Consider the following 42,560-nt stretch of genomic DNA (forward strand, 5'->3'; position numbering starts at 1 on the left):
CGCGTTCAACAATGCCGGCTTCGCGTTGTTCAGCGACAACATGATCGGGTTCGCCACCGATCCGTGGATCTGCATCCCACTGTTGATCGCGGTCGTTTTGGGCGGCATCGGATTTCCGGTTCTCTTCGAGATCGCCCGTCGAGTTCGGTCCCGAGCCAGGGGCGGTCGATCGCCCCACCGCTGGTCGCTGCACACACGACTGACGCTGACCGTCACCGGAGTTCTGTTGGTACTCGGACCGACAGTGGTGATGCTCTTCGAGTGGTCCAGAACGCTGGGAGGATTCGGCTTCTGGGACAAGATGCTCGTCGCGACGTTCCAGGGAATCATGCCCCGAACCGCAGGGTTCAACAGTGTCGATTACGCGGATGTCGACAACGCGACCCTGCTGGTCACCGACGTCCTGATGTTCATCGGTGGTGGCAGCGGCGGAACCGCAGGCGGCATCAAGGTCACCACGTTCGCACTGCTGCTGTTCGTCATCCTGGCCGAGATCCGAGGTGATCGCGAGGTGACGGTGTTCGATCGTCGGATCGACGCGCGCGTGCAACGTCAGGCGTTGACCGTGGCACTGATCGGCGTCGCGTTGGTCATGCTCCCGGTCGTCGCGTTGCTGGCGGGCACGGACTTCGACCTCGACGTCCTGCTGTTCGAGGTCGTTTCGGCCTTCGCCACCGTCGGTCTGTCGACCGGTATCACCGCACAGTTGCCCGGGTGGGGACAGATGATCCTGATCGTGCTGATGTACCTGGGCCGCATCGGTTCCATCACTCTGGTCAGCGCCCTCGCCGCCCGCGACCGCGGTCGGCGCTACACGCTCCCCACGGAAAGGCCGTTCATTGGCTAGGAAACCGTCCTCCGACGTCGTCGTCGTCCTCGGCCTCGGCCGCTTCGGCAAGTCGCTGGCGCTGGAATTGATGGGCCAGGGCGTCGAGGTCCTCGGCATCGACACCGACGAGGCTGTGGTGCAACGTGTCTCGGACCGGCTCACGCATGCGGCCGTGGCCGACACCACCGACGAGGAGTCGTTGCGCCAACTGTCGGTTCACGAGTACGACCGCGCAGTGGTGGGCATCGGATCCGATCTCGAGGCAAGTCTGTTGACCGCGTCCGCGCTGATCAACCTGTCGGTGTCCAACATCTGGGCCAAGGCGATCAGCAACGCGCACGCCAAGATTCTCACCCAGATCGGCGTGCACCATGTGGTGCGGCCCGAGCACGACATGGGCAAGCGCGTCGCCCACCTGGTGCGCGGTCGGATGATGGACTACATCGAATTCGACGACGGTTTCGCCATGATCAAGACCTCTCCGCCCGCCTCCATCATCGGAAAGAAGCTGGGGGAAAGCGGGATACGCACCAAACACCGTGTCACCGTCGTCGCGGTCAAGCGTCAGGGCGAAGGATTCACCTACGCCACGGCCGACACGGTGATCGGTGCAGGCGATACCGTCATCGTCTCCGGTCAGGTTCGAGACGCCGAACGTTTCAGTGAGTCGACCTGAGCGATTCCAGCGTCTCGCGTGCTCCCCGCTCCTGCAGAGACGACAGTTGTTTCGTGTATTCGGCCACGAACCGCTCGTTGTCGATCAGATCCCCGAACACTGCGCGGTTGGCGATGAACGCCGTGGGGTTCTCGCGCTGACTCTGCGCGATCGGCACCAGTGAATCCTTGAGTTGGTCGACGATCTCGATGGGCTCGCCGGACTCGTCCACGGCCTCGGCGTAGCGAGCCCAACTGGCCACCACCGCGGTGGAGCGGGTGATCTGACCGCCGGTCTCGAGGTTCTTGCGGATGACGGGCAAGAGCCACTTGGGAATTCGGTCCGAGGACTCGGCGCACAGGCGAGCGACGGTATCGCGGATCTCGGGGTTGGAGAACCGCTCGATCAACGTCTTCTTGTAGTCGGTCAGATCGATGCCGGGGACCGGCTGCAGCGTCGGGGTTGCCTCCTCGTCCATGTAGGCGAGCAGAAAATCGGCGAACAGCGAATCCTGGCACACCTCGTGGACGAGTCGATAGCCACTGAGGTAGCCGAAGTACGCGAGCGCCTGGTGGCTGGCATTGAGCAACCGCAGCTTCATCAGCTCGTAGGGGGTGACGTCCTCGACCACCTGCACGCCCACCTCTTCCAGCGGTGGACGGCCGAGGGTGAAGTTGTCCTCGAGCACCCACTGCGTGAACGGCTCGCCCGCAACGGGCCACTGATCGTCGATGGCGTACCGCAGCGAAAGTTGCTCGGTCACCTCCGGTGTCGTGACCGGCGTGATGCGATCGACCATCGAATTGGGGAACGCGCCTTCGGCTTGGATCCAGTCGGCCAACGCCGGATCCTTCAGGCGCGCGAACGTGGTGAACGTCGACTGCGCCATGTGTCCGTTGCCCTCGATGTTGTCGCAGGACATGATGGTGAACGGTGCCATGCCGCGGTCCTTGCGCCGAGCCAACGCTTCGATGACGAGCCCGAATGTCGTTGCAGGAACAGCGCCGTCGGCGAGGTCGGCGACGATGGCCGGATTGTCGGCGTCGAACTCGCCCGTCGTCGCGGAGAAGTTGTAGCCACCCTCGGTGATGGTGAGCGAGACGATCTTCGTCGTGTCTGCTGCCATCTTCTCGATCACGGCCTCGGCGTCGTCCGGTGCGAAGAGATACTCGACTATGGAACCGATGACGCGGGTGTCCCACGTACCGTCGGAATGCTTGAGCGCCAACGTGTACAGGCAGTCCTGTGCCTGCATGACGTCGTTCATTCGCCGGTCGCCGGGCAGTACGCCTACGCCGCAGATTCCCCAGTCCAGCGCCTGCCCCTGCTGCAACAGACGGTCGACGTACATCGCCTGGTGGGCGCGATGGAAGCCGCCGACACCGAAATGCACGATGCCGACCGTCACCTCGGATCGGTCGTACGTCGGAACCGCGACGTCCTCGATGAAGTCGGCGAGGTTCTGCGAGTTCAACTTCATGCGTCGTTCTCCTTCGAAAGTCCTGGAATCACTACGGCTTTGATGCTTCCGGGTTGCCTGTCCGCGTTCAATGCATCCTCGACGCCATCGAGCCCGAATCGCGCCGTCACCATCGCGTCGAGATCCACCATGCCCGACGCCACCAGCGCGCGTGCGATCGGCCATGTGTTGGCGTAGCGAAAGACGCCGGTGAGCAGCAATTCTCGGTTCTGGATCAGCGAGATCGGCAGCGGATAATCTGATCCACCCATGCCGACGAGGACGACCGTGCCTGCGGGCCGGACCGCGTGGATGCCGTCGATCACGGCTCGGGCCGCACCGGACGCGTCGATGAACGCATCGACCGTCAGGGAGCGCACGTCCTCGACGGCGGGGTCGAGCACGCGAGTCGCGCCGAACCTCTGCGCGTTGGCCCGGCGGGAAGCGTCGATGTCGGTGACGACCACCTCGGTGGCACCGAATGCGCGAGCGACCTGCGCGGTGACGAGCCCGACGGGCCCCGCTCCCGCGATGAGCACGCTCGAGCCCGCGGAGATCCGTGCTTTCTGGGCCGACGCGATGCCCACCGACAGCGGCTCGAAGAGCGCAGCAGCCTCGTCGGAGATGTCGTCGGGGACGTCGTGGGCGAAGGTCGATTGAATCAACACGTACTCCGCGAGCGCCCCGTCGATGGGCGGCGTCGCGAAGAACTCCATGGCCGGGCACAGGTTGTAGCGGCCTGCTCGGGACTGGGCGCTGGTGGGATCGGGGCGCTGCGGCTCGATGGACACGCGTTGCCCGACGCGGGCGTCGGAGACGTCGTTGCCCACGGCCACGATGACGCCCGCGGCCTCGTGTCCGAGGACCAGGGGGCCGTCGACCACGTACTCGCCGATGCGCCCCTCCCGGTAGTAGTGCGCGTCGGAACCGCACACCCCGACCGCCGTGACCTGTACGAGGACCTGATCGGGCGCGGGGGTGGGGACGGGCCGTTCTTCGAGTCGTATCTCCTGTGCTGCGGTGAGGACGCTGGCCTGCATGGACTGTGGCACGGGTCGCCCGCCGTCGGGGGGTGTTGTGTAGATCACACCTTAATGTTAGCTTAGTGAGCAGATGAACACGAGCTGAGCATCTGCTCATAACTTGGGAGGCGAAATGGATGGATCGTCATCCGGTCCAGCGGGGTCGAAGTCTCCGCGGTCCGGAGAGGATCTGCGCCTGGCTCTGCGCGCCGCAACCATGTACCACCTCGAAGGCGCGACGCAGGCCGAGATCGCCGTGAAGCTCGGTGTCTCACGCCCCACGGCAGGGCGGTTGGTTGCACGCGCTCGCACCCAGGGACTGGTGACCATCGAGATCAACGTTCCCGACGACCTGCAGGGCACCGTGCACGCCGACATCGAGCGTGAACTCGAAGCGCAGTTCGGGCTGACCGAGGTGCTCGTCGTCTCGGACTTCATCGACGGCACGGACGCCGGCTACGGTTCCCTCGGCCGGGCAGTGGCGACGCTGCTCTCTCGTCGGCTCCAGGACAAGGATGTGCTGGGCTTCACCTGGGGACCCGAGACGGTGGCGGTCGCCAGCTCGCTCAAGACCAGGTCCACCAAATGTGCTGCGGTGGTGCAACTCGACGGTTCCATCACCGCGGCCGACTACCAGACCGGCGTCGAGTACACACTCGGACGGTGCGCTGCGTACCTGCAGGCGACACCCATCAGGCTCAATGCGCCGCTGTACGCCGATCAGGCGACTGTCGTTGCGTTGGAGCAGGACTCCGTGATCTCTCGCGCACTCAAAGCCGGGACCGATGCCGATGTGATGATGTACGGCATCGGTCCCGTTTCCACGTCCACCACATTGTTCGAGGGCAGCTTCATCGACCTCGAGGTGCTCGACGAACTGCGCCGACTCGGTGCGGTCGGTGAGATCGGCGGACGGTTCTACGACGCCGACGGCAAGGACACCGGAGGATCACTCCCCGGCCGAACCGTGTCGGTGGGGCTCGACGCCATCAGGGCCTGCGATCGGGCGGTGCTCGTCACGGGCGGAAAACGAAAACACGAAGCGCTGCTCGGTGCACTGCGCGGTGGACTGGCATCGATCTTGGTCACCGACATCGAAAGTGCGCGTTGGCTTGTGGATCGATCCACATCAGCGTCGAATGGAAAGGTATCTCAGTGAAAGTTCTACCGAAGGTGGTTGTCGCGACCTCGCTCGCGACGACCTTGGTGGTGTCCGGATGTGCCGGTGCCGGCTCGTTCGGTGGTGATGGTGACGGTACGACGGTCACCGTCGCGATCGTCTCGAATTCGCAGATGTCCGATGCCATTTCGCTTGCTCCGGAGTTCGAGGCGGAGAACCCGGGTATCAACCTGAAGTTCGTGTCGCTCTCGGAGAACGAGGCCCGAGCCAAGATCACGGCCTCGGTCGCGACCGGCGGCGGTGAGTTCGACGTGGTGATGATCAGCAACTTCGAGACCCCGCAGTGGGCCGAGAACGGTTGGCTGACCAATCTTTCCGAGTACGCCGACGCCACGCCGGGCTACGACGAGGACGACTTCATTCCCACGCTGAAGGAGTCGCTGTCGTACGAGGGCAGCATGTACTCGGTGCCGTTCTACGGTGAATCGTCGTTCCTGATGTACCGCAAGGATCTGATGGACCAGGCCGGTATCGACATGCCTGCCGAGCCCACCTGGCAGCAGGTGGCCGACGCCGCAGCCGCTCTCGACAGCCCGGGCCTGTCCGGAATCTGCCTGCGCGGCAAGCCCGGCTGGGGTGAGGTGCTCGCACCGCTCAACACTGTCGTCAACGCGTTCGGCGGCCGCTGGTACGACGAGAACTGGAACGCCCAGCTGAACAGTCCCGAGGTACGCGAAGCCGTGCAGTTCTACGTCGACACCGTGCGCGAGCACGGTCAGGCCGGCGCGGCGACCAGTGGGTTCAGTGAGTGCGGAACGCAACTCTCCCAGGGCAACACCGCCATGTGGTACGACGCCACCTCGGCCGTCTCGGTCCTCGAGGACCCATCGTCGAGCAACGTCGTCGGGCAGATCGGTTACGCCAAGGCCCCGTCGGCGGCCAAGGGCGACAACGGTTGGCTGTACTCCTGGGCACTGGGCATCCCCAAGACCAGCGAGGCACCCGACGAGGCATGGAAGTTCGTCTCGTGGATGACCAGCAAGGAATACCTGAACAAGGTCGGTAACGAACTCGGTTGGGAGCGTGTGCCTCCCGGAAGTCGACTCTCGACCTACGAGATTCCCGAGTACGCGGAGGCGTCGGCGGCCTACGGTCAGCTGACCCTCGACTCCATCGACAGTGCCGACCCGAACGACCCCACCGTGGATCCGGTTCCGTACACCGGAGTCCAGTTCCTGACCATTCCGGAGTTCCAGGACCTCGGTACCCGGGTCAGCCAACAGATCAGTGCCGCGATCGCCGGACAGATCAGCGTCGACGACGCGCTCGACCAAGCGCAGCAATACGCCGAAGTGGTCGGCAGGACGTACCAGGAGGACCAGGGATGACCACCACCGAAGAACGGACGGCTCCGGCCGAACCGGAGAAGTTCGTACCGAGACCGAGAACGATCTCCAAGGCAGAGGGGTGGCGTCGACGCGGGCCACTGTTGCCGGCGTTGGTGTTCGCCATCATCGTCACCCAGATCCCGTTCCTGTTCACGCTGTACTACTCGACGCAGTCCTGGAACCTCGTTCGTCCGGGTTCGCGTGAGTTCAACGGTCTGAACAACTACATCGACGTGTTCCGCGACAGTCAGTTCCGCGAGGTCGCGATGAACACCGTGATCATGATCGTCGGAACCGTGATCATCTCGCTGGTGCTGGGTCTGGCCCTCGCTCTGCTGCTCGATCGAAAGTTCATCGGACGCAGCCTGATTCGCACGCTGCTGATCACCCCGTTTCTCGTCACCCCGGTCGCCGGTGCGCTGATCTGGAAGACGACGATGTTCGATCCCGTCTTCGGCCTGATCAACTTCGCGCTGAGTCCGTTCGGAGTCGGTGAGATCGACTGGGTGTCGCGGTTTCCGCTGGCCGCGGTCATGACGAACCTCGTGTGGCAGTGGACGCCGTTCATGATGCTGCTGATCCTCGCCGGCCTGCAGTCCATGCCGAAGGACATCGCCGAGGCTGCGCGTGTCGACGGGGCAGGCCCGTTCAAACTCTTCCGTGAGTTGACGTTGCCGCACCTGCGTCGCTTCATCGAACTCGGCACCGTCCTCGGTGCGATCTATCTGGTCAACACCTTCGATGCCGTCTACATGATGACCTCCGGTGGACCGGGAGTCGCGTCGGCGAACCTGCCGTTCTACATCTACCAGCGTGCCTTCCTCGGCTTCGACATCGGTCAGGCCGCGGCCATGGGTGTCGTCACCGTGGTGGCAACCATCGTTCTCAGCACTCTGGCGCTGAGACTGATCTTCAAGAGCTTCAGCGCAAACGAGGAGGCGGCGTGATGAGCACGGCAACCACGAGCAAGAAGAAGGCCGTCGCGCAGACCTCCGACGGGCAGGAGATCCGGAAGAAGAGCAAGTGGGGCCCGGGCACGATCTGGTCGTTCGTTGCCTGGGTGGCCGGTATCGCTTTCTTCTTCCCGGTTCTCTGGATGGTGATCACCGGCTTCAAGCAGGAGGCCGACGCCTACTCCAACCCGCCGAAGCTGATCTTCACCCCCACCCTCGATCAGTATCGAGGTGTCCTCGAGAGCGGCATCGGCACCACCCTGCTGAACTCGGCGTTCGCGACCATCGTCTCGACGATTCTCGTTCTGCTGCTGGGTGTTCCGGCAGCATTCGCGCTGTCGCTGCGGCCGGTGAAGAAAACCCAGGACGTGCTGTTCTTCTTCATCTCCACCAAGATGCTGCCCGTCGTGGCCGTCATCGTTCCGCTGTACGTCATCGTCGGTGACATCGGCATGCTCGACAACATCTGGGCACTGGTGATTCTCTACACCGCGATGAATCTGCCTATCGCCGTGTGGATGATGCGCTCGTTCTTCATGGAGGTGCCGTCGGAGCTGCTCGAGGCCGCCAGCATGGACGGTGCGTCGCTGTGGACCTCGGTCCGCGAGGTGATCCTGCCGCTCGTCTCTCCCGGTATCGCAGCGACGTCGTTGATCTGCGTGATCTTCTCGTGGAACGAGTTCTTCTTCGCCGTCAACCTCACTGCCGTTCAGGCCCAGACGATTCCGGTGTACCTCGTCGGATTCATCACCGGCCAGGGCCTGTACTGGGCCCAGCTTTCCGCCGCTGCGACGTTCGCAGCACTCCCCGTCGTCCTTGCCGGATGGTTCGCGCAGAACAAGCTCGTGCGCGGTCTGTCCTTCGGCGCCATCAAATAGGAGAAAGTCTCATGGCTGCAATCACGTACAAGAAGGCATCCTGCGTCTACGAAGGTGCCGATTCGCTCGCCGTCGATTCCCTCGACCTCGACATAAAGGACGGCGAGTTCGTCGTCCTGGTCGGACCGTCCGGCTCCGGCAAGTCCACCGCACTTCGGATGCTCGCCGGTCTGGAGGAGATCGACGGTGGCGCAATCGAAATCGGCGGCAAGAACATGGTGGGCGTCCCGTCCAAGGACCGCGACATCGCCATGGTCTTCCAGAACTACGCGCTCTACCCCAACAAGACCGTCGGCGAGAACATGGGCTTCGCACTCAAGATGCGCGGAGTGAGCCTCGAGAAGCGTCAGGCACGCGTGGCCGAAGCGGCCCGTCTGCTCGATCTCACCGCGTACCTCGATCGCAAGCCCGGCAAGCTCTCGGGTGGCCAGCGTCAGCGAGTTGCCATGGGCCGCGCCATCGTTCGTGAGCCACAGGTCTTCTGCATGGACGAGCCACTGTCCAATCTCGACGCGAAACTGCGAGTGCAGACGCGTACGCAGATCGCGGCATTGCAGCGCCGGCTCGGCACCACGACGGTCTACGTCACCCACGATCAGGTCGAGGCCATGACGATGGGCGATCGAGTCGCCGTCCTGCGCGGTGGCAAACTGCAGCAGTTCGCCTCTCCCACAGACCTGTACGACCATCCCGTCAACGCGTTCGTCGCAGGATTCATCGGCTCCCCGGCGATGAACCTGATGACGGTACCCATCGGCTCGGGCGGCGTGCAGATCGGTAAGTTCCTGCTCCCGCTCGAGCGCGACGAGCTGACCAAGCTCGCGAGCCTGGGGATCGACGAGGTCACCATCGGAATGCGGCCCGAGAACATCGGCATCGTCCACGGCGGCGGCGAGGGTTTCGAGGGCAAGGTCGATCTCATCGAGGAGCTCGGCAGCGAGTCGTACGTGTACGCGCACCTCGACGACCCGAAGGTGAAGGGACTCGACGGCGGACCCGTGTCGCTCGTCGCCCGCTCGGCAGTGCGTGCCCCGGCGAGGATCGGCGAGAGCATCGGACTGAAGCGCCTCGACGGTGCGATTCACCTCTTCCACCCGGAAACAGGTGAGCGCATCTAGCGCGGCTGGTACGGCGCTTTCCGAGAGAGGATCAGCGCCGTCAGAAGGGCGGCACCCCAGAGCAGGAAGATGCCGTCGAAGAACAGGTGGCCGTATTTGACGCTTCGGTTCTCGTCCGAGGCGATCAATCCGATCACCGCTCCGACGAACGATGCTCCGCCCCAGAGAATCAGCAGCACCGAGCCGGGCCAGGATATGCCGAGGACGATTGCCGGCAGCCTGGTCCGGTTCTGTGCTGCCAGGCGCGGCCGGTTCATGTAGGCGAGGGCGGGAAGAATTGCCGCTGCAAGTTTGACCAGCGTGAGCACCAGCAATGCCGTTCGCGCTGTCTGCGGTTCGGTCTCGACCCACTCCGTGGCGAATGATCCGACGGTGTTCAACATCCATCGGCCACCTGCGGCCCAGTAGCCGGAAAACGCGGCGTGAACTATCCCCAGTGCACCCGCGATCGCGAAGTATCCGATGGCCACGGTGACCGAGGCTAGCCGAGTTTTCACCCCCGTTCAGGGGTAGCGAGGGATTGTTCATCTCCCCTACCGTGGCGGTGATGAGCATCACAGGGTACGGAGGAAGCATGGCCGAATCGGCACATACGGCATTCAGGAACGCTCGCGACCTGCTGCTCGACTCCTACGGCGAGTACGACCGCGCCGTAGAGACTTTCGAGTGGCCGTCGTTCGGAGAGACGTTCAACTGGGCCATCGATTGGTTCGACGCGATCGCCCGTGGCAACGACGGCACTGCGTTGTGGATCGTCGAAGAGGACGGCAGCGAGGCCAAGTACAGCTTCGACGACATCGCGCGTCGTTCCGACCAGGTTGCCAGGTGGCTCGAGCAACAGGGCATCGGCCGCGGCGACTCGGTGATCCTGATGCTCGGAAATCAGGTGGAACTGTGGGAAGCGATGCTCGCGGTGATGAAACTGGGCGCGGTGTTGATGCCGACCACCACTGCCATCGGGCCCGCAGACCTGACCGACCGTGTGGTGCGCGGCAATGCGCGCGCAGTGATCGTGAACCCCTCGGACACCGGCAAATTCGACGACGTACCCGGGGACTACCTGCGCATCGCCACCTCCGCTCGAAATGGTTGGGTCGACTATGCCGAGGCTCGTTCTGTCGAGGCCGTACCGTTCGAGTCCGTGACGGCTCCCACCGACCGTCTTCTCATGTACTTCACCTCCGGCACCACCAGCAAGCCCAAGCTCGTCGAACACACTCAGATCTCCTATCCCGTCGGGCATCTGAGCACGATGTACTTCCTCGGTTTGCGGCCTGGCGACGTGCACCTGAACATCAGCTCTCCCGGGTGGGCCAAGCACGCGTGGAGTTGCTTCTTCGCGCCGTGGATCGCCGAGGCGACGATCTTCATCTACAACTACGGCAAATTCGAAGCGAAAGCGTTGCTCGAGCAGATCCGCCGGGCCGAGGTGACGACGTTCTGTGCTCCACCGACGGTGTGGCGCATGCTGATTCAAGCCGACCTCGCCGGTGGCGGTGGTTCGCTACGCGAGACCATCGGAGCAGGAGAGCCACTCAACCCCGAGGTGATCTCGCGGGTGCAGCAGGAGTGGGGCCTGAACATCCGCGACGGGTTCGGCCAGACGGAAACCACTGCGCTGGTTGCCAATACACCCGGCGCGGTACTCAAGTCCGGCTCGATGGGGAGGCCGCTGCCGGGCGTACCGGTGGTGATCGTCGACCCCACCACCGGCGAACTCGCCGACGAAGGTGAGATCTGCCTCGACCTGGCGCAGCAGCCGTTCAACCTGATGACCGGATACCTCGGCGACCCCGAACGCAACGCCGCTGTCATGGCCGACGGTTACTACCACACGGGCGACGTTGCATCGAGGGACTCCGAGGGCTACATCACCTACGTCGGCCGCACCGACGACGTGTTCAAGGCCTCGGACTACAAGATCTCCCCGTTCGAGCTCGAAAGCGTGCTCATCGAACACCCCGCCGTTGCCGAGGCCGCGGTGGTGCCCGCCCCCGACGAGACGCGACTGGCCGTCCCCAAGGCGTATGTGGCATTGGCGTCGGGCTGGGAACCCAACGAGGACACAGCGTTCGAGATCCTCAAGTACGCCCGCGAGCACCTTGCGCCGTTCCTGCGTGTGCGCCGAATCGAGTTCTTCGAGCTACCGAAAACCATCTCCGGCAAGATCCGCCGAGTGGAACTGCGCGCCCGCGAGGACGCGGCCGTCGGACCGCTGGAGACCGAGTGGCGTGACGACCAGTTCCCTGCACTGAAGAGGTGATGTGACACCGAGGTCACTCGTCCCAGAACCGTTCGAGGATCCCGAGCACTTCCGGGGTGGCGGCCATCGTCGTCGCGTGGTCGAATCCGCGGATGACATGCAATTCGGAGTTCGGTACCAGCGCTGCGGCAGCTCGGGTGTCGTCGAGCCTGGTGCCGTCCTGACTGCCGACGTAGAACAGCGACGGCTGGGTGAACTGCTGCAACGCGTCGTCGGGTAGGCCGGGATCGGCGTCGGACGCCCGAATGTACGCGGCCATGGCCTGGGCGTCGTTGGCGGAGAACACCGCTCGGGTGCCGTTGTCGATCGGGAACATGCGGTGGTTGTTCCATGCCTCGAGGAACCCGTCCATGCCGCCCTGCTCCAACACGTCTGCGCATCCGGGGAAGAACAGGCGATCGAACGCGCCGGCCTGAGCGCCGTGACTACCGCCGCCGACGGCCAGTGATCGCACTCGCTCGGGAGTCGCTGCCGTCAGCGCCAACCCGGCCCGAGCCCCGAACGAATACCCCAGATAGTCGACGGTCTCCGCGCCCACGGCGTCGAGCACCGCCGTCAGATCGCCGACGATCGTGCTCATCGCATACGCGTCGGGAGTGCGGGGTTTCTCGCTGCGGCCGTGCCCGCGACTGTCGATCAGAATCAACTGCCGAGCCCCGCGCAGCGCCTTCACGTAGCCGAACGTCCGCCAGATCGTGTGCGTCAGAAAACTGCCGTGCACCATCAACAACGGAGGCCCGGACCCCACCGCCGTGTACGCGATCCGTGTCCCATCGTCTGCATTCGAGGCGTACTCCACCCCGCAATCCTCGCCCCAGAAGTCCACTCAATGTGACATTGACCCCCAAACTGCGCCTGTGGGTCGTTTCGCAGGCTCCACTCCCGCGTCCACTGGATGTCACATTGACTCCCCACCGGCGGGCGCTTGTTCGGCGGACTCGGGAGTCTCGGCGGTCGGGGTGAGGTCGACGGTGCGGGTGGGTCCGATGGCGTCGAGGAACGGTCGATCGTGGCTGGCGATGATCAGTGCACCCTCGAATGTGTCGAGCGCGTCGATGAGGTGTTGTCGGCTGGTGATGTCGAGGTTGTTGGTCGGCTCGTCGAGTATCAGGAGCTTTGGAGCAGGCTCGGCCAGCAGTATTCGGGCCAGTGCGGCCCGCAGTCGTTCGCCGCCGGAGAGGGTGGCGACGACGGCGTCGGCGTCGGATCCGCGGAACAGGAAGCGGGCGAGTTGGCCGCGGATCTGTTCGGCCGTGGCCTGCGGAGCGACGTCGGCAACGTTCTCGGCGACGGTGCGGGATTCGTCGAAGATGTCGAGTCGCTGCGGCAGATACTTCCACGGCACCTCTGCCCCGGTGGCGTCCAGGGCCCGCAGCAGCGTGGTCTTGCCGCTGCCGTTCGGTCCGATCAGCGCAATGCGCTCAGGGCCCACGATGTGCACGGCCTCGTGCGTCAGAACCACCTGCCCGGGATGGACTTTCGTCGCCGGGAGGTCGACGCGTATCTCGCGGTCGTCGCGCAGGAGATCCTCGGCGGCCGACAGGGACGATCGGGCGTCGTCGACGCGGTCGCTGTGGGTTCCGTGGAGTTTGCCTGCCGATTCCTGGGCGGCCCGCTTGCGTCGGCCCGCAAGGATCGGCGGCACGCGCTTCTGTTCTTCCATCTTCTTGCCGAAGCGCAGACGTCGGTCGAGTTTGATTCGGGTGTCGATCAATTCGCGTTCCTGCTTGCGGACATCGTTCTTCGCATCGCGGATCGTCGCCCGTGCCGCCTGCTGTTCCGCGTCGATCACCTCTCGGTAGTGCTGGTAGTTGCCGCCGAACATGCGCAGCCGGGACACTCCGCTACGCTCTGCTCGCACCTCGGCGATGGTGTCCACGCGTTCGAGCAACTCGAGGTCGTGAGTGCACACGATCAGCACACCCGGGTAGCTGTCGACTGCCGTGTACAACCGTTCTCGCGCAACGTGATCGAGATTGTTGGTCGGCTCGTCCAGTAGCAGTACCTCGGGCTGGGTGAGCAATTGCGCGGTGAGTGCCAGCAGCGTCGTCTCACCGCCCGACAGGGTGCCGACGCGGCGATCGAGGTCGCCCACAGAGCCGACGATGCTGCCGAGGCCGAGCTTGTTCAGCAGGGCCAGAGCGCGCTCCTCGACGTCCCACGCCGATCCGACGACTGCGAAGTCGTCCTCGGTGGAGGAGCCGGATTCTATGCGATGCAATGCTTTTCGCACCGAATCGATGGCCAGCACCCGATCCACGGGCAGATCGGGGTCCAGTGCGACGTCCTGGCGCAGATGGCCCAGCACGCCGGGAATCGAGATGGAACCGCGCTGCGGCGTCAACTCCCCGGCGAGCAATCTCAGCAGGGTCGACTTGCCGGCACCGTTGGAACCGATGAGACCTGTTGTGCCGCTGGGGAAAATGGCCGACATGGCGTCGAACACGGGGTCGCCGTCCGGCCAGGCGAACGTCAGATTCGAGACAGAGAGGGAGGATGAATGAGGCATGGTTGCTCCAAAGGTGTGCATGCGGACGATCTGCAGGCGTCTAGAACCTTTGGAAGAGCAATGGCCTCTCCGAATCTGTGGGCAACAAGGCGAAGGCCACGCTAGCCCCGAACCCGATGGCCACGCAAGCGAATTACACCGACGGGCCCTTCTTGCGTAGTTCGTCGACCGTCGTCATGGCGCCACGCAATTCGTCGAGCCACTCCTGGGTGTGCTCGCCGACGAGCTTCACGGCCCAGGCCAGAGCGTCGGCCCGGGAGCGGGCGACGCCGGCGTCGACGAGAGTGTCCAGCACGCGACGCTCGGGCTGACGCAGGCGTGTCATGACCGGGACGGCGAGGTGGGTGAACAGGACCACCTCGGACCCGGTCCGAACTCCCCACGCGACCTTGCGGCCGTAGCGCTTCTCTGCCTCGTCGGCGATCTGCATGCGGTCGCCCCGGGTGGTTTCGCGGAATCGCGCGATGCGGCCCTCGGTGGCTGCGGATGAACTGTCCTGCTCCACGGGCAGTGTTCCGACGACGACGATTTCCTCTCGGTCGACCTCGACCGAGGCGGCACCGTCGAACCAGGTGTCCGGGAGGCGGCCACCGAACCAATCGGCTGCATCGGTGGCATCCGGAATGTCTGCGTGCTGCCAGCCGCCGGGGCGACCGAACGAGCGTCCGTTGGGTTTCATGGGGACTCCTCGATGGATGTTGTAAGACTGATTACATAATTACACCTCATTTCAAGATCGTGCCACCGGTGTTTCGCGGATGCACTGGGGCATGATCGACCCCGTGCGCACTTCGAGAAGACCGACGACTCTGGCCGCGATCGTGTCCGTGCTGGCATTGGTGCTCGCCGCTTGCGGGCAGAGTGGGCCGGATCAGCCGCAGACTGTCGCCGAGCAGTTCGCGGAGGCGGTGAACAGCTCGAACATCGATCAGGCGGCCGCGTTGACCACCGACCCGGCCGGCGCGACGGCGGCGCTCACCGAGCTGTACGACGGGTTGTCGGCCGGCGGAACGGTGACGGCCACTCCCGATTTCGAGGCCGTCGACGCCAACGAGGATGCGGGCACGTTCACGTTGAATGCCGGCTGGCGCTTCTCGACGACCCCCGACGGCACCGCCGAACCCGACGGCGAGCCGAAGGAGTGGAACTACACCACCTCTGCGACAGCGGCCGAGACCGAGCAGGGCTGGAAGATCACCTGGGATCCGGCGATGTTGGTGCCGGGCCTGACCGCCGACTCGTCGGTGCGTTTCACTCCCACCGATGCGCTCGTCGCACCGCGCATCTTCGACGGCAACGGCGTCGAGCTGATGTCGCAGCAGGTGGTGACCCTCGTCAACGCCGATGCGACGGCCGATCCGGCAGCGGTCGCGAATCTCGTCGGCTCCGTCGTTCCGGGTGTCACGGCCGAATCGGTGGCAGCGACTGTTGCCGGCGCGCAAGGTAACTCAACGACGGTCGTCACCCTTCGTCAGTCCGATATCGACCCCATCGGTGCTCAGCTCGCGACCGTCCCCGGGGTCACCCTGGCTCCACAGACGCGGCTGCTCGCCACCGACCGGAACCTCGTTTCGCCGGTCCTCAACGACCTGACGACGCTGTGGGAGCAGGAGCAGGCCGCCAATCGTGGATGGGCTGTGCAGGCCGTTGCCGCGGACGGCTCCATCACCCCGCTTGCCGGCCGCGACGCCGCAACGGGAGACGACATCGCGACCACCCTGGATTCGGCACTGCAGCTCAAAGCCGAGAATGCTCTCGCGTCGCTGCCGCAGCAGGCGGCCATCGTTGCACTTCGGCCGTCGACGGGTGCGGTTCTCGCCGTGGCGCAGAACGCCGCCGCGGACGCCGAGGGTCCGATCGCCCTCACCGGTCTGTACCCGCCGGGGTCGACGTTCAAGACGGTGACCACCTCGGCTGCACTGCAGTCCGGTGCAGTCACCCCCGATACCGTGCTGCCGTGCCCGGCGACCGAGAACATCGAGGGTCGGCAGATCCCGAACGACGACAACTTCGATCTCGGCAACGTGCCGCTGCACACCGCTTTCGCCAGGTCCTGCAACACGACGATGGGCCGCCTGGGCGTGGCACTCCCACCGAACGGACTGACCGACGCGGCCGCGCAGTACGGCCTCGGCGTCGACTACGTAACCCCCGGTCTGACGACCGTCACCGGGTCGGTGCCGTCCGCCGACACCCCGGCGCAGCGGGTCGAATCCGCCATCGGTCAGGGGCAGGTGACCGCGTCGCCGTTCGGAATGGCGCTGGTCGCGTCGTCGATCGCGAACAACGGATTGCTCCCACCGACGGTGGTCCCCAGTGAGCCGGGAGTGGGAAACATGCAGCCGGCAGCGGTGAACCCCCAGGTCACCGAGCAGATCAAAGCCATGATGCGCGAGACGATCACCGGCGGAACGGCCACAGCGCTGAACGACATCCCAGGGTTGCTCGGCAAGACCGGCACCGCCGAATTCGGTGCGAACAACGAAGGAGCGCACGGCTGGTTCGTCGGTATCTCCGGCGATCTCGCGTTCGCGGTGTTCGTCAACGACGCAGGCAGTTCGACCCCGGCCATCGAAGCTGCGGGTCGTTTTCTGCGCTAGTCCAGGTCCGGAACCGACCGGGGCGTATCCCAATCGTGACCGGCTCGTATGAATCCCGTGCTTGTTACTCATGTGACTACAGTGAATATTGTGACTCATGAGTTCTATGAGTCGTGCCCGTCGTGGCCCGCGCAAGGTCCGCGGTCGCTACCTCGTCGCCGTTGCAGCATCGGCGACGTTGACGGTCTCGGCAGCGTTCTGGATGGTCGATCGCCCACCGAGCGAGGCAGAGGTGCTGGTCTCGAAATTCGTCGATGCCCTGGACAACCGAGACGTCGCTGCTGCTGCCGCGATGACGACCTACCCCAACGCCGCGACGGCCGCGCTGAACCAGATGTTCGACGGCTTGTCGGCCGACGGCATGTCCACCGGGGATTTCGACCTGACCCAGTACATGGACCTCTCCGACGAAAGTGGCTACTTCACTCTCGCGTCGGCGTGGAACTTCGGTGAGGGCAAGGACTGGAAGTACAGCGCTCAGGGCTCGACCAAGAAGCTCAGCGTCGGTTGGCGCATAGCGTGGGATCCGGCCACTCTCGTCCCGGACCTCACCTCGGGCGGATCGGTTCGATACACCCGGACCGACGCTGCCCCGCCGCTGATCTTCGACGCCGCGAACAACGTGCTGATGAGCGAGCGCACCATCAACGCCATCTCCCTCGACCCGGCGCAGACGAGCGATCCGGCGGCGTCCACCGCGCAACTCGCAGACGTCATCGATGTCGTCGCACCGCTGATCACCTCCGAATCGATGCTGGCCGAGCTGAACTCGTCCGGCGGTGCACCGATCACCGCAGTGACCCTGCGTGACGACGATTTCGCCGTCCTCGAAGACGACCTGCGCGCCGTGCCGGGAGTGGTGGTTTCTCCGCAACCCAAGCTCATCGTCGACGACCGTCGGATCACCTCACCCGTGCTCGACTCGTTGCGAAGTGCATGGCAGGAAGGGCGCGACGCCACCGCAGGCTGGGCCGTCGACACCTACACCGTCGACGGAATCGGTGAGCGCCGTGTCGGTTTCCAGGGCCCTGGTGGTCCTGACCTGCACGCAACGCTCGATCCGCGCGTTCAACTCGCCGCCGAGAATGCGGTGGTCATGGCGGGGTCGTCGGCGTCGATCGTCGCCCTGTCCACCTCGACCGGTGCGATTCTCGCTGCGGCACAGAACAGTTACGCGAACGAGCAGGGCGACGTGGTGTTCGGGGGCTCCTACCCGGCCGGCACCGCGTCGGAGTTGGTCAAGGCGGCACAGTCCGATCGCGGCGACGACAGCGCCGAGGATGCAGCTGCGGCACTGGGTCTCGGTGTCAGCTACTCGATGCCCGGACTCGACGCCTACACCGGAACTCCCGCCGACAGTCGCAGCGCGATCGACGGCATCAGGGCCGTGTCGACCGCCTCCGGTGACGAGGCGACCGTGACTCCGTTCGGTCTCGCACAGATGGCGGCCGCGATCTCACGGGGCAGCGCTCCGACTCCGACGATCGTCGCCGGTCAGACCGCGGTCGCCAATCGTGAGTCCCGGGCGCTCGGGTCGGATGCAGCAAATCGGTTGCGCGGCATACTTGCCGACTCGTCCCGCACCAGCGGTCTCGACACGTTCGACGGGGTGCAGGGATTCGCCGGGGAAAGTGGCGACGATCGCTTCGTGCTCGCCACCAGCGGTGATGTCGCGTTCGCGGTCTACATCGAGGATGCGGACGGCGGGGATCAGGCAGTGCGCATGACGAGCCGGTTGCTGCAGGAGATGGCGAACCCCGTCGAGTAGGGCAGGAATGGAGCCTGCGAAATGACCAGGGATTCGGGTCGATCGTTAGGCACGGTAGTTTTATTCGGTGACTGTGCTCGATTTCGGACTCCTGGTGGTGGCCGGGTTCTTCGCCGGGCTCATCGGGTTCGTCACCGGGCTCGCATCGCTGGTCTCCTACCCTGCGCTGCTTGCGGTGGGTCTGCCAGCGGTGTCTGCGAACGTGACGAACACGGTCGCCTTGGTCGCGGCCGGTGTCGGGGCGACGGCGAGTTCCTCGGCCGAGCTCGCCAAGGACGGCAAGCAGCTGGTTCGGTACGCGATCTACTCGGCTCTCGGCGGTACCACCGGTGCGGTTCTGTTGCTCAATACGCCGGACGGTTCGTTCGAGGTGGTCGTACCGTTCCTGGTGGCGATGGCAGCCATCGCGCTCCTGCTGCAGCCGAGTATTCGAAAGCTGTCCGGCGGCAGAGAGTTTCCGACGCTCTATCCGCTGGCCCTGTTCGCCGTGGCGATCTACGGCGGCTACTTCGGGGCCGGGGCAGGCGTCATCTTTCTGGCGTTGGCGTTGATCTGCACTTCGGATACCTTTTGGCGCGCAAGCGTTCTGAAGAGCTTTTTCCTGGGCATCGCCAATCTGATTGCGGCGATCATCTTTTCGTTCTTCGGTCAGGTGCACTGGTGGGCGGCACTTGCGCTGGCCATCGGATGTTTCGTCGGCGGTGCCTGCGGGCCACCGACGGTCAAGGTGATCTCGCCGATCATCCTGCGCGTCGGCGTCGGGATTCTGGGACTGGGTCTCGCCGGATGGCTGGGGTATCAGGCCTTCGGCTGACGGGCGGTCACCTGTTCGCTACTTGCGCGACGGTGCGCCGAGAGTGATCAACTCCGGCGCAGCAGGGGCACCGCAGCAACCGCCGCTCGACGGGGCGTCGGGCTCGTCGAACAGGCCCGCGCCGCCGCAGACGCCGGTGTCGGGCAGTGTCAGCTCGACCTTTCGTGCGCCCTCGTGGTCTCCGGCGAGTTCGGCTGCGATGCTGCGAACCTGCTCGTATCCGGTCATTGCGAGGAACGTCGGCGCGCGGCCGTAGCTCTTCATACCCACCAGGTAGAAGCCGGGCTCGGGTTGGGTGAGTTCTTCGACTCCGTGCGGTGACACCGATCCGCACGAATGCATGTTGGGGTCCACCAATTCGGCGACGAACTTGGGTGCCTGCAGGGTGGGATCGAGATCGAGGCGAACCTCGGACAACCACGACAGATCCGGTCGGAAGCCGGTGAGTGCGACCACGCGATCGACATTTCCGATGCGAGCGCCGGTATCGCCGACGAGGGTCATCCGATCACCCTCGACCGCAACGGTTTCGGTGCGGAATCCGGATTGCACGGTGAGGAAGCCGTCGTCGACGGCTTTCTTGGCGCGTTGCCCCAGAGCGCCGCGGGCGGCGAGTTCGTCGGCTTCGCCGCCGCCGAACACGTCTGCGGTGACGCCTCGGCGCACGGCCCAGGTGAGCGTCGTTCCCGGTTCATCGGCCGCGAGTTCGGCGAAGGTGATGATGGCGGTCAGGGCGGAGTGGCCGCTGCCTGCGATGACCGTGTGCTTGCCCGCGAACTGGGCGCGAATCGCCGGATCGGTCAGGTCGGGGACCCGGTAGTCGATTCTGTCGGCGGAGAACTTCTCGCCGACGGCCGCAAGCCCCTCGCTACCCAGTGGATTCGGCGATCCCCAGGTGCCCGACGCGTCGACGACCGCGCGGGCGAGAACACGTTCCTCGCTGCCGTCGGAATGCCGGATGTGCACGGACAGCGGCTCGGTGTCGCGGCCGGCGTCGACGACGCGGTCGCGTCCACGGCGGGCTACGCCGACCACTTCGGAATCGACTCGAACAGCGTCTCCGAGGACAGCGGCGAGGGGCGCGAGGTACCGCTCCACCCATTCGCGACCGGTGGCGTAGGTATCGCCGTCCGGTGCGGTCCAGCCGGTCGGCTCGAGCAACCGTGCGGCAGCGGGGTCCACTATCTCGGACCACGGGGAGAACAATCGCACGTGGTTCCATTCGGACACTGCCGCGCCCGCGGACGGCCCGCGTTCGAGAACGACGACGGCAGAGCCGGTTTCGGTGAGATGTGCTGCGGCGGCGAGACCGATGGGTCCTGCGCCGATCACTACTACGGGGTATTCGTTCATGACTGATCTACCTTTCCTCGTCGAGCGAGAGTGTTCACTGCTGCGCGTGCGGTACGGCCGACGCCGATGAGCGTTGCCGATGCCGGTCCGGTCCAGTCGCCGTACCCCAGGAACATAAGGGTCGACTCGTCGTGAATATGATTGTCTTCCAACGTGATCCGAGGTCCGTCGGTGTGCAGGTGCAGCGGCTGCAGATGCCGCAGCGCGGGCCGAAAGCCGGTGCACCAGACGATCGCATCCAGTTTCTCCGTCGTGTGCCCGTCCGTCACGCCGTCGGTTGTGATCGCCGTGAACATCGGCCGGGCCTGCAGGACGCCGCGATCCCCGGCCTCCTTCACCGGCGGGACCATGACGATGTCACCCAAGCCTGCGACCCCGCCGGTATCGGAGTCACCCGCTGCCAGCGCTCGGGCGCGGTCGCTGGCGACATCGAACAGCACGCGCCCATCGACGTCGTCGGGCAGGAACTGAGGTTCGCGGCTGGTGTACCAGTAGGTGTCGGCGACGGTGGAGATCTCGGCAAGTATCTGAGCAGCCGAGTTTCCGCCCCCGACGATTCCTACTCGCTTGCCCGCGAATCGATCCGGTGTGCGGTAGTCGGCGGCATGCAGTTGGGTCCCATCGAATTCACGCATGCCCGGGTAGCTCGGCCAGAAGGGCCGAGACCATGTTCCCGTCGCGTTGACGACTGCTGTGGCGGTGTACGACTCACCATCTGTGTCGACTCGGTAGCCGCCCGGGACCCGCTGCACGGCCGTAACCCGGATGGGCCGGTGCACCGGCAGTTCGTACTTCTTCTCGTACGCTCGCAAGTAGTCGACCACATGAGACGCGGGTGGGAAACCGTTGTGCCACGGAGGCATCGGCCAGCCGGGAAGTCTCGAGTACTCCGCCGGTGAGAACAGGTGCAGCGACGGCCAGTAGTCCTGCCAGGACCCTCCGGCATGCGTTTGGTCGTCGAGAACGACGAAGTCGAGCCCGGCTCGTCGCAGGTAGTAGCCGGCGGCCAGTCCTGCCTGACCGCCGCCGATCACCACCACGTCGTACTTCATTCGAGTCAAGCGTCGGTGCCGCGCATGCGAGATGCGAGTTCCTCGACGCGAGCGGCAATATCGTCGCGGACCAGACGCATGCGTTCGATGCCGTCGATACCGCGCTCGGACGGCTCGTCGGTGTTCCAGTTCTCGAACGTCGGACCGTCCACTGGTTCCACATGTGCCTCGCTGCCGAGGGTGACGACGTAGTCCATGCGGGCGAGCAGATCGGGATCGATCGGCTTGGGTGCTTCGCCCGACAGGTCGACGCCGACTTCGAGAAGAGACTCGGCCGACAGTGCGTTGACGGCACCTCCCGGTTTCGTTCCGGCCGAGTGCACCTCCACCGAACCGCCCGCCGCCTTACGCATCAGACCGGCGGCCATCTGAGACTTGCCGCCGTTCTTGACGCAGACGAACAGCACGCTGGGTGTCGTCATGACGCGGAACTCTGCTTTGCCGGAACCAGTTCGGCGATCAGGTCCTCGATTCGGCCTCTGATCTCGTCGCGAATCGGCCGCACCGCCTCGACGCCTTTGCCCGCCGGATCGGCCAGTGCCCAATCGCGGTAACTCACTCCGGGGAACACCGGGCAGGCGTCGCCGCAGCCCATGGTGATGACGACGTCGGATGTCTCGACGGCCTCGGGTGTGAGGATCTTCGGAGACTGCGACGAGATGTCGATGCCGACCTCGGCCATGGCCTCGACCGCCGCGGAATTGATGGTCTCTGCGGGTGCGCTACCGGCAGAACGCACTTCGACGGTATCGCCGGCGAGGTGGGACAGAAAACCGGCGGCCATCTGAGATCGACCGGCGTTGTGGACGCAGACAAAGAGAACACTGGGTGTGTCGGACATGGAGTCGTATGCCTTTCGAGCGCGGAGGCCGATGCCTCAGGCCGGTACGGTGGTGGTGGTGGTCAGCTCGGTGAGCAGTTGGCGGACACGCGCGTCGAGATCATCGCGGATGCGACGCACTTCGTCGATGGATTTGCCGTCGGGGTCGGTCAGTTGCCAGTCCAGGTAGCGCTTGCCGGGGTAGACCGCGCACGCATCGCCGCATCCCATGGACACCACGACATCTGCGGCGGCGACGACGTCGTCGGTCAACGGCTTGGGGAATTCGCTGCCCAGGTCGATGTCGAGTTCTTCCATCGCCTGCACGACGATCGGGTTGATTTCGTAGGTCGGGGCCGAGCCCGCGGATCGGACGTGGACCAGTCCCCGTGCGTGGTGTTCGAGCAAGGCCGCGGCCATCTGGGAGCGTCCGGCATTGTGGACGCAGATGAACAGCACCTCGGGCACGAGTTTCGGTGCGTCACCCTGTGATTGGGCGAGTGCAGTGAGACGGTCCGCGGCGAACTTGCCGGCCAGAGTGGTCAGGTGCGTGTGAATCTTCGAGGTTCGACGCAGTGCGGTGTAGGACTCGAAGACGTAACGCTCGACGGTTTGGGTGGAGAAGATGCCCTCGTATTCCGCAGCGAGTCTCTCTGCGGTGCGCGAGAGAATTGCTTGGGGCATCAACAGTTCGGGCTGGGCGCGGTGGCTGCTGGGAGAAAGGTTGTCGGACATCAGGACTCCTTTGTCGCTGTGGTCGCGGACGAACTCGGGGCGAAGCGTTTACGCAGTGCGAGCGAGACGTAGACGAGGCCGACCAGTACCGGCACCTCGATGAGTGGTCCGACGACTCCGGCGAGTGCCTGCCCGGATGTCGCGCCGTAGGTCGCGATCGCGACGGCGATGGCGAGCTCGAAATTGTTGCCTGCAGCGGTGAACGCGAGGGTGGTGGTGCGCTCGTAGCCCAGACCCATCGCGGCACCGAGGGCGTAGCCGCCGCCCCACATCACCGCGAAGTACACCAGTAGAGGCAGCGCGATACGCACCACGTCGAAGGGCTGTGACGTGATCTGATCACCCTGCAGCGCAAAGAGAATGACGATGGTGAACAGCAGGCCGTAGAGCGCCCACGGGGCGATCCTGGGGATGAACTTCTCCTCGTACCACTCGCGGCCCTTGGCGCGTTCACCGAAGAAGCGCGAGGCGAATCCCGCAATCAGCGGGATTCCGAGGAAGATCAGCACCGATTTCGCGATCTGCCAGGGCGAGGCTTCGATGGTCGTCTGTTCCAACCCGAGCCAGCCGGGCAGGACCGACAGGTAGAACCATCCGAGGATGGCGAACATGAAGACCTGGAACACCGAGTTGATCGCTACCAGAACCGCGGCGGCTTCTCGGTCGCCGCAGGCGAGGTCGTTCCAGATGATGACCATCGCGATGCATCGGGCCAGACCGACGATGATGAGCCCGGTGCGGTATTCGGGTAGATCCGGCAGGAAAAGCCATGCGAGAGCGAACATCAGGGCCGGACCGAGGATCCAGTTGAGGACCAGCGACCCGATCAGTAGTCGCTTGTCGCCGGTGACGGTGTCGAGGCGGTCGTAGCGCACCTTGGCCAGCACCGGGTACATCATGATCAGCAGGCCGATGGCGATCGGGAGCGACACGCCGTCGATGGAGATGGACGACAGTGCGTCGTTCAGACCGGGGATCATGCGTCCGAGGATCAGGCCGACGACCATGGCCACGCCGATCCATACGGGCAGGAACCGGTCGAGGGTGGAGAGCTTGCCGACTACGGCGGTATCGGTCGTCGTACTCATGCCATGACCTCCGTTGACTCCGCAGCGTTCAGCACTGCCGACAGTTGCTGCAGCGCAGCGGGAACGACCGAGTAGTAGACCCAGGTGCCGCGTCGTTCGCAATCGAGCAGCCCCGCCTCGCGCAACACCTTGAGGTGATGGGAGATGGTGGGCTGCGACAATTCGAATGCGGGGGAGATATCGCAGACACACGCTTCGCCGCCTGCATGGCTGGCAACGAGGCTGAGCAGACGCAGGCGGACTGGATCTCCCAGTGCCTTGAACATCCGGGCCAGATCTCCGGCCCAATCCTCGGTCAGGGGTTCGTGGATCAGCGGCGAGCAGCACTCGCCGTCGACGGACGACCGGTCTTGGTTCGACATGCGTCTATATTGACGTTCATCGAACCAGCCGTCAAGTGAACAGTTGCCGAACGCGGATCAGTCGGTAGGCGACACCGAGCACGACCACGACGGTTCCGACGGCAATGGAGGTGGCGGGCAGCGTCGCAATCAAGACGACGCAGCCGATACTGCCGACGATCTGCAGAACCTTGGGGTACCGCCGGTTCTCGGTGTCCTGGGTATGGGCGCTCAGGTTCGCAACCAGGTAGTACAGCAACACCCCGAACGACGAGAAGCCGATGGCATTGCGCAGATCGACGACGAGAACGAGGACGCAGACGATCACTGCCAGAGTGAACTCGGCGCGATGCGGAACCGAGTAGCGGGGATGGACCGCGGTCAGATACGACGGCAGGTCGTCGTGGCGGGCCATTGCCAGCGACGTGCGGCCGATGCCTGCGATCAGCGCGAGGAGGGCTCCCAGCGCGGCCAACGCCGCGCCGATGCGCATCAGCGGTGACGCCCACGAATGTCCGGATGCCACAACCAGATCGACCAGAGGAGCCGACGACGACGCCAGTGAGTCGGAGCCCAGTACCGACAACAGGATCAGTGCAATCACCGCATAGACCAGTAGTGCGATACCCAGGGCGGAGACGATGGCGCGCGGAATGGTGCGCTCGGGCCGGACGACCTCCTCGCCCAGGGTGGCAATGCGCGCGTAGCCGGCGAAGGCGAAGAACAACAGGCCGGCCGACTGCAGAATTCCGTACCACCCACTGTCGGCGAACGAGCCGAGCCCGGCGACGTTCGGCTCGATCGAGCCCGTGAGTCCCAGGACGACACCCACGACGAGCACGGTGAGCACGGCGGCGACCAGAATCTTCGTCAGCACGGCCGTGCGGGTGATGCCGAAGTAGATCACTGCCGTCAACGCAACGATGGCAAGCACAGCAACGACTTTCGTGTACCCGACAGGTGCGACGTAGGCCGCGAACACCAGCGCCATGGCTGCGGAGCTGGCGGTTTTGCCGATTACGAAGCTCCACCCGGCCAGAAAGCCGGGCCACTCGCCGAGCCGCTCTCGGCCGTAGATGTACGTTCCGCCCGACGTCGGATACTGCGCGGCGAGTTGAGCCGACGAGGTGGCGTTGCAGAACGCGACGACCGCGGCGATGGCGAGACCGATCAGCAGACCCGCGCCCGCGACGGCCGATGCGGGAGCGAACGCCGCGAACACCCCGGCTCCGACCATCGAACCGACACCGATGGCGATGGCGTCGAACAGCCCGAGTCGACGGCTGAGCGATGGCGGATTCGTCATGCCGGGAACCGATCGTCGATCACGGCGACAACTGTAGGTGCTGCACTCGACTCGGCGTCGATCCTGTCAGCGCAGTTCCTGGAACTCCGACAGCAGCGCGAAGGTGGCCTCGCACAATTCGGTCTGCGTCAGCAGGATGCCGACCGTCCCGTCCGGGTCGACGAAGAAGTCGGTGCCCTGCCCGCCGGACCATCCGTAACGGCCGAGGTGCTCTCCTTCGGTGACGACCGAGACGCCGAATCCCCACCCCGTACCCGGCCAGAAGCCCGGGTAGAAACTCTCGTCGGTCTTGATCGACGCGGGCACCTGGTCGTGTGTCATCAGCTCCAGGTGCTCGGTCGACACGGACGTCGGGATCGCACGGAGAAAGCGGTGAAAATCGGTCGCGGTCGACACCAGCTCGCCGTGACTCACGTCGACTGGGGGCGGTCCCGCACAGGGTCCGCCCGCGGCGGGTTCGGTTTCGATCAACGACCCGTCCTCGTACCGGTAGGCCGCCGTCAGGCGATGGCATCGGTCGGTGGGTACCCACAGTCCGGTGTCGGGCATGTCGAGCGGCCCGAACAGGTCGTCGCGGAGATGATCCTGCAGAGACCGGCCGACGATACGAGAGACGAGGATGCCGAGGATCGCGAAGCCGTGGTGGTAGCGCCACCCGGTACCGGGCTGAAAAGTCAGCGGAAGATCCGCCATGCGTGCCAACCACTCGTTTGCGCCGAGCGGAGACGGCGCGGGGCCGGCCTCCGTGGCGTTGGCCCGCATCGCCCGAGCAAGCGGGGTATCTCCCATCTGAATTCCGTACCCACTGGTGTTGGTGAGCAAGTGCCGCAACGTGATCGGCCGGTCCTGCGGAACGGTGTCGTCGAGTGCAGCGTCGGGACGGGTGAGCACAGGGCGGTCGGCGAGTTCGGGAAGCCAGGGTACGACGTCGTCGTCGAGCGTCAGCCGGCCCGCCTCCACGAGCCGCAGGGCGGCCACGCCGGTGACGATCTTGGTCATCGACTGAATCCGGACCAGTGCGTCGACCGCCATCGGTGGACCGCCGACCGCCGATGACCCGACCGCGACGGGTTCCGCATCGGGGCCACCCAGGAGCGCCGTTGCCCCCGGCATCAGTCCAGCGTCGATGTGCCGGGTCAACAGTTCGCGCACGGTCTCGCTCACGGACTCATCGTGTCACCGCAGCGGTCCGGATTCCAGCGCTGGCTACTTTTGATACACGTCCGGGATGCCGTCGTGGTCGTCGTCGCGGGTCTCTTCGGTGTGGATGTCGCGGTAGGCCTTGTTGCGGCTGCGCAGGATGATGGCGGCCAACGATGCCGCGATGATCGAACCGGTGAGGACGCCGACCTTGACGTGGTCGTCGCGCTGAGTTCCCTCGCCGAAGGCAAGGTCGCCGATCAGCAGCGAGACGGTGAATCCGATACCCGCGAGCATCGAGACGCCCAGGACGTCGAGCCATTTCAGTCCGGCGTCCAACGTCGCCCGGGTGAAACGGGATACGAGGTAGGTGGTGCCGAAGATGCCGATGGCCTTACCGATGACGAGGCCGGCGATGATGCCGATGGCGATCGGATCGGTCAGTGCGCTGGCCAGGCCGGAGAATCCGCCGACGGTCACACCGGCCGCGCAGAATGCGAAGAGGGGCACCGCGATGCCCGCCGAGATCGGCCGAATCTTGTGCTCGAAGTGCTCGGCGAGGCCGGGGCCCGCTTCGGGACCACCGTTGGCCTTGCTGCGCATCACGGGAACAGCGAAGCCGAGCAGCACGCCCGCGACGGTGGCGTGAACGCCGGACTCGTGCATGAGTACCCAGGTCACGACCGCCAGCGGGATGAGAATCCACCACGAGCGGACGCGCATCTGTACGGCCACCGCGAACAGGGCGAGCGGAATCAGTGTCAGGCCGAGCGCGATGAAGTTGATGTCGTCGGTGTAGAAGATGGCGATGACACTGACGGCCAGGAGGTCGTCGACCACAGCCAACGTCAGTAGGAAGGTACGCAGCGCGGTCGGCAGGTGGGTGCTGATCACGGCGAGCACGGCAACGGCGAACGCGATGTCGGTCGCGGTGGGGATTGCCCAACCGAGCAGTGCGCCGTCTCCGGTGCCGAGGTTGATCAGCACGAAAATGACTGCCGGAACTGCCATTCCGCCGATCGCCGCGGCGACAGGAAGGGCCGCACGTGCGGGATCGCGGAGATCGCCTGCGACGAATTCTCGCTTCAGTTCGAGTCCGACGACGAAGAAGAAGATGGCCAACAGTCCGTCGGCGGCCCACGTCGAGAGCGTCAGATCGAGATGCAGCGCCGACGGTCCGACGCGGGTGCTCATCAGCGAGTCGTAGGCAGCGGACCACGGTGAGTTGGCCCAGACCAAGGCGATGAGGGTGGCGACGAGGAGCAGTGCGCCACCGACGGTCTCCTTGCGGAGGATCTGTGCGACGCGATCTGCCTCGGACCAGGAGCCCCGGGAGAACAGCGGCAATCGCGTTTTCGGGGTTGATGAATCTGTCACGGAGAGAACGCCTTTCGGTAGCTTCGTCGAGCTGCGAACCGACCGAATATCAGACAGTGGGTACGCAGCACAGAGTTGTTGCCGACCAGACTTCCCGGCGCACCGTGGATCATCCTATCGCGTCGAGGCCGTTCCCGACGAACTCGGCGTCAACGAACGCTCGGCACGAATTTCGCCAGTGCACGCCAGCCCAGTAGCAGAACTGCCGTGGCCAGCGTTGCCACGACGATGAACGACCCGGCTGTTCCCTGCCCGGTCAGTGCACGCAGCACCATGCCCACGACAACCGTCATCACCCACACGACGATGCCCGTCGGAACGATGAGAAAAGCGTCGAACTTGTTGCGGTACAGCGCAAACGCGACGACCCAGCCGATGGCGGCACCGACGACGAACGGCCAGGCGGTGTGGAACAGGCCGGACAGTGCGGTGGCCTCGGCGTGACTGCGCCGACCGATCGCGGCGAACAGCAGAACCATGGCCAGATCGAGGACGCCGGCAACTACGGGAGAACGAAACTTCACGCGCACCACTGTAGACACCGACGGCGAAAGACCCGCACCGACGATTGCGGTGCGGGCCTTTCGCGGGTCCACCCAGGGCGGATCAATGTGGGTTTCAGTCAGTTGGACTGCAACGAAGTCGCATTGATCCGGCGGGGGAGGGGTGATGCGGGGCGGGATTACGCCTGCAGGCCCGCTTCGATTTCGAGGTTCAGCGTGATCTTGTCGCCGACGACAGCGCCGCCACCCTCGAGGGGCATGTCGATGCTGATGCCGAAGTCCTTGCGGTTGATGACGGTGCTGGCCTCGAAGCCGGCGACCGGTCCGTTGCCCATGCCGGCGTTGACGCCGTTGAACTCGAGCTTCAGGTCGATGGAGTTGGTGACGCCGTGGAGGGTGAAGTCGCCGGTGACGACGAAGTCTCCGCCGTCGGCCTTGACCGAGGTGGACTTGAACGTCGCGGTGGGGAACTTCTCGACCTCGAAGAAGTCGGCGGTCTTGAGGTGGCCGTCGCGCTGCGCGTTGTCGGTGGTGATGGACGCGACGTCGATCTCGGCGTCGACGGACGGGGTGCCGTCGGCGTCGACGGTGATGGTGCCGCTGAAGTTCTGGAAGCGGCCACGGACCTTGCTGACGACAAGGTGGCGGACGGTGAATCCGACGGTGGAGTGGGTTGCGTCGATGGCCCAGGTGCCTGCGGTGAGCTCGGGCAGTGCGATGGCGGTGGTCATGAGGACTCCTAGATGGGTTGAAGGTTCAAACTCATAGTACACAAGCGGACCGGGGTCCGTATATATTCCGGATGAACAGGAAGTGACGGACGCCATACCGCGCGGGGTAGCTACGCGGGTTCCGGATCGCCCTTGGTGTCGCGGATGCCCTCGGTGCGCCGCAGCTCGGCGGTCTCCTGCTGCTCGAGCGCTGCGGTCTCCTGCTGTTCCAGCGCGATGTCGAATTCCAGATCGGCGTGCTGATGCCCCCGGAACAGCACGAGGAACACGATCCATCCGACGATGGCGACGAGAATGAAGCTCACGCCGCGATACACCAACGCCGAGGCCACGGCCTGCGATGCGCTGATCGAGGCAGCACTGGTGAGGAACGCGATGAGGGTCGCGTCGACCACCACCAGGCCGCCGGGTGCGAGAGGAACCGATCCCACGGCCTTGCCCGCAGCGAACGCGATCAGCAATCCCGACAACCGGGGATCCGCGCCGACGGCGAAGCATGCGAACGCCAGGCAGGCGACGTCGGCGAGTCGATGCACGGCGGACCACGACAGAGTGAGCGCGCCGTCGCGCTTGCCGAGTTGGACGGACTGGATCTGACCGATGATCTTGTCGATGCCCTCGGCACCGGCGTCGAGCTCGTGGTTGCGGAACGCGTTGTATCGACGCAGTCCCCAGCGCGCGATGTTCTTGATCGACTGCGGATGGTTCGAGATGTAGCGAACGGCGACGACGATCGCGATGACACCGGCGATCGGCAGAACCAGCGTGAAGGTGTTGAACGAACTTCCGACCACCAGTCCGCCTGCCACGCCGAGGACGGCAAGACCGGCAGCGGCGATCACGCCCGAGATGGCCAGTTGCCACGACGCGACGACCGGGCTCGCACCCCAGCGGCGGGTCTCGCGGTAGGTGAACGCGGTGGAGAACACCTGGCCTGCGGGGAGGGTGAGCGCCATTGCGGTGCTGCCGTAGATGACGGACACGGACTTGCGTTGGCGTACCTTCACACCGCCTGCATCGAGCAGTTGCTTCTGCACTCGGCCGAATGCACTCAGCGACACGGCCTGGGCGAAGACGCAGGCCGCCAGCCAACCCCAGTGGATTTCGCGGACGGCGGTCCAGGATTCGTGCAGCCGCGGCCAGAGGTAGATCGCCTCGCCCACCAGCAGGGCCACCAGGGCGATTCCGGCGATCCACTTGACCCACCGGAGTCGGTTGCGCGGACGCCGTACTGCGGGTCCGCTGGTGGAGCTCGGGTCGGGCACCCTGTCAGACTAACCGTCGCTGGAAGAGGAGTCGGGATACTCCACCGGCCAGGCCAGATGGGTGGCACGTCGTCGACCACGTAGTTGTACCTGGTCTCCCAGCTCCCACTGTTCCTGTTCCTCGTCGTCGGCGAAGTACAGGGCCGAGGTCGACGCCAGGACGCGTCCGGGACGCAGTTTTGCCAGCTCGGTCAGTCGCGACGCCTCGTTGACCGGGTCTCCGATGACCGTGTACTCGAAGCGCTCCGACGCACCGATGTTGCCTGCGACGGCCAGTCCTGCCGATACGCCGATGCCGATGTCGAGGCCGGTGATCTCGTCCAACGCGAATCGCAGTTCACGCGCGGCGGCGAGCGCGGCGGTCGGCGCGTCGGGACGATCCAGTGGGGCACCGAAGATCGCGAGGGCCGCGTCGCCCATGAATTTGTTGACGAACCCGTGATGGCGTCCGACGACGTCGACGACCACCCGGAAGAACTCGTTGAGCAACACCACGACCTCGCTCGGTGGGCGCTCGGAGGCGGTGGCGGTGGAGCCGACCATGTCGACGAACAGCACTGCGACGAATCGTGTCTCGCCGCCGAGCTCGGTTCCGAACTGCAATGCCCGACGCGCCACGTCCTCACCGACGTGCTGGCCGAACAACTCTCGTAGGACGCGTCGTTCTGCCGATTCCTCCATCATGCGGTTGAAGCCCACCTGTAGGCGTCCGATCTCGGAACCGTCGAACACGTCGACCTCGACATCGGTCTCGCCGCGCTGAACTCGCTCGATGGCGCTGTGCAGCTGACTGATCGGGTCGGAGATCTGGCTCGCGGTCAGCATCGAGAGTACGAATGCCTGCACGATGGCCAGCACGCTGAGCAGGATGATGGCCACGGCGAGCGCGTTGGGGGAGAACACCAGATCGGTGGTCAGCTGCGTGGCGCACAGCAGAATGATGCCGATGACGGGCATCAAGGTGCCCAGGCCCCAGGTCATCGCCATGCGGGTACCGACGCCGGGGGTCATCGTGCGGTCGAATCTGCCCTCGCTCAACGCCAGGGCCGCGACCGGTCGCAGGATGCGCTCGCCGAGCATGTAGGTGAATCCGAACGTCACGGTGGCCGCCATACCGACGGTGACGATGACGGCGATGGACAACGACGGCATCTCCGCGATGGTCAACAGCACGAAGATGATGCCGCCGATGATCCACAGAATGAGGTGAACGATCGCCTGACGCAGCGGCGCGTGCAGCGTCGTCATCTGCTCCTTGCGGGTGGGTGGGCCACCGCGGAGCTGCCACCGGATCACCGAGCGCAGGAGGAAGTACGCGTAGATCAGGCTGACGACCAAGGCCACCAGGAGGTACGCCCCGAAGATGTACACGTTGCGGACGCGGTCGGCGACGATCGATTGCGATTCGGGGATGGGCAGGCCGTATCGCACGAAGGCGAACACGAGTACCGCACCGAAGACGTTGGCGATGAGCATCGAGAGCATATAGAGCGGCCAGCGACTCTTCAGGGTGAGCGAGACCGCTCGGAAAGATGCCAGCACGGGTTAAATTTAGCGGGTGAGCACCGACGAGTTGCGGGCGCAAGGTACGGGGGCGTCCCCGGGCCCCGGTTCGGCTGCGGATTCGGTGCATCCGCTGGTGCGGGTCGGCGCGGAATGGACATGGCGACTGCTTGTCCTGTTTGCCGGATTCATCACGTTCTGCCTGGTGGTGGCCAAACTCAGCACCGTCGTCATTCCGCTCGGTCTTGCGCTCCTGGCGTCGGCGATGCTCGTTCCCGTCGTCGATTGGATGCACCGACGCGGAGTGCCACGCGCCGTCGCGGTGATCGTCGTGATCATCGCCAGCATCGGTGTCGTCGCCGGCATCATGACCTTCATCGTCGAGCAGTTCATCGAGGGCCTACCGCAGGTGGGTGATCAGTTCACCCAGTCCATCAACGGCATCGAGGAATGGCTAAGCAACGGCCCGCTGCACATCAGCGAGGATCAGATCAGGCAGGCCACGGACAGCCTCGTGAAGGTCGTTCAGGACAATCAGGAGGCCGTAACCAGCGGAGCGCTGACAACTGCGGCGGTGATCGGCGAGATACTCACCGGCGCGTTGCTCACACTCTTCGTCCTCATCTTCTTCCTGTACGGCGGAGATCAGATCTGGCAGTTCGTCACCCGGCTGGCACCGACCGCGGCCCGCAGAAGAATCCGCACCGCGGGCATCCAGGGCTTCGGGTCGCTGGTGGGATACGTCCGGGCGACGGTTGCCGTCGCGGCCGCCGATGCCATCGGCATCGGAGCCGGGCTGGCCATTCTCGGTGTACCACTGGCACTTCCGTTGGCCTCGTTGGTGTTCATCGGCGCGTTCATACCGATCATCGGTGCGGTGCTGACCGGATTCGTCGCGGTGTTCATCGCACTCGTCACCAAGGGCCTGATCACCGCGGTCATCACCCTCGGCATCGTGGTGGCCGTCATGCAGCTCGAAGGCCATGTGCTGCAACCACTCCTGCTGGGCCGTGCCGTGCGGCTGCACCCGCTGGCGGTAGTCCTGTCCATCACCGTCGGCATTCTGCTCGCGGGCATCGTCGGAGGCCTGCTGGCCGTACCGATCGTCGCCGTCCTCAACACCGCTGTGCGGTCGCTGCTGGCCGCCGACCCGGACGAGGTCTACGAGGAACTCGAGGTGCCCGACCCGCTGTACTCCGCCGAGCCGAGCGACCCGCACACTCCTCCCGGAAGCGACGAGCCGGAGCGACTCCCCAAGGGAAAGTTGAAGACTCCGAACAAGAAGACCGATGCAGACGGCTGATCGGGTCGGGACCACGCTCACCTCGTCCGATCCCGACACCCCGCTGTGGCGTGCCTCCCAGGTCTTTCGGCTGGTCACCCTCGTCTACGCCGTCGGCTACCAGGTGGCCACCGTCGACAACTACACCAATCCGCGGTTGAGCTGGATGTTGGTGGCGTCGATGGCCGTGTGGTCGGGGGCGTCGGCTCTGATGCTCGCGCGCGCATCGCTTCCGCGCTGGCAGGTGGTACTCGCCGATCAGATCATCGTCGTCGCCCTGATGGCGTCGACACGGCTGGTGGCCGATTACGACTGGTACAGCACCCGGCAAACATTGCCGACCACACTGTGGGCCACCAACGCGGTCATCTCCGCCGCAATCCTGTTGGGCCCCAAGGGCGGGATCGCGTCGGGAGTGGCGATGTCGGTGGTCAGCGCACTCGTCCGCGACCGCTTCGACTCCGACCTCTGGTCCGACGCCACCGCCCCGGTGCTGCTCTCGGCCGGACTGGCGCTGGGGATGGCGTCGAACACCGCCCGGCGGGCCCACGAAGAACTGCGTCGGGCAGCACGGTCGGCGGCAATCACCGAAGAGCGGGAACGGCTGGCGCGGCAGGTGCACGACGGAGTGTTGCAGGTACTGGCTCTGGTGCGACGGCGCGGGCTCGAAATAGGCGGGCCGGCAGCCGAACTCGCCGAGCTGGCCGGCGAGCAGGAGGTCGCTCTGCGGGTGCTGATCTCGGAACAGGCGGCTCCGCGTGGCGATCACGCCGATTCGATCGTCGACGTGCGGGCGCTGCTGCGAACTCAGGCGGGTTCCTCAGTGGCTGTCTCGACTCCGGCCGATCCGGTGCTCGTCGACTCCGACGTCGCCGAGGAGCTCGCCGCTGTCGTGGCGACCGCACTGTCCAACGTCGAGCTGCACGCCGGTGCCGATGCGAAGGCCTACGTGCTGCTCGAGGACGTCGACGGGGAATTGATCGTCAGCATTCGCGACGACGGCCGCGGAATCCCGGCCGGACGGCTCGCCGCCGCCGAAGCGGAAGGCCGGATGGGCGTCTCGAAATCGATACTCGGCCGCGTCGAATCTCTCGGGGGTACTGCGATACTCGACACCGAGGAGGGCGAGGGAACCGAATGGGAGATCCGCATTCCTCGAACGAAGGGACTTCGATGACCGAGGACACGAATGCCGACATCGCGGTGATGGTCGTCGACGATCACCCGATGTGGCGCGACGGCGTCGCCCGAGATCTCGACGCTGCCGGATTCAGGGTTGTCGCCACGGCAGACGGTGTCGCCGCTGCCGGCCGCCGCGCGCGAGCCACCACTCCCGACGTCGTGCTGATGGACATGCATCTGCCGGACGGCAACGGAGCCGACGCCACCTTCGCCGTCCTGGAGGCATCGCCGCAGACGAGAATCCTCGTGCTCTCGGCGTCCGCGGAACGCAACGACGTGCTCGACGCCATCAAGGCGGGAGCGACTGGTTACCTGGTCAAGAGTGCATCGGCCGAGGAACTGTTCGACGCGGTCCGCGCCACGTCGGCCGGGCAGGCGGTGTTCACTCCCGGCCTCGCGGGCCTGGTGCTCGGAGAGTTCCGGCGGATGTCGTCGTCGCCGCAACCGGAATCCGACACCCGTCCGACGCTGACCGACCGCGAAACCGAAGTGCTACGCCTGGTCGCAAAGGGTCTGAGCGCCAAGCAGATTGCGACCCGACTGACGCTGAGCCATCGCACCGTCGAAAATCACGTCCAGGCGACCCTGCGAAAATTGCAACTGGCCAACCGCGTCGAACTGACCCGATACGTCATCGAAAAAGGGCTGTGAGGGTTTGCGTCGGTAGCTCAGGGGCACTCTGCATCCCATGACCGACAACGAAAAATCAGTGGACACCACCGTCGACCCGGCGAAGCACTCGAAGGGTGTCGACGCCGATCTCGATCAGACCGGCGACGAGCGTGACGAGGCGATCGACGAATTCGACGGCCATCTGGACGGGTCGGGTGAGGATTCTTCGCTACCGACGCCCGAGCCGACCGACGTCGCCGACAAGTCGGACGAGAAGACCGTCACACGGTCCGAGTAGCTACTGGGCGCACAACCTGCCGAGCGCGAACTTGGCGACCGGCACGTACGGCAGAACCAGCGGCAGTGGGCCGTCGATCGTCAGCCACGCCCTGGTGCCGCTGGGGCGTGAGACCACGCCGTGCGTCAGGTCGACCCCGATGGCCTGGTTCTGGAACCACGCCGACCACGCCCACGTCCACGACTGCTCGTCGACCGAATGCACCCGGAAGTCGATCGGCACGCCCAACGGCCCCAGTACTCGGCCGGTGGTGTCGGCGTCCAGCCGCTCGCCGCGGTACTCGACGCCGATGATCTGCGGTGCCCAGGTTCTCCAGGCCGTCGGTTCCATGTAGCGCTCCCAGACCTCGGCGGCGGGGGCGTTACCGGTGGATTGCAGTGTCACTCGCATCTGTTCCACCTACCCGTTGGTAGCGATCCCCACACAGAAATTCCGCGAAGGTTCGGTCACCATCCATCGCCGCGCCGTCGGGCGGACTTGTCGCTGGGAAGACTGGTCGAGTGCGCATCGTCCAACTCGCCAACTTCTACGGACCGAGGTCCGGGGGATTGCGGACGGCCGTCGACCAGCTCGGATCGGGGTACGTCGCGAGCGGCCACGAGGTGATTCTGATCGTGCCGGGAGATCGACGGAGCGAGACGCTTCTGCCGTCGGGAGTGGTGCGCATCGAGGTGCCTGCACCGCAGATCCCGCTCACCGGTGGGTATCGAGTGGCCGACCCGCGCCGGGTGTCCTCGGTGGCAGCCGGACTGCGGCCCGACGTGATCGAGGTATCGGACCGTCTGACGCTGCGCGGCATGGGCGGCTGGGCAGCGCGTCGAGACGTACGGAGCGTGATGATCTCCCACGAACGCCTGGACCGACTGCTCGCCCAGACGATGCCGATGCGCTGCGCCCGTCCGTTGGCCGATCTGGCCAACCGGCGTACCGCCGAACAGTACGACGCCGTCGTGTGCACCACCGAGTTCGCGCAACAGGAGTTCGAGCGCATCGGCGTTCGGAACGTGCAACGGGTACCGCTCGGTGTGGATCTCGACCTCTTCCATCCGCGTCGCCGCATTGCCGGCGAACGGTCCGCATGGCTGGGCAGCGCCGACCGGCTGCTCGTGCACTGCGGCCGACTGTCGGTGGAGAAACACGTCGAGAGAAGCATCGATTCGCTTGCTGCACTCTGTGATTCGGGAATGCGGGCACGGCTCGTCATCGCCGGCGACGGCCCCCGCCGAGCCGGCCTCGAACGACGCGCCCGCGGTCTACCCGTCGAATTCCTCGGGTTCGTCGACGGCAGAGCGGCCGTCGCAGCCCTGCTGGCTTCCGCGGACATCGCTCTCGCGCCGGGACCGCACGAGACATTCGGGCTCGCCGCGTTGGAATCGCTCGCCGCAGGTACGCCCGTCGTCGTCTCCGAGACCTCGGCGCTGGCGCAGATCGTCACCCCGCACTGCGGTGGATCCTCCGAGAACACCGCAGACGGATTCGCCGCCGAGATAGAACGAGTACTCGAATTGCCGGTCGACGGCCGCCGCATCGCCGCCAGGTTGCGCGCCGAACAGTTCGGATGGCCCGCGTCGGTGTCCGGAATGCTCTCCGTCCTGGGCGGTCGCGCAGCGTGAGATCTTCGCTACCCTGATCACATGGAGGCAAGGGATCTACGAGTGTCCGATGCCGAACGCGAGCACGTCGGAGAGCTGCTGCAGCGCGCCGTGGGCCAGGGCATGCTCTCGCTCGGTGAGTTCACCGAGCGAATGGACACCGCATTGGCGTCGAAGACCCGCGGTGAACTGAACTCTGTTCTCGCCGACCTGCCCGGGATGCAGATCGCCGAGGAACATCGCCCGGCACCGAGAGCCTTCGCCGCGCCCACCCCGCAACCGACCCCGCGCCGCGTCGTTCAGGAGCACTGGGGGCACGGCAGCGGCGCGTCGGACACACTGCGCGGCACCATGTCCACCATCACCCGCAAGGGCCCGTGGAACGTGCCGTCGAACCTGCGCCTCGCCACCCGCATGTCCACGGTGACACTCGACTTCACCCAGGCAGTCATGTCCACCCAGGTGGTCGAAATACACGTCGACGACTACTGCAGCACCGTGACCCTGATCGTGCCGACCGAGGCGACCGTCGATCTCAACGGTGTCGACACGGTGGCGGGCAGCGCCACCAACAAGGTCCGCACCGGCCCGCCGTACGGGCCACTGCACCTCGTGGTCTCGGGCAAGGTCCGCCTGGGCTCGGTGACCGCCAAGCATCCGTTCGGTAGCTCGTTCCGCCGCATGTTCGGCTAGAGAGGCGCTTCTACTCGAGGAATCCGAGTAGCACTACTCACGCTTTTCGGCCGCGACGGTCGCAGGATCGAACCCATGACTTCTTCCCAGAACTCCGGGCTGGATCCGCAACTCGTCGCGCGACTGTCCAGCCGCTTCGATTCCCTGGGCGACCACATGCGCCAGGTGGCCGTCGATCTGCAGACACTGCAGTCGCAACTCGGTGCCGCGGGTGCCGCTCCTCGTCAGGCCCCTGCTCCAGCCCCTGCCGTTCCGCCGCCGGTGGCGCCACCGTCGTTGCCCCCGCAGCCCTACGGTCAGCCGTTCGGCCAAGCTGTCCGTCAGCCGATGGGACAGCAGATGGTTCGGCCCCAGCCTGCCCCGCCCTACCCCACGCCGCCGAGGGGACCGGTCGTCGCACCCAGGCCCCCGGCTCCACCGCGGGAACCGTGGTGGCAGCGTGACGGTGTCATCAGCCGCCTGCTGGCTGTCGCCGGCGCAGGCGTCACTCTCGTCGGTGTCGTGATGCTGCTCGTTCTCGCCGCCCAGGCCGGGTGGTTCGGCCCTCCGCTGAGGGTCGCGGCGGGCGCAGTGTTCTCACTCGCGCTGATCGGTGCGGGCGTCCGTGTCTTCGGTCGCTCGGGTGGACGCGTCGGCGGGATCGCCCTCGCCGCCACCGGCATCGCGGGCCTGTATCTCGATGTACTCGCGACATCCGTCCTGTACGGCTGGCTCGATCCCGTGCTCGGTCTGATCACCGCATTCGGAATTGCCGCAGCCGGAACGGCACTCGCAGTGCAGTGGAAGTCGCAGCCGATGGCGGTGCTGATCCTCGCCGGTGTCGCAGTGTGCGGACCGGTGCTGACCGACGGCCTGACCCTGACCTTGATCGCGTTCCTCGTCGCCACCTACGTCTCGAGTTTCCCGGCGCAGATCGGTCGGAATTGGCAACTTCTGCAGGCCGTTCGGACCGTACCGCTCGTCGGCGCGGTACTGGCTGCCATCGCGAGTGCCGATCTGTCCGGATCCACCGGCGACCTCCGGCTGTTCCTGGTCGTCGTGGCGGTAGCCCTCCTCGGCATCGGCACGTCATTGGAGTTGTTGCGCCGCAACGTCTCCGATGTGGTCGCCACCGTGATGATCGCTCTCACGTCTCTGCCCGTGCTGGTCTCCGCCGACGTTTTCGATCGCGGGGCCACCGTCGCCCTCCAGTTGGTTCTTGCTGCTGCGGCTCTGGCGATCGTGATTCTGGTGAACTGGTTGCCGGGGCACGCTCGCATCACCGTCGCGGTGGTCGGAGCCCTGGCGACGCTGCAGGCCGCAGTCGAGTCGACGACCCTCGAGATTCGCCCGGTCGTGATGTTCGCAGTCGCCTCGGCTCTGATCGCGGTGGCCCACAGCACCCGCTCGACTCTCGCATACTCGATCGGCAGCGGATTCGGCGTGATCGGTACGTTGATGTTCGTCTCGGTCAGCCCGCCGCAGGCGCTGCTCGACTCCGATCTAGCCGTCGGCAGTGTCGGTATCTCTCTCGGTGGAATCCTCCTCGCTGCAACGGCACTCGCTTTCGTCTACGTGCTGGCCGAACTGAAACTGGTCGACGACGGACTGCAGACCCTCGGCATCGTCTCCGGCGTACTTGCCCTGTACGGCTTGACGACGGCAACGGTGACCCTCGGCATCGGAATCGGCGGCGAAACAACAGGATTCACCGCAGGCCACACCGCGGCAACCATCGAGTGGATGATCGCAGCCTTCGCGCTACTGGCCTTCGGGCTGCGCAGCGTCACCCACGCTCATCTGGCCCTGCTGGCCGGACTGTCCTTGACCGCCGCAGCCATCGCGAAACTGTTTCTGTTCGACCTCGTCGCTCTGGACGGACTCTTCCGAGTCATCGCCTTCATCGCCGTGGGATTGCTGCTCTTGATCGCCGGTACCCGATACGCCAAGGTGTTCGCGGACCGAGAAAGTGCGGCAGTTTCCCGCTGATCCCCCTGCTGCGTCAATGGACCACTGCATGCGTCTCGACGGTGCAGTGGTTCATTGACGCGGTGCGGGGGTGGGGTCAGGAGTTCTCGGGAGTTGTTTCGCCCCAATCACATCGGGGTCAGCGTGAACGGTTGCGCTCGCGCGCGAGTAGTTCACTGACGCTGAGAACGTGTCCGTTCTCCCCGCCGCGATGACGACCGCTGTCGCCGCCCTCGGCGGTCGGTGCGGCCCGACGGCCCGACGGCTTCTCGGACGGTGTCTCGCTCGACGCGGACCCGTTGCTGCCGTTGCGTTCGGTGCCGTTCGGCTCGGTGCCGTTGCGTTCGGACTCGACGCCGCTGTGCCCGTTGCGTTCGGAACCGTTCTGCGGCGAGCTGCTCTCGTCGTCACCCCTGTGGTCCGAGCCGTTCGCAGTCGAACCGTTGTGGTTCGTACCGTTCGCGGTCGAGCCGTTGCGCGGTGTGCTCGGGGGCGGTGATGCGCTGGGTGCTCGCAGGTCGGCGAGCCAGCTCTCGATGGAACGCGAATCCGGTTCCTCCGCGCGAGGTGCGCGAGCAGCACGGGTTCGGCTCGGCGGCTCGACGGTCGGACGCGGTGCGCTCGGTGCACGAGGCGGCTCCGCCGACGGGGGAGCAGCCACCGGGTTGACCGGCGGTGCGGGCCGGACGATCTCTGCTGCCTGGGTCGGCTCCGGCTCGACGGTCGGGCGCGGTGCCACCGGCCGGCTCGGGGCGGGCCGAGCAGCGGGTCGGTCCTGCGGAGCAGCCTGGGCCCGGGGAGGAGTCTGGGCCTGGGTAGGAGTCTGGCCCTGGGGAGGAGTCGGGCGCGCAGCCGGTGCCGGAGGTGTGGTCGGTGCCGCACGGGTCGGCTCCGGTGGGGTTGCCGGACGTCCCGTCACACTGCGTCGGGATTCTTCCTTCGCGGCGTGGGTCGCCCGAATGGGACCCCCACCATGCGGTGCGCCCACCGGAATGGGCTCGGTGAGCGGCTCGTTGCGGCGCGGTGCCGGGCGCATCGGCGGCGCGACGGTACTCGACGGTGCACCGCCTGCGAGCGCGAGCTCGGGCACGTCTTCCATGGGGAGAAGCTCGTCCTCGAGGATGGTCTCGCCGAGTCCGAGTTTCTGCTGGATTCGCTTCATCCACTGCGGGGCCCACCAGCAGTCGTCGCCGAGCAGTTTCATCGTGGCGGGCACGAGGAACATGCGGATGAGGGTGGCGTCGATGATGAGGGCGGCGATCATGCCGTAGGCGATGTACTTCATCATCACCAGGTCGGAGAACGCGAACGCTCCGGTGACGACGATGAGGATCAGGGCCGCGGCGGTGATGATGCGTCCGGTATGCGAGGTTCCGATGCGGATGGCTTCGCTTGTGCTGGCACCCTTTTCGCGTGCTTCGACCATCCGGGAGAGCAGGAACACCTCGTAGTCCGTGGACAAGCCGAACACAATCGAGATGATCAGCACCAGCACCGGAGCCATGATCGGACCAGGGGTGAAATTCATCAGCCCCGCCCCGTTGCCGTCGATGAATATCCACGTCAATATGCCCATGGTGGCACCGAGGCCCAGGACGGTCATGAGCACCGCCTTGATCGGCAACACCAACGATCCGAACGTCAGGAACATCAACAGCGTCACGATGAACACCACGAGCACGGCCATCAACGGCAGCTTGTCGATGAGTGCACTGATGGAGTCCTGCTCGATGGCAGGCGTACCGCCGACGAGAACCGACGCTCCCTCGGGCACGTCGATACTGCGCAGGAAGTCGATGGCGGGCTTGGAGTCGTTGCGATCGACCAGTCCGGCCTTGAAGACGATGATGCCGTCCTTGCTGGCCCCGTTGGGAGTGAACTGCTCGATCAATCCCGGCGCATTGTTGGCCTGGTTGGTGATCGCTGCGAGGTTGGGCCCCTGTGCGTTGCTGATCACCAGCTTGATCGGCTCGGTGCGCTGGCCGGGGAAGAGCGAATCGAACTCGGCCTGCGCCTCGCGGGTCACGTTGTCCGGAGGCAGATAGGTCTCGTTGATACCGCCGAACTTGATGTTGCCGACGGGCAGCGTCAGGAGCACCAGGCCGAGCACGATGGGCACGGTGACCTTGACGGGGTTGCGCATCACCCAGCGGGTGAGGCGGCCCCACATGCCGTTCTCGATCTCCTCGCTCGACTTGGTCTTGCGCATGAACTTCAGACCGAGCGCGTCGACGCGAGGGCCGAGAATGGCGAGCATCGCGGGCAGGATCGTGATGGCCGTCAGGGCTGCGAGCGCGACGGTGGCGATGGAGCCGTAGGCGACCGATTTGAGGAAGCCCTGCGGGAACAGCAACAGACCACCGA

The 42,560-nt window shown here is 65.3% G+C and carries 40 protein-coding genes; 18 read left to right on the forward strand and 22 right to left on the reverse strand.

Annotated elements, in window-relative coordinates; genetic code table 11:
• Both A2J02_RS07955 and A2J02_RS07960 read left to right on the forward strand, forming a co-directional pair.
• A partial coding sequence (locus A2J02_RS07955) for a potassium transporter TrkG (RefSeq protein WP_331712137.1) occupies positions 1-847 on the forward strand: 847 nt, incomplete at its 5' end.
• A complete protein-coding gene (locus A2J02_RS07960) occupies positions 840-1,505 on the forward strand; it encodes a potassium channel family protein (protein WP_082898696.1) in 666 nt (221 codons plus the stop codon). The genes A2J02_RS07955 and A2J02_RS07960, both read left to right, overlap by 8 nt.
• On the opposite strand, the gene A2J02_RS07965 is transcribed toward A2J02_RS07960, so the two are convergent.
• Complete coding sequence (locus tag A2J02_RS07965; RefSeq protein WP_068048993.1) at positions 1,489-2,964, reverse strand: mannitol dehydrogenase family protein; 1,476 nt, start codon at positions 2,962-2,964, stop codon at positions 1,489-1,491. The genes A2J02_RS07960 and A2J02_RS07965 overlap by 17 nt on opposite strands.
• The gene (locus A2J02_RS07970; RefSeq protein WP_068048995.1) at positions 2,961-3,983 is read right to left on the reverse strand and encodes an NAD(P)-dependent alcohol dehydrogenase; all 1,023 of its coding nucleotides are present in this window, start codon (positions 3,981-3,983) and stop codon (positions 2,961-2,963) included. Before A2J02_RS07970 ends, A2J02_RS07965 begins: the two co-directional genes overlap by 4 nt.
• 115 nt (positions 3,984-4,098) lie before the next feature.
• On the opposite strand from A2J02_RS07970, the gene A2J02_RS07975 reads away from it, so the two are divergent.
• Genes A2J02_RS07975 through A2J02_RS07995 form a run of 5 tightly spaced genes read left to right on the forward strand, consistent with a single transcriptional unit; the run spans position 4,099 to position 9,422 of the window.
• Entirely contained in the window at positions 4,099-5,124 is a 1,026-nt protein-coding gene (locus tag A2J02_RS07975; RefSeq protein WP_068048998.1) for a sugar-binding transcriptional regulator, read from the forward strand.
• The gene (locus tag A2J02_RS07980) at positions 5,121-6,473 is read left to right on the forward strand and encodes an ABC transporter substrate-binding protein (protein ID WP_442971460.1); all 1,353 of its coding nucleotides are present in this window, start codon (positions 5,121-5,123) and stop codon (positions 6,471-6,473) included. Before A2J02_RS07975 ends, A2J02_RS07980 begins: the two co-directional genes overlap by 4 nt.
• Positions 6,470-7,420 carry a carbohydrate ABC transporter permease gene (locus A2J02_RS07985; protein WP_068049001.1) on the forward strand — a complete coding sequence of 317 codons (951 nt, stop codon included), beginning with the start codon at positions 6,470-6,472 and terminating at the stop codon, positions 7,418-7,420. The genes A2J02_RS07980 and A2J02_RS07985 overlap by 4 nt, the downstream gene beginning before the upstream one ends.
• Positions 7,420-8,304: a carbohydrate ABC transporter permease gene (locus A2J02_RS07990; protein WP_068049004.1), complete on the forward strand. Its 885-nt coding sequence runs from the start codon at positions 7,420-7,422 to the stop codon at positions 8,302-8,304. The genes A2J02_RS07985 and A2J02_RS07990 overlap by 1 nt, the downstream gene beginning before the upstream one ends.
• An 11-nt stretch (positions 8,305-8,315) precedes the next feature.
• Positions 8,316-9,422 (forward strand): ABC transporter ATP-binding protein, encoded by a 1,107-nt coding sequence (locus A2J02_RS07995; RefSeq protein ID WP_068049007.1) that lies wholly within the window; start codon positions 8,316-8,318, stop codon positions 9,420-9,422.
• On the opposite strand, the gene A2J02_RS08000 is transcribed toward A2J02_RS07995, so the two are convergent.
• Positions 9,419-9,892 carry a DUF3995 domain-containing protein gene (locus tag A2J02_RS08000; RefSeq protein WP_082898697.1) on the reverse strand — a complete coding sequence of 158 codons (474 nt, stop codon included), beginning with the start codon at positions 9,890-9,892 and terminating at the stop codon, positions 9,419-9,421. The two genes, A2J02_RS07995 and A2J02_RS08000, sit on opposite strands and share 4 nt — an antisense overlap.
• Positions 9,893-9,969: 77 nt before the next feature.
• Between A2J02_RS08000 and A2J02_RS08005 the strand changes: the two genes are divergently transcribed.
• Complete coding sequence (locus A2J02_RS08005) at positions 9,970-11,685, forward strand: AMP-binding protein (RefSeq protein ID WP_442971461.1); 1,716 nt, start codon at positions 9,970-9,972, stop codon at positions 11,683-11,685.
• A 13-nt stretch (positions 11,686-11,698) separates the two neighbouring features.
• On the opposite strand, the gene A2J02_RS08010 is transcribed toward A2J02_RS08005, so the two are convergent.
• The 3 genes from A2J02_RS08010 to A2J02_RS08020 all read right to left on the reverse strand — a co-directional run bounded on the left by A2J02_RS08010 (position 11,699) and on the right by A2J02_RS08020 (position 14,873).
• Positions 11,699-12,511: an alpha/beta fold hydrolase gene (locus A2J02_RS08010; protein WP_442971462.1), complete on the reverse strand. Its 813-nt coding sequence runs from the start codon at positions 12,509-12,511 to the stop codon at positions 11,699-11,701.
• Between the two features lie 72 nt (positions 12,512-12,583).
• The gene (locus A2J02_RS08015; protein WP_068049013.1) at positions 12,584-14,194 is read right to left on the reverse strand and encodes an ABC-F family ATP-binding cassette domain-containing protein; all 1,611 of its coding nucleotides are present in this window, start codon (positions 14,192-14,194) and stop codon (positions 12,584-12,586) included.
• 133 nt (positions 14,195-14,327) lie between these two features.
• On the reverse strand, positions 14,328-14,873 hold the full coding sequence (locus tag A2J02_RS08020; RefSeq protein ID WP_068049016.1) for a hypothetical protein: 546 nt from the start codon (positions 14,871-14,873) through the stop codon (positions 14,328-14,330).
• A 91-nt stretch (positions 14,874-14,964) separates the two neighbouring features.
• On the opposite strand from A2J02_RS08020, the gene A2J02_RS08025 reads away from it, so the two are divergent.
• The 3 genes from A2J02_RS08025 (at position 14,965) to A2J02_RS08035 (ending at position 19,376) form a co-directional block, all read left to right on the forward strand.
• A complete protein-coding gene (locus tag A2J02_RS08025; protein ID WP_068049081.1) occupies positions 14,965-16,794 on the forward strand; it encodes a penicillin-binding transpeptidase domain-containing protein in 1,830 nt (609 codons plus the stop codon).
• Positions 16,795-16,900: 106 nt separating this feature from the next.
• A complete protein-coding gene (locus A2J02_RS08030) occupies positions 16,901-18,562 on the forward strand; it encodes an NTF2-like N-terminal transpeptidase domain-containing protein (protein ID WP_176460201.1) in 1,662 nt (553 codons plus the stop codon).
• A gap of 67 nt (positions 18,563-18,629) precedes the next feature.
• Positions 18,630-19,376, forward strand: a complete 747-nt coding sequence (locus A2J02_RS08035) for a sulfite exporter TauE/SafE family protein (protein ID WP_068049019.1) — start codon at positions 18,630-18,632, stop codon at positions 19,374-19,376.
• Between the two features lie 18 nt (positions 19,377-19,394).
• Here A2J02_RS08035 and A2J02_RS08040 read toward each other — a convergent pair whose 3' ends face one another.
• From A2J02_RS08040 to A2J02_RS08105, 14 genes are all read right to left on the reverse strand, one after another.
• The gene (locus A2J02_RS08040; RefSeq protein WP_068049022.1) at positions 19,395-20,729 is read right to left on the reverse strand and encodes an FAD-dependent oxidoreductase; all 1,335 of its coding nucleotides are present in this window, start codon (positions 20,727-20,729) and stop codon (positions 19,395-19,397) included.
• Positions 20,726-21,781 (reverse strand): ArsO family NAD(P)H-dependent flavin-containing monooxygenase, encoded by a 1,056-nt coding sequence (locus A2J02_RS08045; RefSeq protein WP_082898698.1) that lies wholly within the window; start codon positions 21,779-21,781, stop codon positions 20,726-20,728. Before A2J02_RS08045 ends, A2J02_RS08040 begins: the two co-directional genes overlap by 4 nt.
• Before the next feature lie 5 nt (positions 21,782-21,786).
• Complete coding sequence (locus tag A2J02_RS08050; protein ID WP_068049029.1) at positions 21,787-22,203, reverse strand: arsenate-mycothiol transferase ArsC; 417 nt, start codon at positions 22,201-22,203, stop codon at positions 21,787-21,789.
• Positions 22,200-22,622 carry an arsenate reductase ArsC gene (locus A2J02_RS08055; RefSeq protein WP_068049031.1) on the reverse strand — a complete coding sequence of 141 codons (423 nt, stop codon included), beginning with the start codon at positions 22,620-22,622 and terminating at the stop codon, positions 22,200-22,202. The genes A2J02_RS08050 and A2J02_RS08055 overlap by 4 nt, the downstream gene beginning before the upstream one ends.
• Before the next feature lie 36 nt (positions 22,623-22,658).
• Positions 22,659-23,336 carry an arsenate reductase ArsC gene (locus A2J02_RS08060; RefSeq protein ID WP_068049034.1) on the reverse strand — a complete coding sequence of 226 codons (678 nt, stop codon included), beginning with the start codon at positions 23,334-23,336 and terminating at the stop codon, positions 22,659-22,661.
• Positions 23,336-24,424, reverse strand: a complete 1,089-nt coding sequence (gene arsB / locus A2J02_RS08065; RefSeq protein ID WP_068049037.1) for an ACR3 family arsenite efflux transporter — start codon at positions 24,422-24,424, stop codon at positions 23,336-23,338. The genes A2J02_RS08060 and arsB overlap by 1 nt, the downstream gene beginning before the upstream one ends.
• Positions 24,421-24,786, reverse strand: a complete 366-nt coding sequence (locus tag A2J02_RS08070; protein ID WP_068049039.1) for an ArsR/SmtB family transcription factor — start codon at positions 24,784-24,786, stop codon at positions 24,421-24,423. Before A2J02_RS08070 ends, arsB begins: the two co-directional genes overlap by 4 nt.
• A gap of 31 nt (positions 24,787-24,817) precedes the next feature.
• Entirely contained in the window at positions 24,818-26,071 is a 1,254-nt protein-coding gene (locus A2J02_RS08075; protein WP_068049043.1) for an APC family permease, read from the reverse strand.
• Positions 26,072-26,137: 66 nt separating this feature from the next.
• Positions 26,138-27,235: a serine hydrolase domain-containing protein gene (locus A2J02_RS08080; protein WP_068049046.1), complete on the reverse strand. Its 1,098-nt coding sequence runs from the start codon at positions 27,233-27,235 to the stop codon at positions 26,138-26,140.
• A gap of 42 nt (positions 27,236-27,277) precedes the next feature.
• On the reverse strand, positions 27,278-28,588 hold the full coding sequence (gene nhaA / locus A2J02_RS08085; RefSeq protein ID WP_068049049.1) for a Na+/H+ antiporter NhaA: 1,311 nt from the start codon (positions 28,586-28,588) through the stop codon (positions 27,278-27,280).
• Positions 28,589-28,737: 149 nt separating this feature from the next.
• Positions 28,738-29,118, reverse strand: coding sequence for a DUF3054 domain-containing protein (locus A2J02_RS08090; protein WP_373455117.1), 381 nt, complete (start codon positions 29,116-29,118; stop codon positions 28,738-28,740).
• A gap of 152 nt (positions 29,119-29,270) precedes the next feature.
• The gene (locus A2J02_RS08095) at positions 29,271-29,822 is read right to left on the reverse strand and encodes a YceI family protein (protein WP_068049052.1); all 552 of its coding nucleotides are present in this window, start codon (positions 29,820-29,822) and stop codon (positions 29,271-29,273) included.
• Positions 29,823-29,932: 110 nt separating this feature from the next.
• Positions 29,933-31,087 (reverse strand): TIGR00374 family protein, encoded by a 1,155-nt coding sequence (locus A2J02_RS08100; RefSeq protein ID WP_068049054.1) that lies wholly within the window; start codon positions 31,085-31,087, stop codon positions 29,933-29,935.
• A 9-nt stretch (positions 31,088-31,096) separates the two neighbouring features.
• A complete protein-coding gene (locus A2J02_RS08105) occupies positions 31,097-32,572 on the reverse strand; it encodes an adenylate/guanylate cyclase domain-containing protein (RefSeq protein ID WP_068049088.1) in 1,476 nt (491 codons plus the stop codon).
• Positions 32,573-32,714: 142 nt separating this feature from the next.
• Between A2J02_RS08105 and A2J02_RS08110 the strand changes: the two genes are divergently transcribed.
• The 4 genes from A2J02_RS08110 to A2J02_RS08125 are packed head-to-tail and all read left to right on the forward strand — an operon-like array spanning position 32,715 to position 35,964.
• Complete coding sequence (locus tag A2J02_RS08110; RefSeq protein ID WP_068049091.1) at positions 32,715-33,893, forward strand: AI-2E family transporter; 1,179 nt, start codon at positions 32,715-32,717, stop codon at positions 33,891-33,893.
• Entirely contained in the window at positions 33,880-35,049 is a 1,170-nt protein-coding gene (macS, locus tag A2J02_RS08115) for a MacS family sensor histidine kinase (RefSeq protein ID WP_068049057.1), read from the forward strand. The genes A2J02_RS08110 and macS overlap by 14 nt, the downstream gene beginning before the upstream one ends.
• Positions 35,050-35,078: 29 nt before the next feature.
• Positions 35,079-35,705: a response regulator gene (locus tag A2J02_RS08120; protein ID WP_197477972.1), complete on the forward strand. Its 627-nt coding sequence runs from the start codon at positions 35,079-35,081 to the stop codon at positions 35,703-35,705.
• Between the two features lie 37 nt (positions 35,706-35,742).
• Positions 35,743-35,964: an autophagy-related protein 2 gene (locus A2J02_RS08125; protein ID WP_068049063.1), complete on the forward strand. Its 222-nt coding sequence runs from the start codon at positions 35,743-35,745 to the stop codon at positions 35,962-35,964.
• On the opposite strand, the gene A2J02_RS08130 is transcribed toward A2J02_RS08125, so the two are convergent.
• Positions 35,965-36,354: a MarR family transcriptional regulator gene (locus A2J02_RS08130; protein ID WP_068049094.1), complete on the reverse strand. Its 390-nt coding sequence runs from the start codon at positions 36,352-36,354 to the stop codon at positions 35,965-35,967.
• Between the two features lie 110 nt (positions 36,355-36,464).
• On the opposite strand from A2J02_RS08130, the gene A2J02_RS08135 reads away from it, so the two are divergent.
• The 3 genes from A2J02_RS08135 to A2J02_RS08145 all read left to right on the forward strand — a co-directional run bounded on the left by A2J02_RS08135 (position 36,465) and on the right by A2J02_RS08145 (position 40,217).
• On the forward strand, positions 36,465-37,577 hold the full coding sequence (locus tag A2J02_RS08135) for a glycosyltransferase (RefSeq protein ID WP_068049066.1): 1,113 nt from the start codon (positions 36,465-36,467) through the stop codon (positions 37,575-37,577).
• 21 nt (positions 37,578-37,598) lie between these two features.
• Complete coding sequence (locus A2J02_RS08140) at positions 37,599-38,249, forward strand: DUF1707 SHOCT-like domain-containing protein (protein ID WP_068049068.1); 651 nt, start codon at positions 37,599-37,601, stop codon at positions 38,247-38,249.
• A gap of 75 nt (positions 38,250-38,324) precedes the next feature.
• Positions 38,325-40,217, forward strand: a complete 1,893-nt coding sequence (locus A2J02_RS08145) for a DUF2339 domain-containing protein (protein WP_197477971.1) — start codon at positions 38,325-38,327, stop codon at positions 40,215-40,217.
• 118 nt (positions 40,218-40,335) lie between these two features.
• On the opposite strand, the gene A2J02_RS08150 is transcribed toward A2J02_RS08145, so the two are convergent.
• A partial coding sequence (locus tag A2J02_RS08150; RefSeq protein ID WP_068049102.1) for an MMPL family transporter occupies positions 40,336-42,560 on the reverse strand: 2,225 nt, incomplete at its 5' end.

This window comes from Rhodococcus sp. EPR-147, from assembly GCF_001647185.1.
Classification (GTDB): domain Bacteria; phylum Actinomycetota; class Actinomycetes; order Mycobacteriales; family Mycobacteriaceae; genus Rhodococcoides.

Coding starts and splice junctions, on each gene's coding strand:
- A2J02_RS08025 (WP_068049081.1), top strand. CDS start 14,965: ATGATCGACCCCGTGCGCACTTCGAGAAGACCGACGACTCTGGCCGCG.
- arsB (WP_068049037.1), bottom strand. CDS start 24,424: ATGAGTACGACGACCGATACCGCCGTAGTCGGCAAGCTCTCCACCCTC.
- A2J02_RS08125 (WP_068049063.1), top strand. CDS start 35,743: ATGACCGACAACGAAAAATCAGTGGACACCACCGTCGACCCGGCGAAG.
- A2J02_RS08145 (WP_197477971.1), top strand. CDS start 38,325: ATGACTTCTTCCCAGAACTCCGGGCTGGATCCGCAACTCGTCGCGCGA.
- A2J02_RS07995 (WP_068049007.1), top strand. CDS start 8,316: ATGGCTGCAATCACGTACAAGAAGGCATCCTGCGTCTACGAAGGTGCC.
- A2J02_RS08105 (WP_068049088.1), bottom strand. CDS start 32,572: ATGCTCTCGATGCTCATCGCCAACGTCTTCGGTGCGGTACTCGTGTTC.
- A2J02_RS07985 (WP_068049001.1), top strand. CDS start 6,470: ATGACCACCACCGAAGAACGGACGGCTCCGGCCGAACCGGAGAAGTTC.
- A2J02_RS08075 (WP_068049043.1), bottom strand. CDS start 26,071: ATGACGAATCCGCCATCGCTCAGCCGTCGACTCGGGCTGTTCGACGCC.
- A2J02_RS07975 (WP_068048998.1), top strand. CDS start 4,099: ATGGATGGATCGTCATCCGGTCCAGCGGGGTCGAAGTCTCCGCGGTCC.
- A2J02_RS08060 (WP_068049034.1), bottom strand. CDS start 23,336: ATGTCCGACAACCTTTCTCCCAGCAGCCACCGCGCCCAGCCCGAACTG.
- A2J02_RS07970 (WP_068048995.1), bottom strand. CDS start 3,983: ATGCAGGCCAGCGTCCTCACCGCAGCACAGGAGATACGACTCGAAGAA.
- A2J02_RS08050 (WP_068049029.1), bottom strand. CDS start 22,203: ATGACGACACCCAGCGTGCTGTTCGTCTGCGTCAAGAACGGCGGCAAG.
- A2J02_RS07965 (WP_068048993.1), bottom strand. CDS start 2,964: ATGAAGTTGAACTCGCAGAACCTCGCCGACTTCATCGAGGACGTCGCG.
- A2J02_RS08070 (WP_068049039.1), bottom strand. CDS start 24,786: ATGTCGAACCAAGACCGGTCGTCCGTCGACGGCGAGTGCTGCTCGCCG.
- A2J02_RS08130 (WP_068049094.1), bottom strand. CDS start 36,354: ATGCGAGTGACACTGCAATCCACCGGTAACGCCCCCGCCGCCGAGGTC.
- A2J02_RS08120 (WP_197477972.1), top strand. CDS start 35,079: ATGGTCGTCGACGATCACCCGATGTGGCGCGACGGCGTCGCCCGAGAT.
- A2J02_RS08095 (WP_068049052.1), bottom strand. CDS start 29,822: ATGACCACCGCCATCGCACTGCCCGAGCTCACCGCAGGCACCTGGGCC.
- A2J02_RS08020 (WP_068049016.1), bottom strand. CDS start 14,873: ATGAAACCCAACGGACGCTCGTTCGGTCGCCCCGGCGGCTGGCAGCAC.
- A2J02_RS08040 (WP_068049022.1), bottom strand. CDS start 20,729: ATGAACGAATACCCCGTAGTAGTGATCGGCGCAGGACCCATCGGTCTC.
- A2J02_RS07990 (WP_068049004.1), top strand. CDS start 7,420: ATGAGCACGGCAACCACGAGCAAGAAGAAGGCCGTCGCGCAGACCTCC.
- A2J02_RS08005 (WP_442971461.1), top strand. CDS start 9,970: ATGAGCATCACAGGGTACGGAGGAAGCATGGCCGAATCGGCACATACG.
- A2J02_RS08030 (WP_176460201.1), top strand. CDS start 16,901: ATGAGTCGTGCCCGTCGTGGCCCGCGCAAGGTCCGCGGTCGCTACCTC.
- macS (WP_068049057.1), top strand. CDS start 33,880: ATGCAGACGGCTGATCGGGTCGGGACCACGCTCACCTCGTCCGATCCC.
- A2J02_RS08015 (WP_068049013.1), bottom strand. CDS start 14,194: ATGCCTCATTCATCCTCCCTCTCTGTCTCGAATCTGACGTTCGCCTGG.
- A2J02_RS08045 (WP_082898698.1), bottom strand. CDS start 21,781: ATGAAGTACGACGTGGTGGTGATCGGCGGCGGTCAGGCAGGACTGGCC.
- A2J02_RS08055 (WP_068049031.1), bottom strand. CDS start 22,622: ATGTCCGACACACCCAGTGTTCTCTTTGTCTGCGTCCACAACGCCGGT.
- A2J02_RS08140 (WP_068049068.1), top strand. CDS start 37,599: ATGGAGGCAAGGGATCTACGAGTGTCCGATGCCGAACGCGAGCACGTC.